This is a genomic window from Leclercia sp. LSNIH3, from assembly GCF_002935105.1.
In the GTDB taxonomy this organism is placed as follows: Bacteria; Pseudomonadota; Gammaproteobacteria; order Enterobacterales; family Enterobacteriaceae; genus Enterobacter; species Enterobacter adecarboxylatus.
In genome coordinates this window covers 115,343-171,555 of the sequence record NZ_CP026387.1, presented here as the reverse complement: position 1 = coordinate 171,555, position 56,213 = coordinate 115,343, and the positions used below count along the sequence as shown (strand labels likewise).

The following is a 56,213-nucleotide window of genomic DNA, read 5'->3' as shown; positions in this document are numbered from 1 at the left end:
GATGCTGATGCTGCTTCAATATTGAAACCACAGATAAGGTGAATCCTTATCGATAAGTAATTTGCTGGCAACGACATGATCAAAGGGAGAAGCTTTGACATCGTTGCCACTCCAGCAATCATAGACTTTTCACGTAACGCATGTTTTTCATTAATATTCCGCCCAATAACCTGAAGAGAATATTCACTTTCCAAATAATTACCCCATGTTAATTCAGATTTCCCCATATACGTAATAGGCGCGGGTTAGTTGCGATACCGTGGGTGCGGTATGGCGATAAGTAAGGTCTTACCGCTCAGCAGGGCTTACGGGTGCTGATACGCTGCGCAGGGCGTGAGCAGAACGAATGGCGGCGAAATTTTATATTATTAATAAAAGGGTAAATTAAATGTATCTTTTAGAATCCGGCCCACGTAGAGTGCCTGGGTGGTGAATCCCCCTAAGCGGTGGGGCGGCCAGGCAAAAGCAGTCGGGTTTTTTGAACGCGGTTCTGTGGTCTGGCACAGAGTCACCGGGAGGCACCCGGCACTACAATGCCATCACAATAGTGTTCTTAGGCTGCCATTGGGTGGCCTTTTTACTCTGCGTCAGAACTGAAAATGACGCGGCGTCAATTACACAATCCGCTTGGCTTCTTGAGTGGTCCGCATTCTCCGAAATCCAGCAGGACGTATCCTTTTGACTTCATACAGTCCTCTACTTTATTCGTTCTGGTAATGAGCTGGTCTATTGTCTCGCCAGGTTGCAGGGCGTTACGACGAAATTTTTCATCCCATGAATTAAGCGACAATTTTTTATTAACGCCACACTCGTAGAGATCGTTTCGGCGTTTCTGAACATTGGTGTGTCCCATGGTCTCTGGTTTCTGGAACGTCTGAATATAGGGGAAGGAGGTGTAATTTGTTGAGTCCATATCGGCGACTACACAACCGGTTAACCCCATACAACAGACCAGACTGAGGTTTCGTATCCCGCGCATTATTTAATTTCTCCATCTTAATGTATTCAACATCTCGTGGCCCGGTTTTCCTGGGAGTCTCTCTTTATAGCACACCGCATGCTGGCCCTGGCGTCACAATGAGTCCGGCGGGTATCAATATTTGAAGGATAATTGCGCTTGTTCACAATCGGTGATTGAACCGATGCCGGTGATCGCGGGTTAGACGTAGGAGTTTTTTCAGGCTGGAAACAGAATCGGTCGAGATATCGATTTTCTCTTCCCAGACCCCCAGGGAAAGTTCAGAAGGAGTGACGGTGATTATTTTGCCAGCAGAAGGATAAGCGCAATGAAGAATATTCAGACAGGGTAAGAATGTCAGCAGGATTAAATCCTGCTGACTGCGTCTTTATTTGGCGCAATAAACGCGCGCTTCACGCGGCGTATAAATACCAAAAGTAAGAACGCCCAGCAGGCCATTCACAAAAGTCTGCTGTACTTCAGTGCGAACGACTTTGTCTGCGCTACCGCACACCTGCGCTGCATCGATTTGTTTGGATTGCCCAATTCCGCTAACAAAGAAATGGTGTGTTGTGACTTTCTGTGGCTCGAATGCAGTCCCTTTGTTTACCGAAAAGGATTGCTGCGCACAGCCGGAAACCGCACCCGCAATCAGCGCTACCATAATTAACTTTTTCATAAATGACCTTATTGTTTGTATGATTCATAAAAATGATGACACGATTGAAGAACGCGACATATTAGACCAGTAGCGGGGCGGTATAATAAGCAAACTATAACCAAAAAAATACCCGGTATTTTTTCGTCATAATCCGGGCTTATCATTCTGTGATCATCTGACTCACCAAAAAAGCATATTGTAGATAGCATTCTAAAATGTTATTTAAACGTTACCTTTTTGAATTTTTAGAGCGCCCCGGATGTTGGAAGATTTCACATTTATCGAAACCCCTCCTTCAGCTGAAGATTTTTGCCGTTTACGCACCCTCGCCGGACTTTCACCCCGAAATCTGGACGCCGCAAGAAAAGGACTCCCCGCGAGCTGCTACGCGGTGCATATCCTTCACAAGGGGATACCCGTAGGGATGGGAAGAGTGGTTGGCGATGGCGCACTGAATTTTGAGGTTGTGGATATCGCGGTCGATCCGAATTTTCAGGGCAAGGGCTTAGGCAGAGCCATCATGGAACATATCATGGGCTGGCTGAGCAAAAATGCCTGGGACGGCACCTATATCTCTCTGGTGGCGGATGTTCCTGCACTCTATGAAAAGTTCGGCTTTCAATATGTTTCACCTGCCTGCGAAGGTATGGCGATCAGCTGGAATAAAACGAGCGCCAACGATCCCGCTCAGTCAGGCAATAAATGAAGATTGCTCTTTCAACATTCAGACCAATGCCGGACAAGAGACATTAATGGACAGGACACGATAATGGATTTTTCCCCTTTACTGCATGCGTTAGCTGCAATGACGATCCAGTGCCTCTGCGGCCTGCGATGGGGCAGATGGGGCATCGGCGGTGCATTGGGTTCGCTGTGGTTTATCGCCCGGGAACAGACGCAGGCTGAATACCGCTGGATCGCGCTGTTCGGCCAGGGTAAGCGCGCCAACATGCCGTGGTGGGGCGGATTTGACTGGCAGGTGTGGAATGTGGCGAGCCTGCTCGACTGGCTGGTACCGGTTGTGGCCTGTACTGCCGTCTGGCTTGTTGCGCGCTATCGCTCATCTTCAAACAGCACAAACACCGTTTAACCTTCATTTATCTTGCGCATGCTAACCTGGTCAGGATCCGCAGCCCGGTATGGAATGCCGGGTCCGTAGATTTCAAAATACAAATCTATCCATGCAAGCATTTACCGCCAGTCTCTGGCGGTTTTTTTTGACATGCTGACCAACATGAATTTTTTTCAACACCCATGAATTTTTCTCGTTTGCCGGAAGGCGGCTGCTGTGACATCTTTTGGACATATAGCCATCCAGAAGTCTAAATGTTCAAATAATGAATTATCACTGTCGGCAATTACCTGGCGGCAGTTAAAGGAGATAAGCATGCAGCGACAACACGCCCCGAACCGTGCCGATGTGGTAGGCAGTTTCTTACGTCCCGACGCCATCAAAGAGGCGCGAGTAAAATTCGCCAGCGGTGAGATCGACGCGCAGCAGCTGCGAGCGGTAGAAGATGAAGCGATTCGCCATGTGGTAGAGCAGCAGTGCGCCTGCGGCCTGCAGGTGGTTACCGATGGCGAGTTCCGTCGTGCCTGGTGGCATTTTGATTTCTTCGACGGCCTGCAGGGCGTGGAGCGTTACGACTCGAACCAGGGCATTCAGTTCAACGGCGTGCAGACCAAAGCCCACGGAGTGCGCGTTACGGGCAAGCTGGGGTTCGGCAGCCATCCGATGCTGGAGGACTTCCGCTATCTGCAGAGCGTCAGTGGCAACGCCCAGCCGAAGATGACCATTCCCAGCCCGAGCGTGCTGCATTTCCGTGGCGGCCGCAAAGATATCGACGCCACTGTCTACCCGGATCTGGATGTCTATTTTGACGACCTGGCGCAAACCTGGCGCGATGCCATTCACGCTTTCTATGCGGCGGGCTGTCGCAACCTGCAGCTGGACGACACCGTCTGGGCCTACCTCTGCTCCGACGATCAGCGCCGCCAGATCCGCGAGCGTGGCGATGACCCGGACCAGCTGGCGCGTACCTATGCCCGGGTGCTGAACAAGGCGCTGGAAGGCAAGCCGGAGGATCTGACCATCGGGCTGCATGTCTGTCGCGGGAATTTCCGTTCGACCTGGATCTCCGAAGGGGGATACGAACCGGTAGCTGAAATCCTGTTTGGCACCGTCAATGTCGATGCCTTCTTCCTGGAGTATGACAACGATCGCAGCGGCGACTTTGCCCCGTTACGCTTTGTGCGTCCGGGCAAACAACAGGTGGTGCTGGGGTTAATCACCACCAAAAGCGGCGAGCTGGAGAACCCGGAAGGGGTGAAAGCGCGTCTCGAAGAGGCGGCAAAATATGTAGCGAAAAGCCAGATCTGCCTCAGCCCGCAGTGCGGCTTTGCCTCTACTGAAGAGGGCAACGCCCTGACCGAAGCCCAGCAGTGGGACAAGGTTCGCCTGGTTACTCAAATCGCCAGCGAAGTCTGGTAATTGCTTATCCACAGCGTTGCATTAATAAAGTGCAACGCTGTGCCATTCTGATCCGTCCCTGCCTTTAAAACCCTCTCCAGCCCCCTGATCTCACTGATTTTTCGTTCTGGCATCCTTTTTGCTCTCTTTAATCCTGATTGCTTTTTCTGCGTCCACGCCGTAACGGACGATTTCGCACAGCTTTCTTTTCAGGAGTGAAAATCATGCATCGTCGTACCTTGTTAAAAGCGTTTGCTTTATCGGCCTCTGTGGTGGCCATGGGGATGAGTTTCAGCGTGCAGGCAGCCGACACCATCAAGATTGGCATCATGCATTCGCTCTCCGGCACGATGGCCATTTCTGAAACGCCGCTGAAAGACGTGGCGCTGATGACCATCGACGAGATCAACGCCAAAGGCGGCGTGCTGGGCAAAAAACTGGAGCCGGTGGTGGTGGATCCCGCCTCTAACTGGCCGCTGTTCGCCGAGAAGGCCCGTCAGCTGTTAAGCCAGGATAAGGTGGCGGCAGTCTTCGGCTGCTGGACCTCGGTCTCCCGCAAATCGGTCCTGCCGGTATTCGAGGAGCTGAACGGCCTGCTGTTCTACCCGGTGCAGTACGAGGGCGAAGAGATGTCGCCGAACGTCTTCTACACCGGCGCCGCACCTAACCAGCAGGCTATTCCGGCGGTGGAATACCTGATGAGCGAAGATGGCGGGGCGGCGAAGCGCTTCTTCCTGCTGGGCACAGACTACGTTTACCCGCGCACCACCAACAAAATTCTGCGCGCTTTCCTACATTCCAAAGGCGTTCAGGATAAAGACATCGAAGAGGTCTACACCCCGTTCGGCCATAGCGATTACCAGACTATCGTCGCCAGCATCAAGAAATTCTCTGCCGGAGGCAAAACCGCGGTGGTCTCCACCATCAACGGTGACTCCAACGTTCCGTTCTATAAAGAACTGGCTAACCAGGGCGTAAAAGCCACCGACGTGCCGGTCGTTGCTTTCTCGGTCGGGGAAGAGGAGTTGCGCGGCATCGATACCAAACCGCTGGTGGGCAATCTGGCAGCGTGGAACTACTTCGAATCGGTGGATAACCCGGCCAACCAGGCCTTCGTCGCAGCCTATAAAAACTGGGCCAAAGCGCAGAAGCTGCCAAACGCCGGAACGGTGGTGACCAACGATCCGATGGAAGCCACCTACGTGGGGATCCACATGTGGGCGCAGGCGGTGGAAAAAGCCGGCACGACCGACGTGGATAAAGTGCGCGCCGCGATGGCGGGTCAGTCCTTCAAAGCGCCATCGGGCTTTACCCTGACCATGGATGCCACCAACCACCACCTGCATAAGCCCGTAATGATTGGCGAAATCGAAGGCAACGGCCAGTTCAACGTGGTGTGGCAGACCGAAGCGCCAGTGCGTGCCCAGCCGTGGAGTCCGTTTATCGCCGGGAATGATAAAAAGCCCGACACCCCGATCAAAACGGCCAGCAACTGATCCTGATCCGAAAGAGGTAAAGCCATGAACGTCATGCGCATGATCTTCGCTCTCGTATGGCTTGCCGGACTGCTGCCAGGGATGGCGCAGGCAACGGACGCCGATAACTTTGTCGCTGCCAGCCGCAGCCAACAGGCAGCCATGCTGGAGCAGTGGGCCGCCGCGCCCGAGCCAGCCCGGCTGGCGCTGCTGCGCGCATTGCAGCAGGAAAATGTCTTTGTCGATACCAACAAACACGCCTTTACCCGCGAAAGCGGCGAGTTAACTGCGCTCGGTGAGGTCGCGCAACCGCAAGGGGCCACCAAAGCCGTGCGGCTTACCAACCGCCTGCGGGTACTGGCCGCCACGGCGCTCGCCACTCATCAGCTGACAGGTGACAGTGTCACCGAAAGGCTGGCCGCTGCCCGGCAGCTCCAGCGCGACCCGCAACCGCAGATGCTCCCTTTTTTGCAGCGTCAGCTTGCAAGCGAACGCGACGAGGCGGTGCGTCAGGTACTGGCCCTCGCCGTTGCCAGCCTGCAACTGAACAGCACCCAGCCAGCGGTACGCCAGCAGGCGGTCACGCTGCTGGGCGAATCGAGCGACCCGGAAGTGCAGGCCCGGCTACTGCCTTATACCCAGGCGCAGACCGAGCCGGATGCCGGGGTGCGTGAGGCCGCCGCCGCAAGTCTGCGTCAGATCCAGCACCGTCAGACCATCAGCGATCTGCTCGGTCAGGCATTTATGGGGCTGTCCCTCGGCTCCATTCTGCTGCTGGCCGCCCTCGGGCTGGCGATCACCTACGGCTTGCTGGGGGTAATCAATATGGCGCATGGGGAAATGCTGATGCTCGGCGCCTACGCCACCTGGATGGTGCAGCAGGCGATGGCGCAGTTTACGCCGCAGTGGCTCGCCTTCTATCCGCTGGTGGCGCTGCCGGTGGCGTTCGGACTTACCGCTGCGGTGGGGATGGCGCTGGAGCGCACCGTGATCCGCCACCTGTACGGTCGTCCCCTGGAAACCCTGCTCGCCACCTGGGGGATCAGCCTGATGCTGATCCAGCTGGTTCGCATGATTTTTGGCGCGCAAAACCTCGAAGTCGCGAACCCGGCGTGGCTCTCCGGCGGCGTGCAGGTCTATGCCAGCCTGATCCTGCCGTGGAACCGGCTGGTGGTGTTGGGCTTTGTGCTGCTGGTGCTGTTTTTCACCTGGCTTATCCTCAATAAAACCCGGCTGGGGCTGAACGTGCGGGCGGTAACGCAAAACCGCAGCATGGCGGCCTGCTGCGGGGTGCCTACCGGGCGCGTTGATATGCTGGCCTTTGGGCTGGGATCCGGCATTGCCGGGCTTGGCGGGGTGGCGCTGTCGCAGCTGGGCAACGTCGGGCCGGAGCTGGGCCAGAGCTATATCATCGACTCCTTCCTGGTGGTGGTTCTCGGCGGTGTCGGGCAACTGGCTGGCAGCGTGGCGGCCGCCTTCGGGCTGGGCATTTTCAATAAGATCCTCGAACCGCAGATGGGTGCCGTTCTCGGCAAAATCGTGATCCTGGTGGCGATTATCCTGTTTATTCAGAAGCGTCCGCAGGGGTTGTTTGCATTGAAAGGGAGGGTAATCGACTGATGAGCCAGCCACTGACCTTAACCCTGGCGCGGAAAGCGCCACGCAGCGTACCAATACTGCTCGGCCTGATCCTCGCCGCTCTGCTGGTACTGCCGTTTCTGGCGCTGCTGCCCGCGACGCACCCGCTGGCGGTCTCCACCTGGATGCTGACGCTGGTGGGCAAAATCCTCTGCTATGCCATTGTTGCCGTGGCGCTGGATCTGGTGTGGGGCTACGCCGGCATGCTGTCGCTGGGCCACGGCCTGTTTTTCGCCCTCGGCGGCTACGCGATGGGGATGTATCTGATGCGCCAGGCAGCGGGCGACGGCCTCCCGGCCTTTATGTCCTTTCTCTCCTGGAGCGAATTGCCCTGGTTCTGGTGGGGCACACAGCATTTTGCCTGGGCGCTGGTGCTGATTGTGCTGGTACCCGGGCTGCTGGCGCTGCTGTTCGGCTGGTTTGCCTTCCGCTCAAAAATTAAAGGGGTCTACTTTTCGATCATGACCCAGGCGCTGACCTTTGCCGGGATGCTGCTGTTCTTCCGCAATGAGACCGGCTTCGGCGGCAACAACGGCTTTACCGGCTTCACCACGCTGCTGGGCTTTTCGGTCACCGCTACCTCTACGCGCATAGCCCTGTTTCTGGCCACTGTGCTGTTGCTGGCGGCGTCGCTGGCAGTGGGATACGCCCTGGCAAAAAGTAAGTTTGGCCGCATCCTGACGGCAGTGCGCGATGCGGAAAACCGGCTCACCTTCTGCGGCTACGATCCACGCGGTTTTAAGCTGCTGGTCTGGACGCTCTCGGCGGTGTTGTGCGGGCTGGCGGGTGCGCTGTACGTCCCGCAGGTTGGGATCATCAACCCCGGCGAGATGTCGCCGACCAACTCCATCGAAGCAGCAATCTGGGTGGCGCTGGGTGGTCGCGGCACGCTGATCGGCCCGGTGATAGGCGCCGCGCTGGTCAACGGTGCAAAAAGCGTGTTCACCGTGGCGATGCCGGAGTACTGGCAGCTGTTTCTTGGGCTGATCTTTATTGCCGTCACGCTGTTTTTACCCCGCGGCGTAATGGGTCTGTTTCGCAAGGGAGATCAGTAATGAGCGATCAACTCTTTACCCGTCAGTTGCCCGGGGATCGCTATCGCGATCGGACCGACCCGGTGTTGCAGCTGGAGAACATCAACGTCAGCTTCGACGGTTTTAAAGCGCTTACCGATCTGTCGCTCAATATTGGCGTCGGCGAGCTGCGCTGCGTGATTGGCCCGAACGGCGCGGGTAAAACCACGCTAATGGATGTTATCACCGGGAAAACGCGTCCCCAGAGCGGGCGAGCGCTGTACGACCAGTCAACGGATCTCACCACCCTCGATCCGATCGCCATTGCCCGTCAGGGTATCGGTCGCAAGTTTCAGAAGCCGACGGTGTTTGAAGCTTTGACGGTGTGGGAAAACCTTGAGCTGGCGATGAAAGGGGATAAATCCGTGTGGGCCAGCCTGCGCGCCCGGCTGAACAGCGAGCAGGAAGACAGGATCCACGAGATGCTGAGCCTGCTCCGCCTCGGTGCCGAGCGTCATCGCCGGGCGGGCCTGCTCTCCCACGGACAGAAGCAGTTTCTTGAGATCGGCATGCTGCTGGTGCAGGAGCCGCATCTGTTGCTGCTGGATGAACCGGCCGCCGGAATGACCGACGCCGAAACCGAGTACACCGCCGAGCTGTTTCGCACCCTGGCGGGCAAACACTCGCTGATGGTGGTGGAGCATGACATGGGCTTTGTCGAAACCATCGCCGATCACGTCACCGTCCTGCATCAGGGCCGGGTATTAGCGGAAGGCTCGCTGCGCGACGTGCAGGCCAACGAGCAGGTGATTGAAGTCTATCTCGGACGCTAAGGAGCGTGGATGCTACAGGTTAACGAACTGAATCAGTATTACGGCGGGAGCCACATCCTGCGCGGGGTCAGCTTTGAAGCGTTGACCGGGGAGGTCACCTGTCTGCTGGGGCGCAACGGGGTGGGCAAGACCACGCTGCTGAAATGCCTGATGGGGCTGATCCCGGCGCGTAACGGCGAGATCCTCTGGCAGGGTAAAGCCATCACCCACGCAAAACCGCATCAGCGGGTGCAGGCCGGGGTGGCCTATGTGCCGCAGGGACGGGATATCTTTCCCCGCCTGACGGTAGAGGAGAATTTGCTGCTCGGCTTATCGCGCTTCCCGGCGCGCGAGGCGAAACAGGTACCGGAGGAGATCTGGCAGCTGTTTCCGGTTCTTCAGGAGATGAAGCAACGCCGGGGCGGCGATCTCTCGGGCGGACAACAGCAGCAGCTGGCAATTGGCCGGGCGCTGGCCAGTCGTCCCCAGCTGTTGATTCTTGATGAACCGACGGAGGGGATCCAGCCGTCGGTGATTAAGGAGATTGGTCAGGTGATCCGCCAGCTCGCGAACCGGGGTGATATGGCGATCCTGCTGGTGGAGCAGTTTTACGATTTTGCCGCCGAGCTGGCGGACAGCTATCTGCTGATGTCCCGAGGCAGCATCATTCAGCGCGGGCGCGGCGAGAACATGGCACAGGAGGGCGTTCGCGGCCTGGTGGCGATTTAGGAGGCTTGTTTTGCGGTATGTTATATTATAACATCCATCACTCTTTAAAATGGAGTGAGGACGTTATCTTGGCAGGACATATTGGTAAAATTGCAATGACTCTGGGGGCGATGCTGGTGAGCGGCCAGCTGTACGCCCATTCCCACGGCCACCAGATGACCGAGGCGGAACAAAAAGCTGCTAACGGCGTATTTGACGATAAAGACGTAAAAGACCGGCCGCTGTCCAACTGGGACGGCGTCTGGCAGTCGGTCTATCCGTTTCTGCTGAGCGGCGATCTCGACCCGGTGTTTAAAAAGAAAGCCGAGAAGGACAACAGCAAAACCTTTGACGAGGTGAAGGCCTATTACCGCACCGGCTACGCCACCGACGTGGAGACCATCGGCATCGAGAACAACGTGATGGAGTTCCATACCGGGAAAAACGTCAGCCGCTGTGAATACGTCTCTAACGGCTACAAAATCCTGACCTATGCTTCCGGCAAGAAGGGCGTCCGTTACCTGTTCGAATGTAAAGACGCCAGCAGCAAAGCGCCGAAGTTCGTCCAGTTCAGCGACCACACCATCGGCCCACGCCAGTCTGCGCATTTCCATATCTTTATGGGCAACACCTCCCACGAGGCGTTATTAAAAGAGATGGATAACTGGCCGACCTATTATCCAAACGAAATGTATAACAAGCAGGTGGTGGAGGAGATGCTGCACCATTAATGTTGGCGCTGCCTGTAAGCCGGGTAGAGGCTATGCCTTACCCGGCTTCAATATCTTTAGGAATTCATTAATATTTTCTTCAATTCACGTGTGCTTATATCCCATCATCTAAATTTAAATAAAATGATTTACTGATGGAGGGGGTATGTATTTTAGTGATTCAATTATTACTTCATTACAGGCTGAGAAGATCCTCGCGCTTAAGTTGGATAAAGCGCTGGCAGGTGTAAAGAACAACGTCACTTCAACTCTTAAGCAGATGGGAAATGGTGTTACTCGTGCATCGTATTATACTTCATGTTTTATGGATAATTATCAAGATGTTTGTGCGAAACTTAAACATGATGATATAAGGTTTGTTTCTGGTCTTATTCAATTATATAAAGACCGTGATATCATTTTTGAAATGATTCGTCTGTATATTGAGGTTCATTTTAAAAACAAAACAGAAGGGCGTGTTCAGAATATCCTTCGCAAACTTGTAAGTGCCGGTGTTTATCTATCCACAACGGGGACCACTAACCGACTGCTTATCACTTCTGTGGCAATCGCCGTATGCCAAAGCTATAGTTTTCATGCCATTATACATGAGCGTTTAAGCCAGGCTCGAACGCTTATTTTAAAAAGAAGTGTGACTGCTTCAGCAATATCGCTCAGCGTTTATGGTTTAGTTCATGAAGCCTCAAACTGCGCTGAGAATCTTAAGAAGTTTAATGCTTATTATTATCAGGCGCTGTATGAACGTAATCTTGAAATGATGTATTTCTTGATTGAGCCTTTAATTTCCCGAAGTCCTTATTTAAACCCCATGCTTATATCTGATGATGAACTTGTTGATTTAATTATTAGACTGATGAGATAAATGATGGAGTTTTTAAAGAAATGGTTGAAAGAGGAGTTCCTCTTACTTTTATGGGGGTGGGGGATTTGTTTGTCTATTATTGCATTTGCTATTTTCGCTGTCTCTTACTTCCCTGGATTCGCAATCAAGATGATAGGGTTATTTATTATGTTTCATGTTTGTTTCCACGCTTTTCTTTGGTTTAAATTTAAAAAATAATATAGAGGATAAAAGTATGTCTAACCCAGCGCATTTATGGTTAGTGGATGAGAATGGTTCACCCATTGTAGGCTCCTGTGTTATGCCCGCCCGGCTTGGCTCTATCGAGTTGCGTTCAGTTAGCCACCATGTTTGGTTACCTACGGATCCTAATACGGGCAAACTGACGGCAACCAGACTTCATACGCCTTTAAAGATTCAAAAGGAGTTCGATAGAACCACGCCATTGCTGTTTCGAGCACTTTGCGAAGGCCGAATATTAAAAAAAGCAACGCTGAAGATGTATCAAACCAACGATGCAGGGATTGAAGTGGAGTATTTCAATATTGTCATGCAGAACGTTAAAATTACTGCCATTGCACCAAATTTGCACCCTGGCGGAGTGACCAGCACACATCTTGAAGATATTGAATTACGTTATGAAACAATAATATGGAAGTATACTGAAGGTAATATTTTGTACGAAGATAGCTGGAACAATTATGTAATTGCGTAAAAAGATGAACATTCATCTTCTTTGCTTATCGGCAGTGCCCGGCAAGCTTAGCGCTGCCGGGCACTGCTTTCAGGCGACACGAGGTAATTCAATCCACGCCTTCACCCGCATGCCACGCAAAATCATCATCCACGCCAGCACAATGGAGACCATCATAATCACAAACAGTGACCAGTGCGGGAGATGGGTCAGGATCAGCCCTGTGATCATCGGGTTAAACGCCGCACCCAGCCAGCCGAGCGCCTGGGCGGAGAAGTAGCTGGCTTTCATTCCCGGCGGGGCGATGTTATCGATCAGCATATACTCGCCTGGCGCATAGATAATCTCACCGATGGTAAAGACCGCCGCGGCAAGCCCCCAGTAGATCAGATTCTCCCCGGAGACCATGAACCCGGCCAGGCCGAGGACGAAAAACAGGGTGCCCAGCGTCATGAGCGGACGGATGTTACGCGCCGACAGCTTGCGGCCAATGATGTACTGCAATGAAACCACCATAGCGGCATTGACCGGCAGCACCACGGCCACCACGTTCTGGGCAAAATCGCTGTCATAATCTGCCGCCAGCACATACTGAGAAATGCAGCTGGCGAACGAGCCGCCCACGTAGGAGGCCAGCAGCCCGGAAAGGGTATACCAGAACAGCGCCCGGTCGCGCAGCAGCACCGACGGCTGCCAGGGCACAGGCACATGTTCGCTATCGGCCGCCACGCCTTTCTGCACATAGCGTTGGATCAGTACCAGCGGCAGCGCGGCGCAGAAGGCCGCCACCCAGAACGGCAGCTGCAGGCTGTACATTACCAGCAGGGTGCTCAACGGCGGCCCGATGGTCCAGCCAATGTTGAGGAAACTGTAGTTTAGCGAGAAGACCCGGGCTTTTTCGGCCGGGTTCAGCACATCGGCGAACCAGGCTTTCAGCACCGTAGAGAAGATCGAATAGGCGCAGTTGATTAACGAGAAGGCCAGTACGACCAGCACAACGTTATCCACCAGCGGGATCGCCAGGAAGCCCAGCGCAACCGCCGTAATGGCGATCAGCATGTAGCGGTTTTTATCGAATTTATCCGCCAGAATGCCAAAACCCAGGCTGAAAACCACCCCGATAGTCAGCGCTACCGTCAGGGCATAACCGATATTCTCGACGCTCATGTTGTAGACGCGAGTGAGATAAATAGTCATAAACGGCAACGTGGCGCCGCGCCCAATGGTGAGTAACAACGACGACGCCAGCAGCGCTGCGGTTGAGCGCCTGAGTGATGGTTTCATTTTCCTGCCCGACAATTGCATGTAAAGTTTTTGTTATGTCTTATCAGGATTATCACGGCATAAGAGGCTTGTATACCTCCAAATTTATCCCTAAGTGCTTCGCCTGACTGCCAGAATTAATGATCTGTTCCTCGACGTTTTTTTTCGTTACCTTGAAGAGTGTTTACAAAAATTTAATAAACAGGGGCAGGGTATGACACGCAAAGACGGGCTGCTGGCATTGCTGGTGGTGGTGGTTTGGGGGCTGAATTTTGTGGTGATCAAAGTCGGGTTGCACAACATGCCTCCGCTGATGCTGGCCGGTTTACGCTTTCTGCTGGTGGCTTTCCCGGCGCTGTTCTTTGTTGCCCGGCCGAAAATCCCGTTCCGCCTGCTACTGGGCTATGGCCTGACCATCAGCTTCGGTCAGTTTGCCTTCCTGTTTTGCGCCATTAACTTCGGCATGCCCGCCGGTCTGGCCTCGCTGGTGCTGCAGGCTCAGGCGTTCTTCACCATCATTCTTGGGGCGCTGGTGTTTGGCGAGCGTTTGCAAGGCAAACAGCTGGTGGGGATCGCCCTTGCCGTAGTGGGCGTGTTGGTGCTGGCGGAAGCCAGCCTCAACGGTCAGCACGTGGCGCTGTTGGGCTTTTTACTGACCCTGGCGGCGGCGTTCTGCTGGGCCAGCGGCAATATCTTCAACAAAAAGATCATGCAGCTTGAGACTCGTCCGGCAGTGATGTCGCTGGTGGTGTGGAGCGCCCTGATCCCGATTGTGCCCTTTATGGTGGCGTCGTATCTGCTGGATGGCCCCACGGTAATGTTGCACAGCCTGGTCACCCTCGACCTGACCACCATTTTGTCGCTGATCTATCTGGCCTTTGTCGCCACCATCGTCGGATATGGCATCTGGGGTGCGCTGCTTGGACGCTACGAAACCTGGCGGGTGGCACCGCTGTCGCTGTTAGTACCCGTGGTGGGGATCGCCAGTGCGGCGCTCTTGCTGGATGAAAAACTGGGGGCATTACAACTGGTGGGTGCGCTGCTGGTGATGGCCGGGCTGTATATCAATGTCTTCGGCTTGCGCTTGCGTCGGGCGACGCGGGTCAGAGGCTAAAAAAAAGCCCCGCACGGGCGGGGCAAAACGTATCAGGCGCCCTGATTGTAATAAGGGACGCCTAACTCGTCGGATTTGTCGCTGCCTGCGCCCATATGGTTAAAGTCATGGGACGACTGGCCGTTAGCCGTTGGCAGGATCATCGTGTCGCGGTTGTTCTGCTGCGGAACACGTGGAGTTTGCTCCGCAAAACTCTGGCCGGAGACCAGCACCAGGGCGGTGAGGGCGGCGGAAGCGAATAGTTTCATAATTTCCTCGATACGTCTTAAAGCCTGTCCCACCAGGGTGTTTTATTTGCCATTTTGTACATGGGCAGTGCACTCCGGTTGTTGCGCGCTGTCCATGTTCAAATTGTTGCCAGGTGGGCCAGGCTCTTAATACAGGCGATTAGCAGTTACAGTGATTGATCGGAAGCAGATACCGGGATTCCCCGCGCATATTGGTGATGCGATATTTATGCGGTGGAACATCAAAGTAGTTCTTGAACGTGCGGGTCAGGGTCTGCTGCGATTCAAACCCGTAACGCTCAGCCAGATACAGGATCGGCTCGTTACTTTCTTTCAGTTTCTGCGCGATTTCCGTTAATTTGCGGCTGCGGATGTACTGGCCTAATGAGTGGCCGGTCTCTTTTTTGAACATCCGTTGCAGGTGCCATTTTGAGTAACCTGAACGCTCAGACACTTTCTCAAGCGAGAGCGGTGACTCCAGGTTATCTTCGATCCAGCCCAAAATGCTATGAATAGTGATGGCGTCAGTATTGCGTCTGGACATCGTCATACCTCTTTCTGTTTACGGCAGGATTTTCTTAAGCAAGTGCTCAAGAGTTGCCACTTCATCCGCCGTTAAGTTTTTTGTTAGTTCCTGGTGCAGTTTTTGTCCTACTAATTGATGACATTGTTCACACATTTCCGCGCCGTCGCTGGTGAGTTGCACCAGTACGCCGCGTTTGTCATTCGGGTTTGGGCGGCGTTCAATCCACCCCTTGCAGACCAGTCGATCCATCATTCGCGTCAGCGCGCCAAGGTCGACAGATAAGATTTTCTTCAGCTCAACCGGCGTAATACACACTTCGCAGCGCACAGAACAGAGCACTTTAAACTGGGTTGCGGTGATATCCAGCGGTGACAGATAGTCATTGAGCAGGCGGTCTTTCTTCTGGTTAACCATATAGATAAGCCGACCCAGCGGAATGATTTCGTTGAAGAGGTCACTGGTGCTTTTCACAATGGTTGCCCTGGCAAGTAGTTTAATCACGGCAGATATTATTGCTCAGGCAACTATAAGTCAACTGAATGCATTTGCTTATGACACGATTTGCTAAAACGATTCATATCAAAGTTTCACCCAGGTTCTGTTGCGTCGTATAACGGGCATGAATTGATTTCGGTGCGTAAATATTACTTACGCGGTGAGCATGGAGGTTAGGGTGGTTTTAACCCTATACTTGCCGGGTCACATTTTGCTAAGGACGAATCCATAACATGGTTGATTTACTTCGAGCAATTGGGCTTGGGCTGGTGGTGTTGCTGCCGCTGGCAAACCCGTTAACCACCGTTGCGCTTTTCCTGGGCCTTGCGGGCGACATGAATCGCGAACAGCGTAATCAACAGTCGCTTATGGCCTCCGTTTATGTCTTCGCGATCATGATGGTGGCCTATTACGCCGGACAGCTGGTGATGAACACCTTCGGGATTTCCATTCCTGGTCTGCGTATCGCCGGGGGACTGATCGTGGCGTTTATCGGTTTCAGAATGCTGTTCCCGGCACCGAAATCGCCAGATGCTGCTGATATGCAGGATGCACTGGACGATAAACACAACAAACCGGCCCCGAACATCGCCTTCGTGCCGCTGGCGATGCCCAGTACCGCTGGGCCGGGTACGATTGCGATGATCATCAGCTCCGCCTCGACGGTGCGCAGTGGCACTGACTTCCCGGACTGGGTGGTGATGATTGCGCCGCCGCTGATTTTCGCCCTCATCGGCGTGATCCTGTGGGGCTGTCTGCGTAGCTCGGGCGCGATTATGCGCTGGGTGGGCACGGACGGTATCGAAGCGATCTCCCGTCTGATGGGCTTCCTGCTGGTCTGCATGGGCGTGCAGTTTATTATCAACGGCGTGCTGGAAATTATTCAAAACTACCACTGATTCCCGGGCCGGGTGGCGCTCTGCCACCCGGTCACCGCGTTAGCCGTGCTGCGGCTGCTCTTCCAGGGCGACGGGCCACTTCCTGAAGATCAATACTGACCAGATCAACGCCGCCAGCGCCGGGATGGCTCCCAGATAGCCGATCGACGCCATCGACAGATGCAGGATCACCTGATTGCCCACCAGCGCACCTGCGCCAATCCCCAGATTGAAAATCCCGGAGAAGAGGGCCATCGCCACGTCCGTGGCATCCGGTGCCAGCGCCAGCACTTTCACCTGCATCCCAAGGCCGATAATCATGATCGCCACACCCCAGACGATACTCAGTAGCGCGAGATGGGTTTCGCTACCGGCGGCGGGCAACAGCAGGAGCAGGCATCCCAGCAGCAGGCCAATGGCACTGCTCACCAGCAGCGAGGCGTGACGGTTGCCGAGTTTGCCAAACAGCAGGCTGCCGATAATGCCCGCGCCGCCCAGCAGCAACAGCAATACCGTGGCAAAGCTCGCGCTGAATCCGGCTACGGTCTGCACAAACGGCTCGATGTAGCTGTAAGCGGTGTAGTGGGCAGTGACCACCACAACCGTCAGCAGGTAAAGGCTCATCAGCGCCGGACGGCGCATCAGCAGCGGCAGGCTTTTCAGCGAACCAGAGTGTTCACTCGGCAGTTTCGGTAACAGCTTGATCAGGCACAGCAGGGTGAACAGCGCCCCAAGGCCAATAATGAAAAAGGTGGTACGCCAGCCGAAAAGCTGCCCGACGATACGGCCCAGCGGCAGCCCGAGCACCATCGCCAGCGCTGTACCGGTGGCCAGCAGACTCAACGCCTGGGCGCGCTTGCCGGCAGGGGCCAGGCGGATCGCCAGCGAGGCCGTAATTGACCAGAAAATGGCGTGCGCAAAGGCAATGCCGATCCGGCTAATCACCAGCACCGTAAAGTTCCATGCCAAAAACGACAGGACATGGCTGGCGATAAAGAGCACGAACAGCCCGATCAACAGTTTGCGTCGCTCCACCTGGCTGGTGAGCAACATAAACGGCAAGGAGAGCGACGCCACCACCCAGGCATAGATGGTGAGCATGATCCCCACCTGCGCGGTTTCCATGCCGAAGCTGCTGGCGATATCTGAGAGCAGGCCAACGGGGACAAATTCAGTGGTATTGAAGATAAACGCGGCAATCGCGAGCGTAACCACCCGTAGCCACGCGACCCTGCGGGAAACTGTGTTGGTTGTCATTGAGATGTCCGGGAGGGATTGAGGTAAATAAAGAGCGGACGATCATAAATCCATCGCTGGCGGAATTACAAACGTTTTGTGACGCAGATCTCAATATGGCCGATGGATTAATACTGGTGAAATGCCTGTTTTTCCATGAATATAGAACGCAACATTATGTTAACAGTGGACAAAAGGATGCAGGAGATTGCGTTTTATCTGGTTGATGCCTTCAGCGACGCCGCGTTTAGCGGTAACCCGGCCGCGGTTTGCCCTTTGCCTGCGTGGCTACCGGACGAAACGCTGCTCAGGATGACTCAGCAACACAACCAGTCGGAAACGGCCTTTTTCGTGCGCGATAAAGCGGGCATTGAACTGCGCTGGTTTACAACCCGGGGTGAGGTCAACCTCTGTGGCCACGCAACGCTTGCGACCGCCTGGGTCCTGTTTAACGAGATGGGATACCCCGATCTCCATATTCATTTTGAGACGGCCTCCGGCAGGCTTACCGTTACCCGTGACGGCGACTGGTTAACCCTCGATTTTCCGGCATGTCCCACCGAGCCGCATACGCCCCCGCCAGAGATGCTGAGGGCGCTGGGGATCCAGACCTATGTCGAGGCTCGCAAGGGGCGTGCCTGGCTGCTGGTGCTGGAAAATCGCCAGCAGGTTGAGGCGGTAAAACCGGATATCAACGCCATGACGCCCGGCGAGCACAAAGTGTCGATTACCGCCCGCGGCGAGGGGGAGTACGATTTCGTCAGCCGCTTTTTCTCCCCCGGCGTAGCGTTATGGGAGGATCCGGTCACCGGCTCGGCGCACACGATGCTTATTCCTTACTGGAGCGAAAAGCTGGCTAAAACCTCGCTCTTCGCCCGGCAGGTCTCGGCGCGTGGCGGGGAGCTACGTTGTGAACTGAAACGTGACCGGGTACGCATGAGCGGCAGGGCATCGCTGTATATGAAAGGTCATCTGTTTTTACGCTAACAATAAGGGTTAACCCAATGAAAGAAATTGCATTTTATCTGGTCGATGCCTTTAGCGACCGCGCGTTTGGTGGGAATCCTGCTGCCGTCTGTCCTCTCGAAGAATGGTTGCCGGATGACGTACTGTTAAAGATGGCGCAGCAGCATAATCAGTCCGAAACGGCGTTTTTCGTGCGCACCGACACCGGGTTCGAACTGCGCTGGTTTACCACCCAGTACGAAATCAACCTGTGCGGGCACGCCACGCTTGCCAGCGCACATGTGATTTTTGAGTATCTGGACTATCCACACACCGAGATTGTCTTCTCAACCCGGTTCGTGGGCGATCTGAAGGTGACCCGCAGCGGCGACTGGCTGACGCTTAACTTCCCGGCATGGGGCTGCGAGGCGGTGGAAAACCCTCCAGCATTGCTGTTCAGCACCCTCGGGATTAACGGTGCGCAGGAGGTGCGGGCAGGGCGCGACTATATGGTGGTGCTGGAAAACCAGCAGCAGGTCGAGGTATTAACCCCCGACATCGACGCGATGATGCCGCTGGGGAAAATGGTCTGCGTGACCGCGCCAGGGGATGAGCATGATTTTGTCAGCCGCTTTTTCTGCCCGGGTGAAGGGGTTGCGGAAGATCCGGTTACCGGTTCGGCGCACAGTATGTTGATCCCCTACTGGAGCGAAAAGCTGGGCAAAACGGCGTTGCAGGCGCGGCAGGTCTCTCCCCGCGGCGGCGAGCTGCGCTGTGAGCTGAAAGGCGACCGGGTATTGATTGGCGGCCAGGCGGCGCTCTATCTGAAGGGGACTGTCTACTTGCGCAGCCATTAAAAGCCTTTGTTGTGCTTCAGCCACTCCACCTCGTCGGGGGTGGAGTTTCTCCCCAGCAGGCTGTTACGGTGCGGGTAGCGGCCAAAGCGTTCGATTATCGCCCGGTGTTTAATTTCCGCATTCAGAAAACCCGGCTCGTTCAGGGCGGTGAACAGGCGCTCTGCCTCCTGATGAATCACCCGCGACTCCGCATGCATCATCGGCAGCAGCGAGACCCCTTTTTCGTTGCTGTTAAGGTCATTCCACATCGGTTGATACACTAACTCCTGGGAGAGGATCAGCGCCATGCCATCCTGCTGCCAGGCGCGTGCGTCGTTGCGGTTCAGGTTGCGCGAGAGTTGATCGAGCAACACGATCTCCGCCAGCCGTCCTTGCGGCCTGTCCCGCCAGTGAAACAGCTCTCCCCGGCAGGCGGCCTGCCACAAGGGATAGAAGCGATGTTTGCACTGGGCATCGAAATCATCATTGCGGGAAAACCAGAGGGGGCGATGCTGGTCGTGAAACCAGAATTCAAGAAGAGGCATGTATTCCATGGCGGGTTCCGGCGTTGGGTTAGGGTGGTTAAACCCTGGCAAGGTAAAGGCAAAACGGCAACCCGAATAGTCGGCCGGGTAAGGCGTGACCACCCCCCGGCAACAGGCCGCACTCGTTACCCCAGCGACGCCCCTCCGCACAGCACCAGCTCCTGCCCGGTGATGGGCGCGGCCTCGGCGCTGAGCAGATAGCTCACCATCGCCGCCACCTCTTCCGGAGCGATGAGCCTCCCCATCGGCGGTACTTTTGGTGGTGAGGTTTCCCGCCCCGGCGCATTCAGCATCGGGGTCTGCGTCGCCCCAGGGGCCACCACATTGGCGGTGATCCCACGCGGCGCCAGTTCGGCGGCCCAGCTTCGCACCATGCCCACCAGCGCGGCTTTAGTGGCGACATACTGCGAACGACCGGCGGCACCCCGTGAAGTACGGCTGCCGATAGCAACCAACCGGCCACCTGCAACCATGTGCGGGGCAAAGTGGTTAAACAGGATCTCGGCCGCATGAATATGCAGCCCCCAAAGACGGCCACTGACCGCCGGATCCAGCTCGCCGAGCGGGGCGGCGGCCATCATTCCGGCGGCATGGACGATGGCCTGCGGCACCGGCAGGGTATTAAGTGCTGCGCTAAACGTGACGCTGTCACTTAAATCGACCCGCAGGCTGGTGAAGCTTGGATGCCCGCAGTCCATTCCGCGTCGGCTTAAGCCCGTCACCTGCCAGCCCTCAGCCAGCAGACGGGTGACGATGGCTTCGCCAATGCCTGAACTGGCACCGGTGACTATCGCATGACGCATATCACACCTCCAGCAGGGCGCGCGGCACCTTAAACACCGCCTTGCGCACGGTCATGGGTGCCTGCACCGCACAGAGCGCCTGATGCGGCTCGCCGGGCAGAAACACCGCGAAATCGCCGCTGCGCAAGGTCATGCTGACCGGATGCACAACCCCTGGCGCGATCCACAGATCCGGCTTGCGCTCTTCATCATCCGTCCGGGCGACAGACTGCATTCCCGCCCGGATTGTCTCCTCGCCGGTCAGTACCACCTGAATATCAGCATACAAGGCGTGATATTCCGTATGACGCTCGGCCTGGGGCTGAGTCTGTGCCGGGCCAATATGGCAGAACCACGGGCAGCCTTGCGGCTGCCAGCGTCCGTCATCCCGGGCGGCCAGCGCCGCCAGAGAGCAGTCCGGGCGATCCAGGATCTCCCGCAGTGCCGGGGGGAGTCCGGCCAGCGGTAGGGCGTTAAGATGGCCGATAATCACTGTTGCGACTCCTTCACCCATTCCGGCGACACGCGCACATATTTGATTGCCTGGCGGAAGTAGGTATAGGCAATATGCAGCGCCCCGTCGGCACCCTGTTTGATGCTCGGATAGGAAAACTCACGGTTGAGTTTCTCCAGCGAGTTGTTGGTCATGCAATAGCCGTCACCCTCATCGAGGTTACGCTGCCAGGCCCAGCTTTTGCCGCCGTCGGCAGAGATCGCCACCGTCATTGGCGCGCGCGGTGCCCCCCAGAACGCAGCGCGACCGTGGGTCACCTCCGGCTCTTTACGCCCGTCGCCATCGTCAATTTCGTCATACAGCGAGGCGCGGCGCTCCAGGGCACCCGCCGCACTCATGTGGTTGAACACCAGCGCCAGCTCGCCGCTGGCAAGGGTCGTGACCTGAATCGACGAGTTATTGTTCGGCAAATCCGTTGGTTCCGGCACTGACCAGCTTTCGCCGTGGTCCAGCGACTGGCTGATATAGATATTATCAGCCCAGCGGCTGCGGAAGAGCGCCACCAGATGGCCGTTCTTCAGCGCGGTGATATTCATGTGCACACAGCCCAGGCTCTCCGGTACCTCGACGTCGCGCCAGCTTTTACCCTGATCCTGCGAGATTTTCACTGCGCTGATGTCGTCGTTGCCCACCCATTTTTCGCCTGGTTGGGTGCGGCAGTAGAAGACCGGCAGCAGCCAGTTGCCGTTCTCCAGCACCACGATGGGCTGGCGAATAAAGGTGCCGGGTTTATCCAGCAGGGTGGTAATTTCGCCCCAGCTTTTACCCAGATCCTGCGACTGACGGCAGCGCACGATGGCGGTATCCTGGTTGCCGGAAAGCTGGGCCGTCCACAGCAGCCACAGCACGTTGTCCGGGGCGAGGAACAGCACCGGGTTCTGCTCCGAGCGGCTGGCGTCGTCCGACAGCTTCACCGCGTCGCTCCACTGGTGACTGCCAGGGGCCAGACGTGACCCCCACACCGAAATATCAGCGATCCCTTCCTGGGTGCCGCCAAACCAGACGCACATCAGGGTGCCATCCGGCAGCGGCAGCAGGTTCGCAGCGTGATTCTGCGGGCAGGAAGAGGGCAACATTGCCGTTTCCACGCGGGCATCCTGCGGCTGCGGGCGAACAATCCCGTCACGGGTTACGGTTACAGACATATCAGACTCCATTATGTTGAACAGGGGCAGGCACTTTGCGATCCGCTTTATTCGGGATCAGACGGTCGAGGACCATAATCACCGCCGGGGTGATCAGCGCAATATACATATTGTTGATACCAAACGGGTCGCCCAGCAGATACCAGAGCGACGTCACGACGCAGGCCCCAATCAGACCGGCGTTCGCCCCGCGGGTGCTCTTAAAGAACGGCGCATAGAAGGCAATCACTGCCACCACGGTAATCGACAGACGAATGGCGCGGGTGAAGAAGGAGAGCTTCAGCACTTCCGGCACCAGCAGGACGAAAATCAGCGGCAGGAAGCCAATCAGCAGCGACATCCAGCGGGTGGCTTTAAACTCCTGCTCCGGGGTGGGGTTGCGGTAAGGCACGTAGAAATCTTTCACTACAAGCGAGGCGATAGCCAGCGCCACGGTACTCACGCTCACAAAAATCGATGCTACAAGTGACGTTGTCACTAAACCGGCCAGCCAGGGGTTCATGTCCTGCAGGAAGATCGGCATAGCGTACAGGCTGTCGATCTCCGGGTGCAGATACTTCGCCGCCACGCCAATCACCGCAATGGCCAGCGCAATTGGCAGGCAGAAGAAGAAGGCTACCCAGGTGGAGCGTTTGGCGGACTTCACATCTTTGGTGGACGAAATCGCCTGAATCACGAACTGGGTACAGAAGATGGAGCCAATGGTGCCAATCAGCCAGGCAAAGATAGTGCTGGCACCGATGTTGCCATCCCAGGTCCAGTAGTAGGCAGGCATCTGCTCAATCATCGGCGTAAAGCCGCCCGTTTTGGAGAGCGCGAAGCCCATGATAATCAGGATCCCGAAGTACTTCAGGGCGCTGTGCAGCAGGGTCACCCAGGCCACGCCTTTCATACCGCCAAAGGCGAAGTAGAAAGTACTGACAATCGCGGTAATAAAGGCGGCCACTGGCAGATTGACCTTCAACACGGTGGAGATGGCCGCCGCGCCTGACACATAGTTACCGACGTTCACCAGCAGCAGGGCGTAAATCATGATGATCGAGATAATGTTTTTGGTGCTGGTGCCGTACTTCTCGGCAATCGCCCCGGAGATGGTGATTTTGCCGGTACTGTAAATGCGTTTCACCAGCAGCAGGCCAAACAGGGGGAAGCCAATGGCCGCGCCAATGACCGACCAGGAGGCGGCAAAGCCATCCTCGAACGCCGCCTGGGCGGTACCAATGGTGGATTTTGCGCCGATGTATTCGGACATCAGCAGGATCCCGACGATAAACGCCGGCATCGCCCGGGAGCCTTCCATGAAGTCGCCGGAGTTTTTACTGCGCAACCGGAAGGTCAGCCAGGTGGTAAACAGGATGTAGACAATCACAATGCCTACGATGATCAGGGTATCTTCAGCGGTAAAATTGTTCATCTTTGCCTCTCATCAGGGCGTAGGAACCCTGGGCACCCAGCGGTACCCGGTATTCTTATGGACGAAATCAAACGCCGGTTACTGCAGTGACTTCGTCACTATCTGGCGGATCTGTTCAGTCTGTTGCGCATCGAAAGCCACCGCGTAGCGGCTTTCACCCACCTCTTCGCCCATCACCTGCAGCGCTTTTTTCACCGCCGCCGGGGAGAAGGCAATTTTATATAAACTGGTGCGCAGGTCAGTGACGCTCTCCTGCGCCTGTCGCGAGCCGTCAACATCGCCCGCGCGGAAACGGGTCCAGATAGCGTTGATTGCCTCCGGGGCCACGTTCGCCAGCCCGGAAATACAGGCGGAGCAGCCCTCGACAAAGCCCTGATGGATCAGGGAGTCCGGGCCGTTTAACACGTCGAACCCGTCAATGCCCTGCGCGGCTTGCAGGAAACCGCTCAGGCTGTCATAGCTGCCTGCGCTGTCTTTAATGCCGATGATGTTCGGATGTGAAGCCAGCACGCGGGCGGTGTGCGGTTCGATGGTGTTGCCGGTACGCGCCGGAATGTTGTAAAGGAAGACCGGCACCGTCAGGGCATCGGCGATAGCGGTGTAGTGGCTAATCAGCTCCGCCTGGGTGAGGGGCACAAACCACGGGGTGATCACCGAGACCGCATCGACCCCCAGCGTCTCGACCTGCTTACCGAGCCGGATGGTGGCGCGGGTAGAGATCTCCCCGATATGCGCTACCACGGGCGCACGGCCTGCGACCTCTTCCACACAGGTGCGGGCGACGGCCACTTTTTCCTCTTCGGTCAGCACAAAGAATTCACCGTTGGTCCCGCCGCAGAAAATACCGTTCCCCGCCGCCAGCTGGCGCTGGATCTGGCGTTTCAGTCCCGGCAGATGCAGGGCACCTTCCTCAGTAAAAGGGGTGACGATCGCCGTCAGCACGCCTTCAATCTTGTTACGCATGTCTCACTCCTTCGATGTTAAATTCCGGGGAACAGGGTCTGGTAAATGCCCTGCACCTCGGCGTGGCTGACCTGACGCGGGGCGTTGTTCATCAGGCGTTTTACGTTCAGCGCGGCATCGCTCAACGACGCGATGTCACTGCGCGGAACGCCCAGCGTTTCGAGGTTGTCCGGTAAGTTCAGGCGGCGCACCAGGGCAGCAAACCAGTCCACCAGCGCGTGGGATTTTTCTTCCGCCGACAGGGTGGTATCGGCACCTGGCACCAGATCCCACACCTGCGCAAATTTTTCCACAGCATCCGGGCGCACCACGCGCATGCAGGGCGCTAACAGAATGGCGTTCGCCACCCCGTGCGGCAGGTGGTATTTGCCCCCCAGCGGATAGGACAGGGCATGCACCAGATGCGTCCCCGCGTGGGCAATCGCCACGCCGCCGTAGTACGAGGCCCACAGCATCTCCAGCTTCGCCGCCAGGTTATGCGGCTCGGCGCAGGCGGTTTCGATATTGTTCAGCAGCTTGCGCAGGCCAATCAGCGCCGCGTTATCGCTCACCGGATTCGCCACGGTGGCGGTAAAGCACTCGATCAGGTGGCACAGGGCGTCGATCCCGGTGGAGGAGGCAATATGCGGCGGCATGCTGGTGGTGAGTTCCGGTAACAGCGCCACGTAATCCGGCAGCAGTACCGGGGAGATAATGCCGATTTTGGTATTCTGCTCAGGGATGGCGAGGATCGCATTTGGCGTGGCTTCGGAGCCGGTGCCTGCGCTGGCCGGGATCAGCAGCGAGGCGAGGCGCTCGTTCGGTTTTTCTCCTGCCAGCAGGGCATCCAGCCCCGGAGACGCGGGATGGCACAGCACCGAGAGCAGCTTCGCCACATCCAGTACGCTGCCGCCGCCGACGCCCACCACCAGGTCAAAGGCGGTGTCATTAATTTCTGCGAGCAGGGCATGAACATCATGATGGGTCGGCTCCGGCGGCACGTTGTCAATCACGCTGACGCTGCGGTTGTCGTTTTCCAGCAGGGCGCGGATGGCGCTGGCGGCGTCCAGACGGGCGATATTGCCGTCGGTGACCAGTAGAAGGCGCGTTTTGCCTGCCAGCAGGGGCGCGATGGCCGGGATCGCACCTGCACCGCTGATAATCGTACTGTTAATGGTTAACACTTTGCTCTCCTGTTGCTGTGTCTGTGATTGATTTCGCTCAACTCAGGCAATCACAGTCATCGTGTGTCTAAATTTATAATTTATTCGCAAACTGAATAACTTGATCTTGCTCACATATAATCAATCATGATTGAATATAATCATTAACAGGAAAGACTAACCCGGAGCGGGGATGAAAGAGAACAACCTGAACAGAGAAGTGGTGGTGATCGCCGATGACTTTACCGGGGCTAACGATGCGGGCGTCAGCCTGGCGTTAAGCGGCAAAAAAGTCAGCGTGGCGTTTCAGACCCCCTTCACCGGCGACACCGATGCGCTGGTTATTAATAGCGACAGTCGGGCACTTCGGGCATCAGAGGCCGCTGAAAAGCTGACGCGCTACGCTGCCGAGATTGACGCCGCAACATGGCTGGTGAAGAAAATCGACTCCACCCTGCGGGGGAATCCAGGAGCAGAAGTTGAGGCGCTGCTGCGCATCAGCGGTCAGCGCCAGGCGATTATCGCCCCGGCATTTCCGGCGGCGGGGCGCACCACGCAAAACGGCGTCTGCCTGGTGAAGGGCGTGCCGGTCACTGAAACCGAATTCGCCAGCGATCCGAAAACCCCGGTGCGTCATGCCCACATCGCGGCGGTACTGGCGGAGCAAACCCGCCTTAACAGCCTGGCGGTCAGCCCGGCGCAGCTGGCGGCGGCCCTTCAAAGTGATGCGCAACTGGTGATTGTCGATGCGCAGAGTGACGACGAGTTGGATCAGATTATCAATGCAGCGTTTGCCTGCAACGAACGCCCCCTGCTGGTGGGTTCGGCAGGGCTGTGCGATGCCCTGGCACGGCGACTGGCCAGGCCGCGCCATCTGCTGGCGGTGATCGGTTCGATGAGTGAAATTGCTCAGCAGCAGATCCAGCGGGTCCGCAGCCAACACAACGTCAGCACGGTACTGATTGATATTAATGATGTGTTCAGCGATGCGCGGGCGGGTTATCAGCAGCAGATCGTTACGGCCCTGGCGGCAGGGCAGCACTGCGTGGTGCATACCTGCGCTGATACCCAGGCCCGGCATCAAATTGACACTCTCTGTCAGCAGCGTGGCTTAAGCCGCGCAGCGCTGGGGGAGACCATCAGCGCGTTTCTCGGGGAGTTAACACGGCAGGTGCTGGAGAACACATCCCCGGCGGCACTGTATGTCTCCGGTGGCGACGTGGCAATGGCAGTCGCCAGCGCCCTCAACGCGCAAGGTTTTGCCATTCGCGGACAAGTGGCGCAGTGCGTGCCGTTTGGTCGGTTTTTGGGTTGTCGCTGGCAGGGGCCAGTCATGACCAAAGCAGGCGGTTTTGGTACTGAATCCACGCTGCTTGAGGTTTTGCATTTTATCGAGGAGAAGATGAGTGACTAATATCATTGCTGTAACCATGGGCGACCCGGCGGGCATTGGCCCGGAGATCATTATCAAATCCCTGACCGAAGGCGAGCTGTCTGGCGCGCCTCTGGTCGTGGTCGGCTGTGCCAGAACCCTGCAACGGGTGCTGGAGAAAGGCATCACCGCCCCGGCGGAGTTACGCGTGATTAGCCGCGTCAGCGAGGCCCGGTTCAGCCCGGCCATCATCAACGTGCTGGATGAGCCGCTGGCGGACCCGGAGGCGTTACAGCCTGGCGTGGTGCAGGCCCAGGCCGGGGATCTGGCCTACCGCTGCGTGCGTCGTGCTACCGAGCTGGCAATGGCAGGCGAGGTGAAAGCCATTGCCACCGCTCCGCTCAATAAAGAGGCGCTGCATCTCGCGGGCCATCACTATCCGGGCCATACCGAACTGCTGGCGCACCTCACCGACAGCAAAGATTACGCGATGGTGCTTTATACCGACCAGCTGAAGGTAATTCACATCACCACTCACATCGCGTTGCGCAAATTCCTTGATACCCTCAGCCAGGATCGGGTAAAAACCGTGATTGGCATTGCAGACACCTTCCTTAAGCGCGTGGGATATAAGAACCCGCGTATCGCCGTGGCCGGGGTGAACCCGCACGCCGGGGAGAACGGTCTGTTTGGCGACGAAGAGATCAAGATTGTCGGTCCGGCGGTAGAGGCGATGAAGGCGAAGGGGCTGAATGTATCAGGGCCATGCCCACCGGATACGGTGTTTATGCAGTGCCACGAAGGGATGTACGACATGGTGGTGGCGATGTACCACGATCAGGGTCATATCCCGTTAAAACTCCTGGGTTTTTACGACGGTGTGAACATCACCGCCGGGCTGCCGTTTATCCGTACTTCTGCCGACCATGGCACCGCATTCGACATTGCGTGGACAGGTAAAGCGAAGTCTGAGAGCATGACGGTTTCTATCCAGTTAGCGATGCAAATCACACGGGAATAATATGAAGGGATATAGCCGGTTAGAACAGATAATGGACTACCTGAAAGGGCACAACCTGGTGACGGTGGATCAGCTGGTGGCGGCAACGGATGCCTCGCCCGCGACCATTCGCCGGGATCTGATTAAGCTCGATCAGGAAGGGGTCATCAGCCGCACCCACGGTGGCGTGACCCTGAACCGGTTCATCCCTTCGCAGCCCACCACCAGCGAAAAAATGCAGCGCAGCCTGGCGGAGAAACACGCCATCGCCTGCGCGGCAGCCGCGTTTGTTAAAGCGGGTGACGCCGTGGTGCTCGATGCGGGCACCACCATGATTGAGCTTGCGCGCCAGCTTACCCATCTGCCGCTGCGCGTGATCACCAGCGATCTGCATATTGCCCTGTTTTTGTCAGAGTTTAAGCAGATCGAGGTGACGATCATTGGCGGGCGTATCGACGACTCCAGCCAGTCCTGCATTGGCGAGCATGGTCGCCGCCTGTTGCAGAACGTCTGGCCGGATATCGCCTTTGTCAGCTGTAACGGCTGGGATCTGGAACGCGGCATTACGTCGCCGACCGAAGAGAAAGCCGCCCTGAAGCGGGATTTGATTGCCAACGCCCGACGCCGCGTCCTGCTGGCCGACAGCTCGAAATATGGCGCCTGGTCGCTGTTTAACGTCACCCACCTCAACACCCTGACCGATATCGTGACCGACAAACGTCTGGACGAGGGGGTGCAACAGACCCTGAGCCAGCTTGATGCCACGCTGACCTTAGCGCCATAGGGCTCAGGGCAGGCGAGCGATATTGGCTTTGATCACCTCCGCCGAATGGCGGAATTTTTGCAGTTCGTCATCCGCCAGCTTTAGCTCGATAATCTGCTGGACGCCGCTCTGGGCCAGCACCGCAGGCACGCCGATCGCCACGCCGTCCACCCCGTACTCGCCCTCCAGCACACAGGAGATCGCCAGCGCCCGGTGGCTGCCGGTGAAGATGTTGCGGCAGATTTCAGCGATGGTCGCGGCGATACCGTACTCCGTACAGCCCTTGCGGGCGTAGATCTCAAAGCCCTGCTTACGCACCCGCTCCGCCAGTTCATCAAAATCCAGCGTTTGGCCGGTGTGGCGTTGATAAACGTCGGCAATCGGCGAGCCGTATACCGCCGAATGCGACCAGACCGGGAACTGGGTGTCTCCGTGTTCCCCGAGAATAAAGGCGTCGATGCTTTGCGCGCCGATATCCAGCGCCTGCGCCAGGGTGCGCCGCAGCCGGGTGGTATCCAGCCAGACGCCGGTGCCAATCACCTGATGACGCGGCAGGCCGGAAAGCTGCCACACCTGCCAGGTAATGATGTCGCACGGGTTAGTCGCAATCAGGAAAATGCCGTTAAAGCCGCCCGCCATCATCTGCGGCACAATGCTTTTCACAATGCTGGCAGTGGCGGTCAACTCATCCAGCCGCGTCTGCCCCGGTTTGAGGGCACCGCCGGAGACGGTGATCACCGCGATATCCACATCGGCACAGTCGCTTGCCTCGCGGGTGGAGATGGTCATCATGCCGGGCATATAGGCCGCGGCATCCGACAGATCCCAGGCGTGGCCTTCACTGCGCGGCTGGTTGATATCCACCAGCAGCAGCTCTTCGCAGATATTCTGGTTCAGCAGAGCATAGGCGGCCGAGGTGCCGACGTTTCCGGCCCCGATAATCATCACTTTGCGGGCTTTGGTATTCATTGTATTTCCTGAGATTTTACCGTGACTGCGCTCAAACTTACGCCGCAGGCGAAGGGGGTGCAATGGCTGGCGGCAGCTATAAGTTAAAAATATGCCTGTTCGCCCGCCGCCTGGCGCTATGGTGGAGAAAAACGACAAAAGGAGCCTGCTATGTATTCGATTACCTCAGAATCGCCCGCCCATCCCGATATCATCGCCCTGATTGCTGAACTCGACCGTTATCAGAGCGCGCTCTATCCGGCGGAAAGCAATCACCTGCTGGATCTGACCGGGCTCCCTGAGCACACCCTGATCATGATGGTGATCCGCGATCGCCAGCTTAACGCCGTCGGCTGCGGGGCCGTGGTGCTGAATGCAGACGGCAGCGGGGAGATGAAACGTGTCTATATTGACCCGGCTCATCGCGGGCAGCGGCTCGGCGAAAAACTGCTGGCGGCGCTGGAAGATGAAGCCTTCAGCCGCAGCTGTCATACCCTGCGCCTGGAGACCGGCATCAGCCAGCCAGCGGCGGTGCGGCTATATGAACGCTGCGGCTATCAGACCTGCGCGGCATTTCCTCCCTACGTGGAAGATCCCCTGAGCCTGTTTATGGAGAAACCGCTGGTGGCTGATCTTCGTTTAGCAGCGCTATAAAGGCCTCCAGCTGGCGGGTCATCGCCCCCCGACGCCACACCAACCAGGTGGTGAGCCAGCGCCAGTTTTCGGCCAGCGGCCAGGCTTCCACCTGTTGATGTCCGGGCATACTTTCCAGCATCGAGCGCGGCATCAGCGCAATTCCGGCCCCGGCGATCACGCAGGCCAGCATGCCGTGATAAGACTCCATCTCATGAATGCGCCCCGGCGTGGCGCGGTCCGCATGAAACCAACTCTCGAAGTGGCGGCGATAGGAGCAGTTGGCGCGAAAGGCATAGATATCGCGTCCGCTGACGTCCGTTGCCCGCTCTACCTTCGGATGCCCGGCCGGAACGACCAGCATCATCTCTTCCCGATAAACCGGCATCCCTTCAAGCTCCGGGTGGTTTAACGGCCCGTCAACGAAGGCGGCACTTAAGGTGCCTTCCTGTACGCCGTCGATCATCGTCCCTGAAGGGCCGGTTGCCAGCGCAAACTGGATCCGCGGATAGCGCTGGTTAAAGCGCGCCAGCGAGGCCGGGATGCGTACTGCCGCGGTGCTCTCCAGCGACCCGAGGGTGAACAGCCCCTGGGGTTCATCGCCCGCCACCACCATGCGGGCTTCATCCACCAGGGCGAGGATTTGCCGACTGTAGCGCAAAAAATTGTGCCCTGCGGGGGAGAGGCGCAGCCGCTGGTTCTCGCGGATAAACAGCTCCACGCCGAGGTCGGCCTCCAGCTGTTTGATGCGGGTGGTGAGGTTGGACGGCACGCGATGCACCTTCTGCGCGGCCTGGGTGATGCTGCCGGTCTGGGCGACGGCGTTAAACATTTCCAGCTGGGTCAGATCCATATCGTTCTCGTATCGTGAATAAGGTGGTCACTATTATTCAGTTTTAAGAAATAGCAGAGTGGGCCACACTGAAGCAACTGTTATTACACGGAGCCGATCATGACTACACCTTCAGCTACCCCTGCCTTGTCCATCAACCCGGCTAACGGCGAAACCCTGGCCGTCTGGCCGTGGGCGACCGACAGCGAGATTGAATTTGCCCTCGCACAGACCGACGCCGCGTTTCGCCAGTGGCGCAACGTGCCGGTGGCCGCGCGGGCGCAAAAACTGCGTGCCCTCGGTGCCGCGCTGCGCAATCGTGGCGAAGAGATGGCGCAGATGATCGCCCGGGAGATGGGCAAACCCATCGCCCAGGCGCGCGGGGAGGTGGCGAAATCTGCCGGTCTCTGCGACTGGTATGCCGAACATGGCCCGGCGATGTTGAATACCGAGGCGACGCAGGTAACGGACGCGGTGATTGAGTATCGTCCTCTGGGGCCGGTGCTGGCGGTGATGCCGTGGAACTTCCCGCTGTGGCAGGTGCTGCGTGGGGCGGTACCCATCATCCTGGCAGGCAACAGCTATCTGCTGAAACACGCCCCGAACGTGCTGGGGGCTGCCAACCTGATTGAGGCAATTTTTAACGACGCGCAATTCCCGCAGGGTGTATTTAGCCAACTGAATGCCACCAATGACGGGGTGAGCCAGATGATTGCCGATCCGCGTATTGCGGCGGTGACCGTCACGGGCAGCCTGCGCGCCGGGGCGGCGATTGGCGCACAGGCCGGCGCTGCGCTGAAAAAATGCGTGCTCGAACTGGGCGGTTCCGATCCCTTTATCGTGCTTAACGACGCCGATCTGGATCTGGCGGTGAAAGCGGCGGTAACCGGGCGCTATCAGAACACCGGGCAGGTTTGCGCGGCGGCAAAACGCTTTATCGTCGAAGCGGGAATCGCTGACGAATTCACCCGTCGTTTTGTTGACGCCACCGCAGCGTTGAAAATGGGGGCGCCCGACAATGAGGAAAATTATCTTGGCCCGATGGCGCGTTTCGATCTGCGTGATGAGCTGCATCAGCAGGTGCAGGCCACGCTTGCCGAAGGTGCCACTCTGCTGCTGGGCGGGGAGAAGATCGCCGGGGCAGGGAACTACTATGCCGCCACGGTGCTGGGTAACGTCACCCCGACGATGACGGCGTTTCGTCAGGAGCTGTTTGGCCCGGTTGCCGCCATCACCGTGGCAAGCGATGCCGATCATGCCCTTCAGCTTGCCAACGACAGCGACTTTGGGCTGTCAGCCACCGTCTTTACCGCGAATACCGCGATGGCGGAACGCTTTGCCCGCCAGCTTGAGTGCGGCGGGGTGTTTATCAACGGCTACAGCGCCAGCGATGCCCGCGTGGCCTTTGGCGGGGTGAAAAAGAGCGGCTTTGGCCGGGAGCTGTCCCACTTTGGCCTGCATGAGTTTTGTAATATGCAGACGGTATGGAAAGACCGGGTGTGATGGATTGCCCGCGTGTTTGCCGGGTGACGCTGCGCCTGGCCTGACCCACAGGCTCATGCGCAGCGCCGCCGGGCGTTCCGCCCCGCTGTCATTATTCTGAAATAGTTCTGTCATTTTCACTGCGTAGACTCGCCCACGTCTAAGGCATTGTTAATGAATGACATTATGAACTTAACTAAAATTATTCGCCGCTTCATTCCCCGTCAGTTTGGTTTGCTGGCGGGGATTTTCTGCATCATCGGGCTATTTTCCGCCCTGCAAATTTCCTCTTCTGTTTTACTTTCCGTCTCGCTGCGCGATGCCCAGCACAATGAACAGCGCAATCAGATGGCCTACATGCAGCAGGCGAAGGTCGATCAAGCGCGGATCTCGCTGCTGGCGGCGAGCGATCTGCTTAACCGCGCAGGTGTTTATTTTATGCAGGATAAAGAGACCGGTTCGGACGGAAGCTGGCACAGCCTGATGGATGAGGCGCAGCAGGCGTTGCGTGACTCTCAACAGGCCTGGCAGGCGTGGCAGGCGATGCAGCCGCCGCGGGATGAGGCGCTGCTCAACAGCTATCAACTGTTCTTTGATGCCATCCGCGAACAGGCTGACGGGCTGGTTAACAGCCAGTCGATTGACGCCTTCTTTGCCGTACCCGCCCAGGCTTTTCAGGCAGATTTTAATGACAACTATGCCCGCTACCAGCAGGCAAGCGCCCAGCGTGTCGCCGAAGGGCGTCAATCGCTGACGGCCAGCCTCTCCAGCCTGCAATTCCTGTTCTTACTGGCGCCGGTGGTTCTGCTGGCGATCGCGGTGGCGGTGTGGTTTGCCATGTCTCGCTGGGTGATAGTGCCGCTGCGCCGCCTTATCGCCCATATCAATCTGCTGGCGGCGGGGGATCTCTCCTCGCCGCCGCCGGGCGTTAAGCAGTTTAACCGCGAAATGGCGCAGCTTGGTGACAGTGTTGATACCCTGCAACAGGGCCTGCAGCAACTGGTGACCCAGGTGAGCAAGGCGACCACCTCAATGGTGAGCAATATCGGCTCGCTGGCGCAGGGAAATCAGAAGCTGTATCACCAGTCAGCACGGCAGGCGCAGGAGCTGAAAGAGGTCACCGCGCACATTGCCGACCTTGAAACCCACGTTGAGGGCAACAGCGGCTATGCCAGACTGGCCAGTTCGCGGGCTGATGAGGCGCGGGCGATGGCGGCAGGCGGCGATCGGATGATGGAGACGGTAAACGCCTCGATGGCGGCGATTGTGGAGCGTTCTGCCGAAATGCGCGGCATTGTGGCGATCATTGATAACGTGGCGTTTCAGACCAATATTCTGGCGCTGAACGCCGCCATCGAAGCGGCACATGCCGGGAATCAGGGACGCGGCTTTGCCGTGGTGGCGCGGGAGGTGGGCCTGCTGGCGCGCAAAAGCAGCCACTCGACGCAAACCATCCAGCAGCTGATTAATCACTCGTTGCAGGGCATTGAAGATGGCTCGAAAGCGGTGACCCGGCTGGAGGATAACCTGCAGCAGGTCATCGGCCTGGTGGGCAATCTGTGTAGTTTACTCAATGAGATCTCCGTCGCCACGCTCAGCCAGGGCGATAGCATTCATCGCATGACCGGCCAGCTACAGGCCCTGAACCAGGTGGCGCACCAGACCGATGAACTGGTGAACACGGCATCCGTGGCCTCCCAACGGCTGCATGATGAGTCCGGCCTGCTGCTACAGGCGGTATCACGCTTCCGACTTCCTGCCTGACGTCATCCATAAGCCTCTGATATACTCGCAGGCCGTTTTTGGCCTGTGAGCAAGGAGCAACCGATGGCTACCAACATTAATAATCAGATCCTGGACGCCATTCTGGCGCAAGTCCGTCCTTTACTGGGCCAGGGCAAGGTGGCCGATTACATCCCGGCGCTGGCCTCTGTCAATGGCAATAAGCTCGGGATCGCCATCCGTACCGTCGATGGCCAGCGCTTCCAGGCCGGTGATGCCACCGAGCGTTTTTCCATTCAGTCGATCTCAAAAGTGCTCAGCCTGGTGGCGGCCATGCGTCAGTATGACGAGGATGAGATCTGGCAGCGGGTCGGCAAAGATCCCTCGGGTCAGCCGTTTAACTCTCTGCTACAGCTGGAGATCGAACAGGGCAAACCGCGCAATCCGTTTATCAACGCCGGGGCGCTGGTGGTGTGCGATATGCTACAAAGTCGTCTTAGCGCTCCCCGTCAGAGGATGCTGGAGATTGTGCGCCAGCTCTCCGGGGTGAGTGATATTGCCTATGACGCCGCCGTCGCCCGGTCTGAGTTCGAACACTCGGCGCGTAATGCGGCGATAGCCTGGCTGATGAAGTCGTTCGGCAATTTCCATAACGATGTGCCGACCGTCCTGCAAAACTATTTCCACTACTGCGCGCTGAAGATGAACTGCGTGGAGCTGGCTGACACCTTTCTGTTTCTGGCGGCCCAGGGCTATGCGCCGCATCTCTCTGAGCCTGTCGTCACCTCGATGCAGGCCCGACAGGTGAATGCCCTGATGGCGACCAGCGGTATGTATCAGAACGCCGGCGAGTTTGCCTGGCGGGTGGGACTGCCTGCCAAATCCGGCGTCGGCGGCGGGGTGGTGGCGATTGTGCCGCACGAGATGGCGATTGCGGTCTGGAGCCCGGAGCTCGACGAGACGGGGAACTCCCTGGCGGGCGTCGCGGTGCTGGAGCGCCTGACACAAAAGCTCGGCCGTTCCGTCTATTGACCGGTTCCTGAGCCGGGGGGCTGGCTGGCGAACTGATTAGCCCCCCTTAACGGAGTGGTGATCGCCATACCCCTAATGTGATATAAATTAATCCCAAACTTTTAACAATCCCCCGCGCGGGTGATAAAACCTTGTTAAAAGCAACCCTATGGATTGATATTGCATGTCATCTTCTTCCAGCGGCACTTTTGCGTTATTTCATTCGCAAAGCCCCCTGCGTAATGCTGCGGGAATATTTGCCCTGACCACGCTGTTCTATTTTATTGGCGCGCAGCTACGTCTGGTGGAATCCCTGTCGATGTTCTGGCCGCTGAATGGCGTAATGGCAGGGGTATTTGCCCGTTACGCTTACCTCAACCGGCTGCACTATTATGCGATTTCGTATATTGCCATGCTGCTGTACGACCTCATGACGACGCAATGGGGCGTTAGTTCGCTGGGCATTAACCTGTCGAATATGGTGTTTATTGTCACCGTTGCCCTGCTGGTGCAGCGCGACAGGCGGTTGAAAAACCGCACCCCGGATCCGGTCAATGCCCTGAGGCTGTTTAACTATTGTCTGCTGGCCGCACTGCTGTGTGCCATCGTCGGCGCGGTGGCGTCAGGCGCGGTATCTAATCGCACCTTCTGGCCGCTGATCGCCGACTGGTTTAGCGAACAGTTCTCTACCGGGGTGTTAATTGTTCCCTGTCTGCTGACGATTACCTGGCCCACCTTTAACTGGGCCGTCCGTGCCGAGCAGCTGATGCCGGTGGTGGCGCTGGTGATCTCTGTCGTGGCCTCAGTGGTGATTGGCGGGGCCGGTGCCCTGGCGTTTCCGATGCCCGCGCTCATCTGGTGCGCGGTGCGCTATTCGCTGCCTGCTACCTGCCTGTTGACGTTTGTCACCGGCGCGGTGGAGATCACCCTCGTCGCCAACTCCATCATTACCATCGTGGCGACCACGCCGCTCACCACTCCCATGATGTTCTCCGCCCGTTTGGGAATCGCCACCATGGCAATCTGCCCGGTAATGGTGTCGGTCAGCATGGCGGCAATCAACTCGCTGATGCGCCAGATCTCCCTGCGTGCCGATTACGATTTTTTAACCCAGGTTTATTCCCGCTCCGGGCTGTATGAGGCGCTGAAGAGTGATGAGGGAACGCGTAAAAGCCCGCAGCTGACCGTGATGCTGCTGGATATCGACTATTTCAAAAGCATCAATGACAACTTCGGCCATGAGTGCGGTGATACCGTGCTGGCGGCCTTTGCCCGCAAAGTGCAGGAGACGGTAGGGAGCGCGGGGCGGGTGGCGCGAATGGGCGGCGAAGAGTTTGCCGTCGTGGTGAATAACGCGTCGGCGCAGCAGGGCTACGCCCTGGCGGAACGGATCCGCACCACTATTGAACAACATCCCTTCATCTGGCGTGGCCAGTCGCTGTTTTTGACCGTCAGTATTGGTCTGGGCAGTGGAAAATCGGAGTCGTGGAAGCTCACGGACGATTTTAATCGCCTGATGAGCGAAGCGGATGATTATCTGTATCGTTCGAAAAAAGCAGGCCGAAATCGCACCAGCGCCCGAATGACAGAGATAACCACTGCCAGACAAAAAACAGAGGCGACACAAGAGCTGTAATCGTTTGCCCGTGCGGGGCGAGGGCCCCTACCATATATTCACGAAACTGATAAATGCCTTGATACGCATTTTCATCGTCAATAATATAAAGGGGTGATTATATCGGAAAAATCGTGTGATGAACGGAACTGACAGACTCAGTAAATCCCCTCGCGTGCCTGGCAGTCGGTTTATCAAACGCATGTTTCTGATGCGGGTGCTTGGAACATTTCTCTGCTTTTTCCCCATTCTTTCCGTCCTGGTGGAACAACAACGTTCCCCCTGGCTTATGGGGCTGCTGGCGGCTAATGCCTTTATCTGGCCGACCATCGCCTACTGGCGCGCGCGTCGATCTGCCGCGCCCTTACGTGCAGAACATCAAAACCTGGTGCTGGATGCCGGGGCAGGCGGTTTCTGGATCGCCATGATGGCGGCCAACCCGCTGCCTTCTGTCGCGATTGCCACTATCTTACTGGCCGATCGGCTGGCGGCGGGGGGATTCCCGCTGATGAGAAAAGCCGGTGCGGTGATGCTGGCGGTCTTTATGGCCACCTGGCTGACCCAGGGGATGGCGCTGTTCCCGCAGGTGTCACAGCGTACAATGTACGCCACGCTGCCGCTGATCGGCATTTATACCGTGGCACTGAGCGTTCTCACCAACAGTATCGCCATGCGGCTGCGCTTTAAATCACGTGAGCTGGAACGCATCGCGATGATGGACCCGCTCCTTGATATTGCCAACCGACGCCTGCTGGAGAAGCGTATCGATCATGAGCTGCATAAGCTGCGACAAACCTGCAGCGATTCGGCGTTGATGTTTATCGATATCGACAACTTTAAAGAGGTGAACGATCGCTACGGCCATAAAGTGGGGGATATGCTTTTGGTGACAGTGTCACAAATTCTCCATATCGCTACGCGTCAGAGCGATACCCCGGCCCGGCTGGGCGGAGATGAATTTGTAATTCTGCTTCCCAATACTACGCTTGACGAAGCGCACGTTGTCGCAACCCGCATTATGGATGCCGCTGCGGTGATCGATGACGTCGCGGAAGAAAAGATCCCATGTACGATGAGTATTGGCATTGCCAGTGCCACCCGCGAGATGGGAAACGTAACGGACTGGTTACAGGCGGCTGACAATGCCCTGTATCAAGCGAAACGCGAAGGTAAAAACCGCATCTTTGCCCACTAAGCGGCATCAGGATGCACTAAGCTTTTAAAAAGCCTGACGTGCGGAGCATCTCATGAAATCACCCTCACGACCCAACAATGAAGTGGAGCGTCTCAGCGCCTTGCGCGAATCCGGGCTGCTTGAGATCGAGAACCACCCGAATTATGACCGACTGACCCGTCTGGCAAAACGCCTGTTTGCGGTGCCGGTGGCGATGATCAATCTGGTGGACGAGCATGTGGTGGTGGTTAAATCCGCAGAGGGTGCCGATGCCACCAATCTGCCGCGAAATCTCTCTTTTTGCGGCCATACCGTGCTCAACAATATGCCGCTGGTGGTGCCCGATACCCTGGACGATACCCGTTTTGCGGATAACCCGCTGGCGACCGATGACAATCCGATCCGTTTTTATGCCGGTCACCCTTTGCATCTGCCTGGCGGCGCCGCGGTAGGGTCCCTGTGCATTATCGATCATCAGCCACGGCAGTTTACCCCTTCCGACGTTGAGGCCCTGGCCGATCTGGCGGCGTTGGTGGAAGCCGAGTTCGCAGCGATCTGTTCCAGCATCGTCGACGACCTGACCGGGCTGTATAACCGCCGGGGTTTTCATCACCTGGCCACCTATGCCATTAGTGCCGCGCGCCGCAGAGCCGAGCCGCTGACCCTCGCCTGGCTGGATCTGGATCGCTTTAAGCAGATTAACGCCCGATACGGTCGGGCCGATGGCAATATCGCCCTGAAGGCGATGGCCGGTCTGTTGAGTTCTACCTTCCGCGAAGCCGACGTGCTGGCGCGCTACGGCGGGGATGAGTTTGCAATCCTCTTCGCCAACAGTGACGAGAAGGGCGCATGGATCGCCATGCAATATCTCACCGAGCAGGCCGCGGTATGGAATGAGCATGCCGAACATCCGTGGGCACTCTCTTTCTCATGGGGGGTGAGTGAGTTCAACCACCACCGCGACGATCTGGGCAGCTGGTTGAGAACCGCCGATGAGATGATGTACTCCATGAAGCAGCAGCGCGGTACCGGCGGCGGAGATAAGAAAATCCTCTGAACAAGGCCCTTGTGTTAAAAAAATGTAAAGTGCATGGTGATGCCATTGATAAAAAGGAGAATAATCATGGCATCACCCGCTATACAGATCTTTTCGCGTGACGATATTCTTGCGCACCTTCCTCAGTTAGCTGACATCCTGCACAGCTGCGTGACCGGCGGCGCGTCGGTGAGCTTTATGTTGCCCTACAACCATGAGCAGGCCAGCGCGTTCTGGCGCGGCGTGGCCGCTAGCGTCGCGCGCGAGGAGCGTACCGTGTTGGTCTCGACCAATGCGCAGGGCGAACTCACCGGCACCGTGCAACTCATCACCGATCAACCCGATAACCAGCCGCACCGGGCGGATGTCGCCAAACTGCTGGTTCACCAGAATGCGCGGCGCTGCGGTGACGCCGGGCGATTAATGCAGGCCCTGGAAAATGTGGCCCGCGATAAAGGCAAGACGGTGCTGGTGCTGGACACGGCAACCGGGAGCGGGGCGGAGACCTTCTATCAGCGGGCGGGATGGCAGAAAGTGGGGGAGATCCCGCGCTATGCCCTGATGCCGGACGGTGAGCTGACGGCCACCTCGGTGTTCTACAAATTCTTATAAATCCTGTCACAATTCACACCGGATTTGATCAAAACAGGGGTTCGTGGTCGTAAAGTTTTGATAAGTTATCGTACCAATCTTATCAGGCTGTATGACTAATCATTACAAGGACCCCATTGTGAACACACTGAACCGTCGTGATTTTCCCGGTGCTCTCTACCCTGAACGTATCATCCAGTTTGGTGAGGGCAACTTCCTGCGCGCATTTATCGACTGGCAGATCGACCTGCTCAATGAGCACACCGACCTGAACGCCGGTATTGCGATTGTCCGCCCAATCAAAAGCGATTTCCCCCCTTCACTCAGTACCCAGGACGGCCTCTATACCACCATCATCCGTGGCCTGAATGAGCAGGGCGAAGCGGTCAGCGACGCGCGCCTCATCCGCTCGGTGAACCGCGAAATCAGCGTTTACGACCAGTACGACGAATTCCTGAAACTGGCCCACAACCCGGACATGCGCTTTGTCTTCTCCAACACCACGGAAGCGGGGATCAGCTATCACGCCGGGGATAAGTTTGAGGATGCGCCAGCGGTGAGCTATCCGGCGAAACTGACCCGTCTGCTGTTCGAGCGTTTCAGCCATTTCAACGGCGCCGCCGATAAAGGCTGGGTGATCGTACCTTGTGAATTGATTGACTATAACGGCGATGCCCTGCGTGAACTGGTGCTGCGCTATGCCCAGGAGTGGGCGCTGCCAGCGGCCTTTACCCAGTGGCTGAACGATGCCAATACCTTCTGCTCTACGCTGGTTGACCGTATCGTGACCGGTTATCCACGTGACGAAGTCGCCCAGCTCGAAGCCTCTCTCGGCTATCACGATGCCTTCCTCGATACCGCTGAACACTTCTATCTGTTTGTGATCCAGGGGCCAAAATCGCTGGCGCAAGAGCTGCGTCTCGACAAGCTGTCGCTGAACGTGCTGATTGTGGATGACATCAAGCCGTACAAAGAGCGCAAGGTGGCGATCCTCAACGGCGCACATACCGCTCTGGTGCCGGTGGCGTTTCAGGCCGGGCTGGATACCGTGGGCGAGGCGATGAACGACACGGAAATCTGCGCCTTTGTTGAAAAAGCCATTCATGAAGAGATTATCCCGGTGCTGGACCTGCCGCGTGATGAGCTGGCCTCCTTCGCCAGTGCGGTAACGGGCCGTTTCCGCAACCCGTATATCAAACATCAGCTGCTGTCGATTGCGCTCAACGGCATGACCAAGTACCGCACCCGTATTCTGCCGCAGCTTCTGGCAGGGCAGCAGGCCAGCGGCCAGCTCCCGGCGCGTCTGACGTTTGCCCTGGCGGCGCTGATTGCCTTCTATCGCGGGGAACGTCACGGTGAAAGCTACCCGGTGCAGGACGATGCGCACTGGCTGACCCGCTTCCAGCAGCTGTGGACCCTGCATCATGACCAGCAGATCACCACCCGTGAACTGGTGACGGCGGTACTGAGCGTCAGCGAGCACTGGGAGCAGGATCTGACGCAGGTAAATGGTCTGGTGGAGCAGGTGGCGCAGGACCTGGATGCGATCCTGCAGAAAGGGATGCGCGAAGCCGTAAAACCGCTCTGCTAATCCGTTAGGTTATCCCTGTTTGTGCCGGGTGGCGCTGCGCTTACCCGGACAAACAACTTTCCTTATCCCTCACGCCGCAATAGTTACAACATACTATACATTGATCCTGTAATAGCCGGTCTTACCTCCGTGCGGTCTGTCCTCGGCCTCACAAAAACGTCTGCATTATTTAACATACTTGCAACTGTGATAGCGATCACGTTTAATAGTCACCGCTCTTTTTTCCCGATGAAGCTGACTATGATTGTTCGACCTCAACAGCACTGGTTGCGCCTGATTTTTGTCTGGCACGGCTCCGTGTTGACCAAAATCTTTTCCCGCCTGTTTCTCAACTTTTTGCTCTCGATTGTCGTGATCCTGATGTTGCCCTGGTACTCCTCGCTGGGCATCCATCTGACGGTGGCGCCGTTCAGTATTCTCGGGGTTGCCATCGCTATCTTCCTCGGTTTTCGCAATAACGCCTGCTACGCACGCTATGTCGAGGCGCGACAGCTGTGGGGGCAACTAATGATTGCATCGCGATCTCTGTTCCGTGAAGTCAAAAACACGCTGCCGCACGATCCCGCGCTGGGTGAGTTTGTTCGTCTGCAAATTGCGTTTGCCCACTGTCTGCGTATGACCCTGCGCCGACAGCCACAGGCTGACCAGCTTTCGGCCTATCTTTCAGCGGAAAACCTGCGCGTGGCAATGGATTCCAGTTCGCCTGCCAACCGCATTCTGCTGATCATGGGCGAATGGCTGGCGGTAAGACGCCGGAAAGGGGAGCTGTCAGACATCCTGTTCCACAGCCTGAATATTCGTCTGAATGACATGTCAATCGTATTGGCTGGCTGCGAGCGCATCGCCAACACCCCGGTGCCATTTGCCTACACCCTGATCCTGCACCGCACGGTTTACCTGTTCTGCATCATGCTGCCGTTCGCGCTGGTGAGCGATCTGCACTACATGACCCCGTTCGTATCAGTCTTAATCTCCTACACCTTTATTTCGCTGGATACCCTGGCGGAAGAGCTGGAAGAGCCGTTCGGCGTCGAGAATAACGATTTGCCGCTGGATGCCATCTGCAATGCGATGGAGATTGATTTGCTGCAAATGAACGATGAGCAGGAGATCCCGACGCGTAAATTGCCGGACAAGTATTACCAGCTGACCTAAGCGCGGCATGCATCAGGCGCATTTCGCCTGATGCTCATTTTTCTTGTTTTCTGGCCATTCAATTCTGCGGGGTTGCCAGAATGTCTCCGTTCTATTTCCCCTCTCTGAACAGCATTATCCCTGTGGATTGATCGGCTTGTTGACCGACTTCTGCGGATTTGTATCGCAGTGTATCTGAACCGGAACAGGATACAGCGGCTTGCAAAACGGGCCACTTTGCACATATTCGCCATACATCAGGGTGGTGAGATAAGCGGGTGAAATTCATAACCCGGAGATATCACCATGATGAACAAACTGGCTTACTCAACCCTCGCGCTGACCCTCTCTTTCGCAACCGTTTCTGCCTGTCAGGCCGAAGCAGCGGGCACAGACTATGCTGCTGCCTTCAAACAGATCCGGCAGATTGATGCCGGTGATTTGAATATTGGCTATGTCGATATCGGGCCGAAAAATGGCGAACCGGTGATCCTGCTTCACGGCTGGCCGTACGACATTCAAAGCTACGCGCAGGTTGCCCCGGCGCTGGCGGCAAAAGGCTACCGGGTGATTGTGCCGTACAACCGTGGGTTCGGTACTACGCATTTTCGGTCGGCATCCACGCCACGCAATGGCCAGCCAGCAGCCATGGCGAAAGACGTCGTTAACCTGATGGATGCGCTTAACATCAATCGTGCGGTCTTCGCCGGTTATGACTGGGGAGCCAGAACGGCGGACATCGTGGCGGCACTGTGGCCGGAGCGCGTGAAATCGTTGGTTTCGGTGAGCGGGTATCTGATTGGTAATCAGAAGGCAGGGGAAAAACCGTTGCCACCTCAGGCCGAGTTGCAATGGTGGTATCAGTTCTATTTCGCGACCGAGCGCGGAGAGAAGGGCTATGCCGCCAATACCCATGATTTTGCAAAATTAATCTGGACCCTGGCGTCACCCGGCTGGAAATTCAGCGATGCGACCTTTAACGTCAGCGCCAAAGCCCTGGACAACCCGGATCATGTGGCGGTCACCATCAGTAACTACCGCTGGCGTCTGGGGCTGGAGAAAGGGGAACGCCGCTACGACAGCGATGAGCAACGGCTGGCGACGTCTCCCACCATCAGCGTGCCGACCATCACCATTGAAGGCGACAATAACGGCGCGCCGCATCCGGCTCCTGAGGCCTATGCCGCGAAATTCACGGGCAAATATCAGCATCGTACCTTTACCGGCAACATCGGTCACAATCCGGCGCAGGAAGATCCGCAGGATTTCGTCAAGGCGGTGGTGGATGCGGATAAGTTGTAAGCAATCTATGCTATTTTTGGCGCATTGCTGATAAACAGGAGCTTAGGGTGGAGACAACCGATCACATTCTTGTCGTTGATGACGACCGGGATATTCGCGAGCTGATCGTCGATTATCTGCTGAAGTCGGGCTATCGCGCTACCGGCGCCGCTAATGGCAAAGAGATGCGCGCCGTGCTCGATAAACAGGCGGTAGACCTGGTGGTGCTGGATATCATGATGCCCGGCGACGACGGGCTGACCCTGTGCCGCCAGTTGCGCAGCGGGCAACATAAAGATCTGCCGATTTTGATGTTGACCGCGCGCCACGACGATATGGACCGCATCCTGGGCCTTGAGATGGGGGCAGACGATTATGTGGTTAAACCCTTTGTGGCGCGTGAGCTGCTGGCGCGGATCAAAGCGATTATGCGCCGCTTTCGCACGCTGCCGCCGAATTTGCAGGTCACCGAAGCCGGGCGGATCATCGCCTTTGGCGACTGGCAGCTTGATACCAGCGCCCGTCATCTGCTGGATCCCACCGGCACCATCGTGGCGCTGAGTGGCGCGGAGTACCGTCTGTTGCGGGTGTTTGTCGATCATCCTCAACGGGTGTTAACCCGCGATCAGCTGCTTAACTTCACCCAGGGCCGGGATGCGGAGCTGTTCGAACGCTCAATTGATCTGCTGGTCAGCCGCGTGCGACAGCGTCTGAATGAGGATGCGCGCACACCACTGTATATAAAAACAGTACGTAGTGAAGGTTATGTCTTTTCGATGCCGGTGAGCATTCTGGAGGTGAAAGAGTGAGGCTCTGGCCGCGTTCGCTGCATTATCGTTTGCTGCTGATCGTCCTGCTGGGGTTGCTGCTTGCCAATGGTCTGAGTCTGACCCTGGTGATGGCCGAGCGGATGAGCAGCGTACGTAACGTGATGCTGGGAAATCTTCAGGACGATGTTTCCACCAGCGTGGCGATTCTGGACCGCCTGCCTGCCAGTGAGCGGGCGCAGTGGCTTCCGCGCCTTGACCGGGATAACTATCACTATGTACTCGGGCCGGGGGAGCCAGGCGCTCCGCCCGCGGATGCCCGCTCCCGGGATGCGGTAAGAACGTTAACGGATACGCTGGCGACCCAGTATCCGCTGCGTTTTACCGCCGTACCGGGGCCAGTGTCGCATATTCAGGCGCACCTTACGCTGCACGACGGCTCGCCGCTGACGCTGGATCTCACTCCCCGGATGCCGCCAGTGGCCCGCTGGCTGTCGGTGGTGTTTATCATCCAGCTGCTGCTGGTGGTGATCTGCGCCTGGCTGGCGGTGCGGCAGGTGGTGCGTCCTTTCACCCGCTTTACCCGGGCGGTCGATACTCTCGAACCCACCAGCCCGAATCCGCTGACCCTCACCGAGCAAGGCCCGCTGGAGGTGCGTCACGCTGCGCGCGCGTTTAACGCCATGCAGGCGCGGATCCAGACCTCGTTAAAGGAGAGGGCGCAGATCCTGGCCGCTATCTCCCATGATTTACAGACGCCTATTACCCGGATGCGGCTGCGGGTGGAGATGGCTGACCAGCCTGAGTTGCGCGATAAACTCACCCAGGATCTGGATAGCATGACCCGGCTGGTGCGCGAGGGGATCGATTATGCGCGTTCGTCCGGGATATCGCCTGAGCCGGTGCGCAACGTCGATCTCTATAACTTCATTGATACGCTGGTCTGCGATTATGCTGATACCGGTAAAAACGTGCACTTTGCTGCAACCCGCACCGCCGTTCCTTTTGCTACCCGGCCTCAGGCGCTGCATCGCATCCTGACCAATCTGCTGGATAACGCCCTGAAATTTGGTGATACCGCAGAGGTGACGCTGACGGTGCGCGATGAACGGGTGCTTATCACCGTGGAAGATAACGGTCCGGGTATACCGGAGGATGAACTGGCCGCAGTATTGCAGCCGTTTTACCGGGTAGAATCCTCCCGCAACCGGGAAACCGGCGGCACGGGGCTGGGGCTGGCCATTGCTGCCCAGCTCACCGCCCAGCTTGACGGCCAATTGCAGCTGACGAACCGGCCTGATGGCGGGCTTTGCGCCCGGATTACGCTACCGGTGGTCTGACTTTTCTCCCTCTTTTGTGAGGGAGAGTGTCATTGCGCGCGGCAGCCAGACCGCACCCTTTGTACCGTACTGTATCCTCCCGCAAGGCAAATACACCATCTGACAAAACGGCCAATCCTCCACACATGCTAAACACATCCCTGCCTTGTAATAGCGTCACTGCAATCGTCGCAGCCAACCGCTTAAATGAGGTGTGTTATGTTTCTCGTGATCGCATTTTTAGGGGGCATGGTCAGCCTGCTCAGCCCCTGTACACTTCCCGTTATTCCGCTGTTGTTTGCTGGCTTTCGCGGCCAGAAGCACCAGCTAATCGCCATGCTGTTCGGGATGGTGATGATGTTTACCCTGGTCGCCAGCCTGATCACCGTCGCCAGCGACTGGGTGGTCAGCGCGACCCTTGTCGGTCGCTGGCTTGCGCTGGCGTTGTTGAGCCTGGCCGCGCTGGGGCTGATCTTCCCATCTTTTGCTCAGCGTGTTGCCGGTCCTGTGTTACGCCTTGGCAATGCCATCAATAGCCGCAGCACTCGTACCCGTGGAACCGCCTCGGCGCTGCTCGCCGGGCTGGCGGTTGGGCTGCTGTGGTCGCCCTGTGCCGGACCTGTGCTAGGGGCCATTCTCAGTCTGAGTATCGCCGGGCATAACCCTGTTGCCACCGGGAGTTTGCTGGCGGCGTACGGCAGCGGGTGTGCGGTGATGCTCGCGCTGCTCGGCTTCAGCGGTCAGGCGCTGATAGGGCGGTTGAAAGCAAAATCGGCGATGATGGATGGGTTGCGAAAAGCGGCGGGGGTTGTGATGCTGATGTCGGTCGCCTTTACCGCGTTCGGTCTGAACAGCGTCTTTCAGGGGGCAAACGGCGTCGCCGATCGTCTGGAGAAAACCTTGTTGCAGCTGGCCCCGGACAGTCATCCTCAGCCGACTCTCCAGCCGGTCGCCCAACCGGTGACCACCAGCGCCATGCCCTCGCTGGAGGGCGGCACCGGATGGCTGAACGGTGACCCGGTCACCCCGGCGTCGTTAAAAGGCAAAGTGGTGCTGATCGACTTCTGGACCTGGGATTGCATTAACTGTCAGCACGCTCTGCCGCACGTTCGGGAATGGGCCAACAAATATCAGGCCCAGGGGCTGGTGGTGATCGGCGTGCATACCCCGGAGTATCCCTGGGAAAAACCCCTGGCATCGGTGCAGCAGGCCATCAACAAATGGCAACTCCCGTACCGGGTGGTCACCGACAACAATTACAAGATCTGGACGGCCTTTGGCAATCGTTACTGGCCTGCGCACTACTTCTTTGATGCCAAAGGGCAGCTGCGTTACGCCTCTTTCGGGGAGGGGAATAATGACAAGCAGGAGCAGGTGATCCAGCAGCTGTTGAAAGAGGCGAAGGCGTAATCAGGGTTCGCGTCTGGCGACGATAAACAGTCGCGGAAACGCCAGCAGTATCTGCCCGTTCTCTTGCAGCGGATACTGCTCCTCCAGAAGCTGATGATAGCGATGTAAATAACGTTGTTGCTCGCTCTCGTTCAGATCCTGCAGCCAGGGCCGCAGGCCGGTGGCGCTCACCCAGTCGATAATAGCCTGATGCGAATTCATCTGGTGGTAATAGGTTGTACGCCAGATGTCCACCTCGCATCCTGCCTCGGTCAGGATATCATAATAGGCATGGACGCCTGCCAGGGCTTCGCGCCCGCGATCGGGATAACCCTGTTCAAAGGCCACCTCCCGCATCAGCACGTGCGTTGGCTCCAGGTCATTATCCGGCATCTGAATGGCGAGCACGCCGTGCAGCTTCAGCAGCGAAACCAAATGGGGCAGCAGTTCGTAGTGGTTCTCGACCCATTGCAACGAGGCGTTGGCGTAAATCACGCTCAGGGCTTGCTCCGGGCGAAAGTGGCGAATATCGGCCTCTATAAACTGGCAGCCAGGCAGTGCGGCTCTGGCTTCTGCCAGCATTGCAGGTGAAGTATCGACGCCGGTAATACGTGCAGAAGGCCATCGCTGCTGTAACAGCGCCGTGCTGTTACCCGGCCCGCAGCCCAGGTCGACTACATCAGTAACCTCATTCAGCGCAACGCGGGAGAGTAGCTCGACGGCGGGGCGTGTACGTTCGGCGTTATAGTGCAAATAGAGGGCGGGGTTCCAGTCGGTCATGCAGAGTTCTCCGGTTTGTTCTTTCCAGAAGTGTAGATGATGAGGTTTGCCGGGTGACAGAAATCCGTTTCTGTCGGCGCGATTCGGCTAGAGGATCTTCTTCAGGGCAACGTGGTACAGCAGCATAATGGTTTTGCCATCGACAATCAGGCCGTCATCGATCGCCTGCAACGCCTGTTCAATGGGCCACTCCAGCACCTCGATATCTTCACCTTCGGCCTCAATACCACCGCCTTCACCGGTGCGATCGTCTGGAAGATACTCCGCGATGTAAAAGTAGAGTTTCTCAGTGACCGAGCCAGGGCTCATAAAGGCTTCGAAGACCTTCTCCACGTGGTCGATCTGATATCCGGTCTCTTCTTCCGCTTCGGCCTTGATGCGCTTTTCCGGCGCCATGTTATCAAGCAGACCGGCGGCGGTTTCAATCAGATAGCCGTCGTGACCATTGATATAGACCGGAAAGCGGAACTGGCGGGTGAGGATCACCGTCCGTTTCTCGCGGTTATAGAGCAAAATGGTCGCGCCATTGCCCCGGTCGTAGGCTTCGCGATTCTGGCGCTGCCACTCTCCGTTACGACGGCGCACATCGAAGGTGTATTTTTTGAGCGTATACCAGTCATCTGACAACGTTATGCTGTCATGAATGCGTACTTCTGCACGTTCTGATTGCATGGTGCCTCCTGTTTACGTAGAGTGGGCATCATAAACCGCACATTCGTGCAATATCAAGATCAAACATGCAGCTTCAGGAACCGATCTATGCTCACTCGTCAACGCAAACAGCTGATCCTCGAAAAACTGAGTTCTGAAGGGCAGGTGCTGTCGAAAACCCTGAGCCTGGAGTTTGGGGTGTCGGAAGATACCATTCGCCGGGATTTACGCGAACTGGCGGCCGACGGGCGTTTACAGCGGGTACATGGCGGCGCATTGCCGGCATCACAGGCGGTGTCCAGCTTTGCGGAACGCAGCAGCCTGGGCATTGAGGCGAAAAAGCGGGTGGCGAAGAGGGGGGCAGAACTGATCTCGCCCGGCCAGGTGGTGATTATCGACGGCGGGACGACCACAACCGAGCTGGTGCGCTGCCTTCCTGGCGATCTGGCGTTTACGGCGGTCACTCATAGCCCTGGTATTGCCCTGGCGCTGGTGGATTATCCTCAGGTAGACGTGATCCTGATCGGCGGGCGCTTATTCCGTCACTCGGTGGTCACGGTGGGTGCCGCAGCCATTGAAGGCATTGCGCAAATCCATGCCGATCTGTTTTTTATGGGGGTGACCGGCATTCACCCGGACGCCGGGCTAACCACTGGCGATTATGAAGAGGCGTGCATCAAACGTGCATTTTCCGGCAGAGCTGCAGAAACAGTTGTGCTGGCGTCCCCCGAGAAAATCAACACCGCATCGTCTTTTATGATCGGTGAGCTTTCGCTGATCAATACCGTGGTGGTTGAACCGGATACGGACAGCCGCTGGGTGGAGGCGGTGAGTCGGCAGGGCATTTCGGTAGTGACAGCATAAACGACGTTGATTGAACCACCCGCAGGAAGAGCACCGCCGCATAAGCTACGCTTCAATGAATGCGTGTTTAACAAAAGGACTGCGTGATGCTGCAAAAAATCAGCCTGTTATCTCTCGCCTGTTTGCTGTTTACCGGGTGTATGTCCAACGAAGGCACATCCCCTGAAGAGAAGAAGTTTCGTAAAGTCGAGGCCGCGGCGAGCGAGTGCGCCGAAATCGTGAAAAACCAGACCATCGAACTCACCGCCGAGGGGCAGGATACTGATACCCGCTGGACAACGGTGGAGTATGTGGTGCCCGGTCAACACACCCGCACGGTGGAGTATCGCACCTCCTCGGTACTGGATAATGGCCAGCCGGGCAAGGCATGGCAAACCTGTATGTCGGATAAAAAAGCTCTGGTACCTGAGCTAAAACTGTAGCCCATCCAGCTGCGTACCGGTGCCAACGCCATGCTGACGGGTGAAACCGTCCTTAAGAACGTCGAGATGTATCCGTGGGTCGATGCCCGTTACCAGACTGAATTTAGCGATAATACCGACATCAAAGCGGCGGATGAGCACAATACCGACGGTCATAACATCTCAACGGGTATCTTCGGCGCGGGTAATAACACGACCATCGGTAATAATTTCTCCCTGAATACGGGGCTGTAATGCGTTACAGGCGATGTGGATAACGATGCCAGCGTTCAGGGCGGTATCAGCTATCCGTACTAATTCACACTGAACCAACCAACCGGCAGGGGGCTTAGTATCCTTGCCGGTTTTTTTGCATCTCGCACGGCAAACAATATACTATAGTACATTATATAAAATCATATATTGATGGGTGTATAACGATGACCGTGAGGGTGGACACCGATATTCAGGATGCAATGAAGCAGGCAGCGCTGGGTGCCTCGGAGATTTTGCGCGGTCTGTCCAATGCTGACAGGCTGTTGTTGATGTGTCAGTTAAGTCAGGGAGAAGCGAACGTCGCGCAGCTTGAAGCGGCGGTGGGCATTCATCAGCCTACGCTGTCTCAGCAACTGGGTGTATTGCGGCGCTTAAAGCTGGTGGAGACCCGGCGCACGGGCAAACAGATTTTCTATCGCATTGAGGATCCACGGATCTTCGCGCTGCTCAATACCTTATATGACCTCTATTGTCCTCAGACAGGAGTGGACCATGACGATTGATCTCTCTCACTTTACGCCGCTGACCAGTCTCGGGGGCGGGTTGTTAATCGGATTTGCCGCCATACTGCTGATCCACTTTTGTGGGCGCATTGCCGGTATCAGCGGCATTGTGGCGGGGATGCTAACGAAAAAGACCCGAACAGAAGGGTGGCGAATGGCTTTTTTAGCGGGCCTGATCGGTTCGCCGCTGCTGTTCTCCCTGTTTTATCCCTTGCCGGAGATAACCGTTCAGACCTCCTGGCCGGTCATTATCCTTGCCGGTTTGCTGGTGGGTGCAGGAACCCGTCTGGGGTCCGGGTGTACCAGCGGGCATGGCGTCTGTGGGCTGTCGCGCTTTTCTAAGCGATCGCTCGTCGCCACGCTCACCTTTATGGCGGTGGGCATTGTTACCGCCACGCTGATCGGTTTCTGGCTGGGTTAAGGAGGAAAGATGTTAGTCATTTTTGCATTTCTTTGCGGCCTGATTTTTGGCGTGGGGTTGCTGATTAGCGGCATGGCAAACCCTGAAAAGGTGCTGGGTTTTCTGGATCTCTCCCAGCCCTGGGATCCCTCGCTTGCCTTTGTCATGATCGGGGCGATTGCGGTGGGGATAGTCGGTTTTGCGTTGGTCAAAGGCAAAAAAAGGGCATTTTGTGGCGTGCCCATCCTGTTACCGGCGAACAACACCATAGACCGCACGCTGGTGGTGGGTGCCATTCTGTTTGGTCTGGGATGGGGGCTGGCGGGCATTTGCCCTGGGCCGGCACTGGTATTGTTGGGCGCAGGCGTCGGGAAAGGGCTGCTGTTTATTTTGGCTATGCTGGTGGGGATGTGGCTGGTCAACAGGGTTCGGCCATCATAAACCTTGCGGCTGACTTCAACCTACCAAATTTAGTCTGGAAACCTTGACCCCATTTGCCAGATGCTGTGTAGAGTCATCCCCTTATTTTGAAAAGAGAGCGCTATGAAATTATATGTGTATGAGCATTGCCCGTTCTGTATCCGCGCGAGAATGATCTTTGGCCTGAAAAAAGTGCCTTTCGAGTTGGGCGTGATTATGGAGGGCGATGTCGAAACGCCAACCCGTATGGTGGGTAAAAAGGTCGTGCCGATCCTGCAAAAAGAAGAGGGCGTTTATATGCCGGAAAGCATGGATATCGTTCACTATGTTGATCAGCTTGACGGCTCGCCAGTAATAACAGGTGAGTGCGATCCGGCGATTGACGCCTGGTGTAAAGAGAATACGCGCGCCGTATTCAACCTGGCGATCCCGCGTTTTACCCGGGCCGATTTTAAAGAACTCTCTACGCCAGCCGCGCGCGATGCCTACACCCAGCGCGAGATTAACGCGTTTGGCGATCTGGATACGTTAATGTCCAATAGCCAGACCTATATCGATACGCTGTCGGATGCATTGGGTAAAATTGAGACTTATTTACGCGCCAAAAATCCTGTCAGCATCACGGATTTTTATCTCTTCCCAATCCTGAATTCGCTGACGATTGTGAAAGATTTCCCGTACTCACCAGCATTACGCGGTTATCTGGAGCATGTCTCCATGTCATGTGATGTACCGCTGTTTACCGATAAAGCACTGTAACGCTCAGGGGGCCTGGCCCCCTTAATCGTTCGAAAAAATGGTTGTCCGATTTTCGGTTGTGCGGCTTTCGTCGTATACCCTGGATTCAGCCTGTACCCGGCGTTCACTTTTTGGTTCTGTGGAGTGAAAAATACGGTAATGTGTTTGTTAAATAATCAAATTTAGAATCCTGACCATGACACCTTTGTTATTCCATAAATATCACGGACTCGGTAATGATTATCTGGTGTGCGAGCGTTCTGTCGCAGAGCAGCTGAGCATCGAGCAAATTCGCATCATATGCCATCGCCACTATGGGTTCGGATCTGACGGTCTGCTAATTGATAGTGGAGATCAACATCATCCCACATTGCGAATCATCAATCCGGACGGTTCAGAAGCCGAGAAAAGCGGTAACGGTCTGCGTATCTATGCACGTTATCTTTTTGATATCGGCCGCGTCGGACACGAGCCGTTTCTGGTGCGCACCGCGGGCGGGGACGTACATTGTAGGGTCCATGAAGATCCTCATCAAATCACGGTGGAGATGGGGAGGGCGAATTTTAGTCCGGCGGCATTGCCTGCATTGATTGAACAGCCCGAAGTACTGAATTATCCACTTAAGCTGGCTGATGAAACACGGCGGGTATCGTTGGTCTCAATGGGCAATCCACACTGTGTTGTGCTGGTGGATAAGCTCGATCTGGCGCTGGTGCACCGTTTGGGGCCGCAAATTGAAAATCATCCTGTGTTCCCCAAACGCACCAATGTCCAACTGGTGGAGGTCGTGGATCGCAATACGCTGCGGATTGGTATCTGGGAACGGGGAGCCGGTTTTACTATGGCATCCGGTAGCAGTAGCTGTGCCGCGGCAAGCGTAATGCGCAAATTAGACCGGGTCGATAACCGTGTCAGCGTAAATATGCCGGGTGGGCAGTTGCAAATAACCTTCGGTGAGCATTTTCAGGTGAGCATGAGCGGCCCGGTGCAAAAAATTGGCCGTCTGACGCTGGACGAAGACTGCTTTGCTGGTGGGGATGATTCCTGCGGATTTTAAATCTTTGCAGACTGGCAGTCTGCTACGGATTGCCGGTCATTTTCGTATTAACTGCCATTACGCCAGCAAGAGCAGCATGCTGACATAATGGCAGGAAACTTAATGCGCGTCCGGAGGTTGTATTGGCCGTTATGAGGTGCAGAAGTCGATTTTGCCAGAAGCGGTTTAATAGGCTTATTACGGCCTGGGCAAATTACGGCGGCTAATTGCCAGATTCCATCTGATCTCATCCCGAGGAACTGTCAGAGAGCAGCGGCTAGTCGGCGAATGCCTTCTCGCAGAACCTCTGGCGGATGATTAGCAAAACCAAGCAGGATACCTTCCCGGGGAAGAGGGCGCTGGCAATAACGTACAAATGATTGTATCCCCATTCCGAGCTGGGCGGCTTTTGCTTCCACCTTTTTACCCTGAAGACCGTTATGCAACCAGCAAACCAGATGAATGCCAGAGTCAGACGGATGAACAGTCATCTTTTCCCCTAAGTACTCCTGAATCGCTGCCGTGAGCGAGGCTTTTCGCTCAAAACAGGCTTTGCGGATACGTCTGACATGGCTGGCATAGTGCCCCTCTTCAATGAAATGTGCTAAAACCGCCTGCTCCAGATAGCCGTTGCAGAGATCGGAAAAATATCGGGTAACCATAAATTGTTCGCATAAGGCAGGTGGTACCACCAGAAAGCCCATACGAAATTCCGGATACATCATCTTAGAAAAGCTACCTGTATAGATGACCCGCTGGTGCTTATCGAGTCCCTGTAACGCCTGTAGTGAGCGGGTGGCATAGCGAAACTCACTGTTATAATCATCTTCGAAAATCCACGCCTGATTTGCCTGAGCCCATTCCAGTAGTGCCAACCTGCGTGACAGGCAAAGCGTCCCCCCCAGAGGAAACTGATGGGACGGGGCCGTGTAGACCAGTTTAGCATCGGGATATTGCAGTATACCGTCGTGTATATCCATCCCGTTGTCGTCCACCCGCACCGGTCTGACAATCGCGCCAACTGAGCTGAAAGCACCTCTGGCACCGTTATAACCAGGATCATCCAGCCACACCTCGTTCCCTGGCGAGAGCAACGCTTGCGCGGTGATATTAAGCGCCTGCTGGATACCATTAACAATTATCACCTGGCCTTCATCACAGTTAACCCCACGGGTTGCCTGAATATACTTACTAACAGCGCGCCGGAGTGGCGCATAGCCGGCGACGTGGGTATGCAGCCCAAGTTCACGTCTGGATTGTCTCCAGATACGGGCAAGCAGCCGCCCCCAAAGTTCATGGGGAAAGAGGTCGATACATCCAACGCCTACAGTAAAGAGGCGGTGAGTGCTAGCCTCTTTATGGCTTTCACTCCACAGCGGACGTAACGCCGCAATGTCAGGATTAATTTGGCCGTCGATAGACTGAGACTGAGTTACATGTGTCAGAGGCCTGGTTCCATTCAGCGGCCCTTCAGGAGCGTTTGTTGATACGAAAGTTCCGGCACCTTTACGCGTTTCCAGATAACCCTCAGCCATCAGGCGATCAAAAGCAGCGATAACAGAATTGCGGGAAATTGACATCATCTCAGCCAGCGCCCGGCTTGAGGGGACCCGTGAATTCGCGGTAAGGCGACCTTCCAGAATGGCATTACGGAGCACACTGTATAGTGCATCCTTTATCACGCCTTTAGGGAGTAACAAATCGTGGAACAGCGGCGCAATAACTCTCTTCATGCACAATCCAGAAGCTCAGCAAAAAAAAGTGGATCCTATAAATATACAAAAAGTGTCACTTACATGGAACCATTACGGTAGATAGAATTATGTTAACCAAGAGAATGTGGTTTATATAATTAAGGATAGAAAACCGATGAACAATGAATATCTAAATGAAGAATCAGCAAAAATAAGCATTCAGCCCGCTACAGAGAGCGACTACATGCAATGGTTACCACTCTGGAAGCGTTATCAGGAATTTTATCGTGTAGATATTTCAGACAACGCTACACAGAACACCTGGACACGCTTTCTCACACCGCATGAGCCGATTTATTGCGCGGTGGCTAAATATGAGGGAAACATTATTGGTCTGGTTCATTACCTGTTTCATCGCTCAACCTGGGAGGAGAGGGATTACTGTTATCTTGAAGACCTCTATGTTAACCCGGATGTCCGTGGCAAACAGTTTGGCAGACAGCTTATTGAGTATGTACAACAACAGGCTCGAAAACGACATGCTTCGCGTCTTTACTGGCATACCCATGAAACCAATCTGCGTGGCCAGCGTCTCTATGACTGGGTGGCAAAGAAAAGCGGCATGATTGAATATCAGATGCCGTTGCGTTAACGAGTTTAGCCCATTGCATCAAAAGCATGTAACGGGTCGATGTCTGTCTTTACGCTCTAAATCACGATAGCGCTCCAGTAACCGTTAACAGTCTCTGTCAGATATCTTAAGC

59 protein-coding genes are annotated in these 56,213 nt (G+C 56.5%); 41 read left to right on the top strand and 18 right to left on the bottom strand.

The features are described 5' to 3' along the window. Positions 1-1,346: 1,346 nt before the first annotated feature. Positions 1,347-1,637, bottom strand: a complete 291-nt coding sequence (locus tag C3F35_RS00810; protein WP_032618031.1) for a Bor family protein — start codon at positions 1,635-1,637, stop codon at positions 1,347-1,349. A gap of 241 nt (positions 1,638-1,878) precedes the next feature. Between C3F35_RS00810 and C3F35_RS00805 the strand changes: the two genes are divergently transcribed. The 11 genes from C3F35_RS00805 (at position 1,879) to C3F35_RS00750 (ending at position 12,022) form a co-directional block, all read left to right on the top strand. Beyond that, a complete protein-coding gene (locus C3F35_RS00805) occupies positions 1,879-2,325 on the top strand; it encodes a GNAT family N-acetyltransferase (protein WP_103792420.1) in 447 nt (148 codons plus the stop codon). A 63-nt stretch (positions 2,326-2,388) separates the two neighbouring features. Beyond that, positions 2,389-2,709, top strand: a complete 321-nt coding sequence (locus C3F35_RS00800; RefSeq protein WP_032618032.1) for a hypothetical protein — start codon at positions 2,389-2,391, stop codon at positions 2,707-2,709. Between the two features lie 297 nt (positions 2,710-3,006). Then, on the top strand, positions 3,007-4,110 hold the full coding sequence (locus C3F35_RS00795) for a cobalamin-independent methionine synthase II family protein (RefSeq protein WP_032618033.1): 1,104 nt from the start codon (positions 3,007-3,009) through the stop codon (positions 4,108-4,110). Positions 4,111-4,313: 203 nt separating this feature from the next. Further along, on the top strand, positions 4,314-5,585 hold the full coding sequence (gene urtA, locus C3F35_RS00790) for an urea ABC transporter substrate-binding protein (RefSeq protein WP_077227520.1): 1,272 nt from the start codon (positions 4,314-4,316) through the stop codon (positions 5,583-5,585). A gap of 24 nt (positions 5,586-5,609) precedes the next feature. After that, positions 5,610-7,184, top strand: a complete 1,575-nt coding sequence (urtB, locus tag C3F35_RS00785; protein WP_103792419.1) for an urea ABC transporter permease subunit UrtB — start codon at positions 5,610-5,612, stop codon at positions 7,182-7,184. Next, positions 7,184-8,257, top strand: coding sequence for an urea ABC transporter permease subunit UrtC (gene urtC, locus C3F35_RS00780; RefSeq protein ID WP_077227521.1), 1,074 nt, complete (start codon positions 7,184-7,186; stop codon positions 8,255-8,257). Before urtB ends, urtC begins: the two co-directional genes overlap by 1 nt. Then, a complete protein-coding gene (gene urtD, locus C3F35_RS00775) occupies positions 8,257-9,048 on the top strand; it encodes an urea ABC transporter ATP-binding protein UrtD (RefSeq protein WP_077227522.1) in 792 nt (263 codons plus the stop codon). The genes urtC and urtD overlap by 1 nt, the downstream gene beginning before the upstream one ends. Positions 9,049-9,057: 9 nt before the next feature. Beyond that, complete coding sequence (gene urtE, locus C3F35_RS00770) at positions 9,058-9,756, top strand: urea ABC transporter ATP-binding subunit UrtE (protein WP_077227523.1); 699 nt, start codon at positions 9,058-9,060, stop codon at positions 9,754-9,756. Positions 9,757-9,824: 68 nt separating this feature from the next. Continuing rightward, the gene (gene zinT, locus C3F35_RS00765; protein WP_032618128.1) at positions 9,825-10,466 is read left to right on the top strand and encodes a metal-binding protein ZinT; all 642 of its coding nucleotides are present in this window, start codon (positions 9,825-9,827) and stop codon (positions 10,464-10,466) included. Positions 10,467-10,611: 145 nt separating this feature from the next. Beyond that, positions 10,612-11,328, top strand: coding sequence for a hypothetical protein (locus tag C3F35_RS00760; RefSeq protein ID WP_103792418.1), 717 nt, complete (start codon positions 10,612-10,614; stop codon positions 11,326-11,328). A gap of 214 nt (positions 11,329-11,542) precedes the next feature. Then, a complete protein-coding gene (locus C3F35_RS00750) occupies positions 11,543-12,022 on the top strand; it encodes an Hcp family type VI secretion system effector (RefSeq protein WP_059307982.1) in 480 nt (159 codons plus the stop codon). Between the two features lie 69 nt (positions 12,023-12,091). Here the strand turns inward: C3F35_RS00750 and ydeE are convergent, their stop codons facing one another. Then, positions 12,092-13,285, bottom strand: coding sequence for an efflux MFS transporter YdeE (gene ydeE / locus C3F35_RS00745; RefSeq protein WP_103792417.1), 1,194 nt, complete (start codon positions 13,283-13,285; stop codon positions 12,092-12,094). Between the two features lie 193 nt (positions 13,286-13,478). Here ydeE and eamA point away from each other — a divergent pair, with 193 nt between their 5' ends. After that, positions 13,479-14,378, top strand: coding sequence for an O-acetylserine/cysteine exporter (gene eamA, locus C3F35_RS00740; protein WP_059307981.1), 900 nt, complete (start codon positions 13,479-13,481; stop codon positions 14,376-14,378). Positions 14,379-14,410: 32 nt separating this feature from the next. Here the strand turns inward: eamA and marB are convergent, their stop codons facing one another. The 3 genes from marB to marR form a co-directional block, all read right to left on the bottom strand. Continuing rightward, positions 14,411-14,626, bottom strand: a complete 216-nt coding sequence (gene marB, locus C3F35_RS00735) for a multiple antibiotic resistance protein MarB (RefSeq protein WP_103792416.1) — start codon at positions 14,624-14,626, stop codon at positions 14,411-14,413. Between the two features lie 139 nt (positions 14,627-14,765). Then, entirely contained in the window at positions 14,766-15,149 is a 384-nt protein-coding gene (marA, locus tag C3F35_RS00730) for an MDR efflux pump AcrAB transcriptional activator MarA (protein ID WP_072250842.1), read from the bottom strand. A gap of 18 nt (positions 15,150-15,167) precedes the next feature. Further along, on the bottom strand, positions 15,168-15,602 hold the full coding sequence (marR, locus tag C3F35_RS00725) for a multiple antibiotic resistance transcriptional regulator MarR (protein ID WP_032618045.1): 435 nt from the start codon (positions 15,600-15,602) through the stop codon (positions 15,168-15,170). 257 nt (positions 15,603-15,859) lie between these two features. Between marR and C3F35_RS00720 the strand changes: the two genes are divergently transcribed. After that, positions 15,860-16,525 carry a MarC family NAAT transporter gene (locus C3F35_RS00720; protein WP_103792415.1) on the top strand — a complete coding sequence of 222 codons (666 nt, stop codon included), beginning with the start codon at positions 15,860-15,862 and terminating at the stop codon, positions 16,523-16,525. A gap of 39 nt (positions 16,526-16,564) precedes the next feature. Here C3F35_RS00720 and C3F35_RS00715 read toward each other — a convergent pair whose 3' ends face one another. Then, positions 16,565-17,761, bottom strand: a complete 1,197-nt coding sequence (locus tag C3F35_RS00715; protein ID WP_103792414.1) for a sugar transporter — start codon at positions 17,759-17,761, stop codon at positions 16,565-16,567. 177 nt (positions 17,762-17,938) lie between these two features. Between C3F35_RS00715 and C3F35_RS00710 the strand changes: the two genes are divergently transcribed. Together C3F35_RS00710 and C3F35_RS00705 are read left to right on the top strand one after the other, a co-directional pair. Next, entirely contained in the window at positions 17,939-18,727 is a 789-nt protein-coding gene (locus C3F35_RS00710) for a PhzF family phenazine biosynthesis protein (protein WP_103792413.1), read from the top strand. 17 nt (positions 18,728-18,744) lie between these two features. Continuing rightward, positions 18,745-19,542: a PhzF family phenazine biosynthesis protein gene (locus C3F35_RS00705; protein WP_103792412.1), complete on the top strand. Its 798-nt coding sequence runs from the start codon at positions 18,745-18,747 to the stop codon at positions 19,540-19,542. On the opposite strand, the gene C3F35_RS00700 is transcribed toward C3F35_RS00705, so the two are convergent. The 7 genes from C3F35_RS00700 to C3F35_RS00670 all read right to left on the bottom strand — a co-directional run bounded on the left by C3F35_RS00700 (position 19,539) and on the right by C3F35_RS00670 (position 26,047). Then, on the bottom strand, positions 19,539-20,075 hold the full coding sequence (locus C3F35_RS00700; RefSeq protein ID WP_103792411.1) for a DUF924 family protein: 537 nt from the start codon (positions 20,073-20,075) through the stop codon (positions 19,539-19,541). The genes C3F35_RS00705 and C3F35_RS00700 overlap by 4 nt on opposite strands. Positions 20,076-20,191: 116 nt before the next feature. Continuing rightward, entirely contained in the window at positions 20,192-20,869 is a 678-nt protein-coding gene (locus C3F35_RS00695; protein ID WP_059307975.1) for an SDR family NAD(P)-dependent oxidoreductase, read from the bottom strand. Position 20,870: 1 nt separating this feature from the next. Further along, positions 20,871-21,341, bottom strand: a complete 471-nt coding sequence (locus C3F35_RS00690) for a YhcH/YjgK/YiaL family protein (RefSeq protein ID WP_103792410.1) — start codon at positions 21,339-21,341, stop codon at positions 20,871-20,873. Beyond that, positions 21,338-22,507 carry a sialidase family protein gene (locus C3F35_RS00685; RefSeq protein ID WP_103792409.1) on the bottom strand — a complete coding sequence of 390 codons (1,170 nt, stop codon included), beginning with the start codon at positions 22,505-22,507 and terminating at the stop codon, positions 21,338-21,340. The genes C3F35_RS00690 and C3F35_RS00685 overlap by 4 nt, the downstream gene beginning before the upstream one ends. Position 22,508: 1 nt before the next feature. Beyond that, positions 22,509-23,921: a sodium:solute symporter family protein gene (locus C3F35_RS00680; protein ID WP_032618054.1), complete on the bottom strand. Its 1,413-nt coding sequence runs from the start codon at positions 23,919-23,921 to the stop codon at positions 22,509-22,511. Positions 23,922-23,999: 78 nt separating this feature from the next. Continuing rightward, positions 24,000-24,884 (bottom strand): dihydrodipicolinate synthase family protein, encoded by an 885-nt coding sequence (locus C3F35_RS00675; protein WP_103792408.1) that lies wholly within the window; start codon positions 24,882-24,884, stop codon positions 24,000-24,002. Positions 24,885-24,901: 17 nt separating this feature from the next. Beyond that, positions 24,902-26,047: an iron-containing alcohol dehydrogenase gene (locus C3F35_RS00670; RefSeq protein ID WP_103792407.1), complete on the bottom strand. Its 1,146-nt coding sequence runs from the start codon at positions 26,045-26,047 to the stop codon at positions 24,902-24,904. A 172-nt stretch (positions 26,048-26,219) separates the two neighbouring features. Between C3F35_RS00670 and dtnK the strand changes: the two genes are divergently transcribed. Genes dtnK through C3F35_RS00655 form a run of 3 tightly spaced genes read left to right on the top strand, consistent with a single transcriptional unit; the run spans position 26,220 to position 29,182 of the window. Further along, on the top strand, positions 26,220-27,440 hold the full coding sequence (gene dtnK / locus C3F35_RS00665; RefSeq protein ID WP_103792406.1) for a D-threonate kinase: 1,221 nt from the start codon (positions 26,220-26,222) through the stop codon (positions 27,438-27,440). Then, entirely contained in the window at positions 27,433-28,419 is a 987-nt protein-coding gene (locus C3F35_RS00660) for a D-threonate 4-phosphate dehydrogenase (protein WP_103792405.1), read from the top strand. The genes dtnK and C3F35_RS00660 overlap by 8 nt, the downstream gene beginning before the upstream one ends. 1 nt (position 28,420) lies before the next feature. Then, entirely contained in the window at positions 28,421-29,182 is a 762-nt protein-coding gene (locus C3F35_RS00655) for a DeoR/GlpR family DNA-binding transcription regulator (protein ID WP_032618061.1), read from the top strand. A gap of 3 nt (positions 29,183-29,185) precedes the next feature. Here C3F35_RS00655 and C3F35_RS00650 read toward each other — a convergent pair whose 3' ends face one another. Further along, on the bottom strand, positions 29,186-30,130 hold the full coding sequence (locus tag C3F35_RS00650; RefSeq protein WP_059307968.1) for an L-lactate dehydrogenase: 945 nt from the start codon (positions 30,128-30,130) through the stop codon (positions 29,186-29,188). A 150-nt stretch (positions 30,131-30,280) separates the two neighbouring features. On the opposite strand from C3F35_RS00650, the gene C3F35_RS00645 reads away from it, so the two are divergent. After that, the gene (locus C3F35_RS00645) at positions 30,281-30,763 is read left to right on the top strand and encodes a GNAT family N-acetyltransferase (protein WP_077227535.1); all 483 of its coding nucleotides are present in this window, start codon (positions 30,281-30,283) and stop codon (positions 30,761-30,763) included. Here the strand turns inward: C3F35_RS00645 and ptrR are convergent. Then, positions 30,717-31,595: a putrescine utilization regulator PtrR gene (gene ptrR / locus C3F35_RS00640; protein WP_077227536.1), complete on the bottom strand. Its 879-nt coding sequence runs from the start codon at positions 31,593-31,595 to the stop codon at positions 30,717-30,719. The two genes, C3F35_RS00645 and ptrR, sit on opposite strands and share 47 nt — an antisense overlap. A gap of 99 nt (positions 31,596-31,694) precedes the next feature. On the opposite strand from ptrR, the gene sad reads away from it, so the two are divergent. The 13 genes from sad to C3F35_RS00575 all read left to right on the top strand — a co-directional run bounded on the left by sad (position 31,695) and on the right by C3F35_RS00575 (position 47,707). Further along, positions 31,695-33,077, top strand: a complete 1,383-nt coding sequence (gene sad / locus C3F35_RS00635; protein WP_103792404.1) for a succinate-semialdehyde dehydrogenase — start codon at positions 31,695-31,697, stop codon at positions 33,075-33,077. 165 nt (positions 33,078-33,242) lie between these two features. Then, a complete protein-coding gene (locus tag C3F35_RS00630; RefSeq protein WP_103792464.1) occupies positions 33,243-34,820 on the top strand; it encodes a methyl-accepting chemotaxis protein in 1,578 nt (525 codons plus the stop codon). Positions 34,821-34,883: 63 nt separating this feature from the next. Next, positions 34,884-35,810 carry a glutaminase B gene (gene glsB, locus C3F35_RS00625; protein WP_032618066.1) on the top strand — a complete coding sequence of 309 codons (927 nt, stop codon included), beginning with the start codon at positions 34,884-34,886 and terminating at the stop codon, positions 35,808-35,810. 163 nt (positions 35,811-35,973) lie between these two features. Continuing rightward, positions 35,974-37,425 (top strand): GGDEF domain-containing protein, encoded by a 1,452-nt coding sequence (locus C3F35_RS00620; protein WP_077227540.1) that lies wholly within the window; start codon positions 35,974-35,976, stop codon positions 37,423-37,425. 181 nt (positions 37,426-37,606) lie between these two features. Then, positions 37,607-38,599 (top strand): sensor domain-containing diguanylate cyclase, encoded by a 993-nt coding sequence (locus tag C3F35_RS00615; protein ID WP_103792403.1) that lies wholly within the window; start codon positions 37,607-37,609, stop codon positions 38,597-38,599. A gap of 52 nt (positions 38,600-38,651) precedes the next feature. Next, positions 38,652-39,635 (top strand): sensor domain-containing diguanylate cyclase, encoded by a 984-nt coding sequence (locus tag C3F35_RS00610; RefSeq protein ID WP_032618070.1) that lies wholly within the window; start codon positions 38,652-38,654, stop codon positions 39,633-39,635. 66 nt (positions 39,636-39,701) lie between these two features. Further along, positions 39,702-40,226: a GNAT family N-acetyltransferase gene (locus C3F35_RS00605; protein WP_103792402.1), complete on the top strand. Its 525-nt coding sequence runs from the start codon at positions 39,702-39,704 to the stop codon at positions 40,224-40,226. A 118-nt stretch (positions 40,227-40,344) separates the two neighbouring features. Beyond that, the gene (locus C3F35_RS00600; RefSeq protein WP_103792401.1) at positions 40,345-41,796 is read left to right on the top strand and encodes a tagaturonate reductase; all 1,452 of its coding nucleotides are present in this window, start codon (positions 40,345-40,347) and stop codon (positions 41,794-41,796) included. Positions 41,797-42,036: 240 nt separating this feature from the next. Beyond that, complete coding sequence (locus tag C3F35_RS00595) at positions 42,037-42,951, top strand: bestrophin family protein (RefSeq protein ID WP_103792400.1); 915 nt, start codon at positions 42,037-42,039, stop codon at positions 42,949-42,951. A gap of 285 nt (positions 42,952-43,236) precedes the next feature. Next, entirely contained in the window at positions 43,237-44,232 is a 996-nt protein-coding gene (locus tag C3F35_RS00590; RefSeq protein ID WP_103792399.1) for an alpha/beta hydrolase, read from the top strand. Between the two features lie 47 nt (positions 44,233-44,279). Further along, positions 44,280-45,020 carry a response regulator gene (locus tag C3F35_RS00585; protein ID WP_103792398.1) on the top strand — a complete coding sequence of 247 codons (741 nt, stop codon included), beginning with the start codon at positions 44,280-44,282 and terminating at the stop codon, positions 45,018-45,020. Beyond that, positions 45,017-46,318 (top strand): ATP-binding protein, encoded by a 1,302-nt coding sequence (locus C3F35_RS00580; protein ID WP_103792397.1) that lies wholly within the window; start codon positions 45,017-45,019, stop codon positions 46,316-46,318. The genes C3F35_RS00585 and C3F35_RS00580 overlap by 4 nt, the downstream gene beginning before the upstream one ends. 198 nt (positions 46,319-46,516) lie before the next feature. Beyond that, positions 46,517-47,707: a cytochrome c biogenesis protein/redoxin gene (locus C3F35_RS00575; RefSeq protein ID WP_103792396.1), complete on the top strand. Its 1,191-nt coding sequence runs from the start codon at positions 46,517-46,519 to the stop codon at positions 47,705-47,707. Here C3F35_RS00575 and tam read toward each other — a convergent pair whose 3' ends face one another. Then, complete coding sequence (gene tam / locus C3F35_RS00570; RefSeq protein WP_103792395.1) at positions 47,708-48,466, bottom strand: trans-aconitate 2-methyltransferase; 759 nt, start codon at positions 48,464-48,466, stop codon at positions 47,708-47,710. Between the two features lie 87 nt (positions 48,467-48,553). After that, a complete protein-coding gene (locus C3F35_RS00565; RefSeq protein WP_032618079.1) occupies positions 48,554-49,138 on the bottom strand; it encodes an NUDIX domain-containing protein in 585 nt (194 codons plus the stop codon). 87 nt (positions 49,139-49,225) lie between these two features. Between C3F35_RS00565 and C3F35_RS00560 the strand changes: the two genes are divergently transcribed. From C3F35_RS00560 to dapF, 8 genes are all read left to right on the top strand, one after another. Continuing rightward, positions 49,226-49,981: a DeoR/GlpR family DNA-binding transcription regulator gene (locus C3F35_RS00560; RefSeq protein ID WP_103792394.1), complete on the top strand. Its 756-nt coding sequence runs from the start codon at positions 49,226-49,228 to the stop codon at positions 49,979-49,981. Positions 49,982-50,067: 86 nt separating this feature from the next. After that, complete coding sequence (locus C3F35_RS00555; RefSeq protein ID WP_103792393.1) at positions 50,068-50,403, top strand: hypothetical protein; 336 nt, start codon at positions 50,068-50,070, stop codon at positions 50,401-50,403. 30 nt (positions 50,404-50,433) lie between these two features. After that, positions 50,434-50,637, top strand: a complete 204-nt coding sequence (locus C3F35_RS00550) for a hypothetical protein (RefSeq protein WP_103792392.1) — start codon at positions 50,434-50,436, stop codon at positions 50,635-50,637. A gap of 185 nt (positions 50,638-50,822) precedes the next feature. After that, positions 50,823-51,161: an ArsR/SmtB family transcription factor gene (locus tag C3F35_RS00545; RefSeq protein WP_103792391.1), complete on the top strand. Its 339-nt coding sequence runs from the start codon at positions 50,823-50,825 to the stop codon at positions 51,159-51,161. Continuing rightward, complete coding sequence (locus C3F35_RS00540) at positions 51,151-51,582, top strand: YeeE/YedE family protein (protein ID WP_103792390.1); 432 nt, start codon at positions 51,151-51,153, stop codon at positions 51,580-51,582. The genes C3F35_RS00545 and C3F35_RS00540 overlap by 11 nt, the downstream gene beginning before the upstream one ends. A 9-nt stretch (positions 51,583-51,591) precedes the next feature. Continuing rightward, the gene (locus C3F35_RS00535) at positions 51,592-52,002 is read left to right on the top strand and encodes a DUF6691 family protein (RefSeq protein WP_059307950.1); all 411 of its coding nucleotides are present in this window, start codon (positions 51,592-51,594) and stop codon (positions 52,000-52,002) included. 102 nt (positions 52,003-52,104) lie between these two features. Then, positions 52,105-52,740 (top strand): glutaredoxin 2, encoded by a 636-nt coding sequence (grxB, locus tag C3F35_RS00530; protein WP_103792389.1) that lies wholly within the window; start codon positions 52,105-52,107, stop codon positions 52,738-52,740. A gap of 175 nt (positions 52,741-52,915) precedes the next feature. Continuing rightward, positions 52,916-53,776, top strand: a complete 861-nt coding sequence (gene dapF, locus C3F35_RS00525) for a diaminopimelate epimerase (protein WP_103792388.1) — start codon at positions 52,916-52,918, stop codon at positions 53,774-53,776. 242 nt (positions 53,777-54,018) lie between these two features. On the opposite strand, the gene pdxR is transcribed toward dapF, so the two are convergent. After that, on the bottom strand, positions 54,019-55,488 hold the full coding sequence (gene pdxR, locus C3F35_RS00520) for a MocR-like pyridoxine biosynthesis transcription factor PdxR (protein ID WP_103792387.1): 1,470 nt from the start codon (positions 55,486-55,488) through the stop codon (positions 54,019-54,021). A 136-nt stretch (positions 55,489-55,624) separates the two neighbouring features. Here pdxR and C3F35_RS00515 point away from each other — a divergent pair, with 136 nt between their 5' ends. After that, the gene (locus tag C3F35_RS00515; RefSeq protein WP_032618089.1) at positions 55,625-56,101 is read left to right on the top strand and encodes a GNAT family N-acetyltransferase; all 477 of its coding nucleotides are present in this window, start codon (positions 55,625-55,627) and stop codon (positions 56,099-56,101) included. Positions 56,102-56,213: the final 112 nt, after the last annotated feature.

Excerpts from the sequence above, each read along its gene's own strand:
- C3F35_RS00550 (WP_103792392.1), top strand. The coding sequence starts at position 50,434 with ATGCTGACGGGTGAAACCGTCCTTAAGAACGTCGAGATGTATCCGTGG.
- C3F35_RS00560 (WP_103792394.1), top strand. The coding sequence starts at position 49,226 with ATGCTCACTCGTCAACGCAAACAGCTGATCCTCGAAAAACTGAGTTCT.
- C3F35_RS00675 (WP_103792408.1), bottom strand. The coding sequence starts at position 24,884 with ATGCGTAACAAGATTGAAGGCGTGCTGACGGCGATCGTCACCCCTTTT.
- C3F35_RS00540 (WP_103792390.1), top strand. The coding sequence starts at position 51,151 with ATGACGATTGATCTCTCTCACTTTACGCCGCTGACCAGTCTCGGGGGC.
- C3F35_RS00615 (WP_103792403.1), top strand. The coding sequence starts at position 37,607 with ATGTTTCTGATGCGGGTGCTTGGAACATTTCTCTGCTTTTTCCCCATT.
- C3F35_RS00805 (WP_103792420.1), top strand. The coding sequence starts at position 1,879 with ATGTTGGAAGATTTCACATTTATCGAAACCCCTCCTTCAGCTGAAGAT.
- C3F35_RS00710 (WP_103792413.1), top strand. The coding sequence starts at position 17,939 with ATGCAGGAGATTGCGTTTTATCTGGTTGATGCCTTCAGCGACGCCGCG.
- urtD (WP_077227522.1), top strand. The coding sequence starts at position 8,257 with ATGAGCGATCAACTCTTTACCCGTCAGTTGCCCGGGGATCGCTATCGC.
- C3F35_RS00575 (WP_103792396.1), top strand. The coding sequence starts at position 46,517 with ATGTTTCTCGTGATCGCATTTTTAGGGGGCATGGTCAGCCTGCTCAGC.
- C3F35_RS00595 (WP_103792400.1), top strand. The coding sequence starts at position 42,037 with ATGATTGTTCGACCTCAACAGCACTGGTTGCGCCTGATTTTTGTCTGG.
- urtC (WP_077227521.1), top strand. The coding sequence starts at position 7,184 with ATGAGCCAGCCACTGACCTTAACCCTGGCGCGGAAAGCGCCACGCAGC.
- grxB (WP_103792389.1), top strand. The coding sequence starts at position 52,105 with ATGAAATTATATGTGTATGAGCATTGCCCGTTCTGTATCCGCGCGAGA.
- C3F35_RS00800 (WP_032618032.1), top strand. The coding sequence starts at position 2,389 with ATGGATTTTTCCCCTTTACTGCATGCGTTAGCTGCAATGACGATCCAG.
- urtA (WP_077227520.1), top strand. The coding sequence starts at position 4,314 with ATGCATCGTCGTACCTTGTTAAAAGCGTTTGCTTTATCGGCCTCTGTG.
- marA (WP_072250842.1), bottom strand. The coding sequence starts at position 15,149 with ATGTCCAGACGCAATACTGACGCCATCACTATTCATAGCATTTTGGGC.
- C3F35_RS00715 (WP_103792414.1), bottom strand. The coding sequence starts at position 17,761 with ATGACAACCAACACAGTTTCCCGCAGGGTCGCGTGGCTACGGGTGGTT.
- C3F35_RS00535 (WP_059307950.1), top strand. The coding sequence starts at position 51,592 with ATGTTAGTCATTTTTGCATTTCTTTGCGGCCTGATTTTTGGCGTGGGG.
- C3F35_RS00700 (WP_103792411.1), bottom strand. The coding sequence starts at position 20,075 with ATGGAATACATGCCTCTTCTTGAATTCTGGTTTCACGACCAGCATCGC.
- C3F35_RS00720 (WP_103792415.1), top strand. The coding sequence starts at position 15,860 with ATGGTTGATTTACTTCGAGCAATTGGGCTTGGGCTGGTGGTGTTGCTG.
- C3F35_RS00655 (WP_032618061.1), top strand. The coding sequence starts at position 28,421 with ATGAAGGGATATAGCCGGTTAGAACAGATAATGGACTACCTGAAAGGG.
- ptrR (WP_077227536.1), bottom strand. The coding sequence starts at position 31,595 with ATGGATCTGACCCAGCTGGAAATGTTTAACGCCGTCGCCCAGACCGGC.
- eamA (WP_059307981.1), top strand. The coding sequence starts at position 13,479 with ATGACACGCAAAGACGGGCTGCTGGCATTGCTGGTGGTGGTGGTTTGG.
- C3F35_RS00630 (WP_103792464.1), top strand. The coding sequence starts at position 33,243 with ATGAACTTAACTAAAATTATTCGCCGCTTCATTCCCCGTCAGTTTGGT.
- C3F35_RS00760 (WP_103792418.1), top strand. The coding sequence starts at position 10,612 with ATGTATTTTAGTGATTCAATTATTACTTCATTACAGGCTGAGAAGATC.
- sad (WP_103792404.1), top strand. The coding sequence starts at position 31,695 with ATGACTACACCTTCAGCTACCCCTGCCTTGTCCATCAACCCGGCTAAC.
- C3F35_RS00605 (WP_103792402.1), top strand. The coding sequence starts at position 39,702 with ATGGCATCACCCGCTATACAGATCTTTTCGCGTGACGATATTCTTGCG.
- C3F35_RS00695 (WP_059307975.1), bottom strand. The coding sequence starts at position 20,869 with ATGCGTCATGCGATAGTCACCGGTGCCAGTTCAGGCATTGGCGAAGCC.
- C3F35_RS00685 (WP_103792409.1), bottom strand. The coding sequence starts at position 22,507 with ATGTCTGTAACCGTAACCCGTGACGGGATTGTTCGCCCGCAGCCGCAG.
- tam (WP_103792395.1), bottom strand. The coding sequence starts at position 48,466 with ATGACCGACTGGAACCCCGCCCTCTATTTGCACTATAACGCCGAACGT.
- ydeE (WP_103792417.1), bottom strand. The coding sequence starts at position 13,285 with ATGAAACCATCACTCAGGCGCTCAACCGCAGCGCTGCTGGCGTCGTCG.
- marB (WP_103792416.1), bottom strand. The coding sequence starts at position 14,626 with ATGAAACTATTCGCTTCCGCCGCCCTCACCGCCCTGGTGCTGGTCTCC.
- C3F35_RS00680 (WP_032618054.1), bottom strand. The coding sequence starts at position 23,921 with ATGAACAATTTTACCGCTGAAGATACCCTGATCATCGTAGGCATTGTG.
- C3F35_RS00705 (WP_103792412.1), top strand. The coding sequence starts at position 18,745 with ATGAAAGAAATTGCATTTTATCTGGTCGATGCCTTTAGCGACCGCGCG.
- C3F35_RS00565 (WP_032618079.1), bottom strand. The coding sequence starts at position 49,138 with ATGCAATCAGAACGTGCAGAAGTACGCATTCATGACAGCATAACGTTG.
- C3F35_RS00645 (WP_077227535.1), top strand. The coding sequence starts at position 30,281 with ATGTATTCGATTACCTCAGAATCGCCCGCCCATCCCGATATCATCGCC.
- glsB (WP_032618066.1), top strand. The coding sequence starts at position 34,884 with ATGGCTACCAACATTAATAATCAGATCCTGGACGCCATTCTGGCGCAA.
- pdxR (WP_103792387.1), bottom strand. The coding sequence starts at position 55,488 with ATGAAGAGAGTTATTGCGCCGCTGTTCCACGATTTGTTACTCCCTAAA.
- C3F35_RS00590 (WP_103792399.1), top strand. The coding sequence starts at position 43,237 with ATGATGAACAAACTGGCTTACTCAACCCTCGCGCTGACCCTCTCTTTC.
- C3F35_RS00620 (WP_077227540.1), top strand. The coding sequence starts at position 35,974 with ATGTCATCTTCTTCCAGCGGCACTTTTGCGTTATTTCATTCGCAAAGC.
- C3F35_RS00515 (WP_032618089.1), top strand. The coding sequence starts at position 55,625 with ATGAACAATGAATATCTAAATGAAGAATCAGCAAAAATAAGCATTCAG.
- dapF (WP_103792388.1), top strand. The coding sequence starts at position 52,916 with ATGACACCTTTGTTATTCCATAAATATCACGGACTCGGTAATGATTAT.
- C3F35_RS00555 (WP_103792393.1), top strand. The coding sequence starts at position 50,068 with ATGCTGCAAAAAATCAGCCTGTTATCTCTCGCCTGTTTGCTGTTTACC.
- C3F35_RS00610 (WP_032618070.1), top strand. The coding sequence starts at position 38,652 with ATGAAATCACCCTCACGACCCAACAATGAAGTGGAGCGTCTCAGCGCC.
- C3F35_RS00810 (WP_032618031.1), bottom strand. The coding sequence starts at position 1,637 with ATGAAAAAGTTAATTATGGTAGCGCTGATTGCGGGTGCGGTTTCCGGC.
- C3F35_RS00795 (WP_032618033.1), top strand. The coding sequence starts at position 3,007 with ATGCAGCGACAACACGCCCCGAACCGTGCCGATGTGGTAGGCAGTTTC.
- urtE (WP_077227523.1), top strand. The coding sequence starts at position 9,058 with ATGCTACAGGTTAACGAACTGAATCAGTATTACGGCGGGAGCCACATC.
- urtB (WP_103792419.1), top strand. The coding sequence starts at position 5,610 with ATGAACGTCATGCGCATGATCTTCGCTCTCGTATGGCTTGCCGGACTG.
- C3F35_RS00545 (WP_103792391.1), top strand. The coding sequence starts at position 50,823 with ATGACCGTGAGGGTGGACACCGATATTCAGGATGCAATGAAGCAGGCA.
- C3F35_RS00750 (WP_059307982.1), top strand. The coding sequence starts at position 11,543 with ATGTCTAACCCAGCGCATTTATGGTTAGTGGATGAGAATGGTTCACCC.
- C3F35_RS00650 (WP_059307968.1), bottom strand. The coding sequence starts at position 30,130 with ATGAATACCAAAGCCCGCAAAGTGATGATTATCGGGGCCGGAAACGTC.
- dtnK (WP_103792406.1), top strand. The coding sequence starts at position 26,220 with ATGAAAGAGAACAACCTGAACAGAGAAGTGGTGGTGATCGCCGATGAC.